Origin of the sequence: Streptomyces sp. NPDC048566 (assembly GCF_043199735.1) — a bacterium.
Lineage (GTDB): Bacteria > Actinomycetota > Actinomycetes > Streptomycetales > Streptomycetaceae > Streptomyces.
Map to the genome: position 1 here is coordinate 492 of NZ_JBICWL010000035.1, position 57,671 is coordinate 58,162.

The 57,671-nt window shown below is 69.3% G+C and carries 47 protein-coding genes and 7 pseudogenes (1 of these 54 only partly in view); 25 read left to right on the forward strand and 29 right to left on the reverse strand.

The genetic code is table 11. The features are described from left to right. Positions 1 to 1,518 precede the first annotated feature (1,518 nt). Positions 1,519 to 1,731 (reverse strand): hypothetical protein, encoded by a 213-nt coding sequence (locus ACGFS9_RS30490; RefSeq protein ID WP_393255584.1) that lies wholly within the window; start codon positions 1,729 to 1,731, stop codon positions 1,519 to 1,521. Between the two features lie 1,059 nt (positions 1,732 to 2,790). Here ACGFS9_RS30490 and ACGFS9_RS30495 point away from each other — a divergent pair. Continuing rightward, a complete protein-coding gene (locus tag ACGFS9_RS30495) occupies positions 2,791 to 3,381 on the forward strand; it encodes a hypothetical protein (RefSeq protein WP_393257674.1) in 591 nt (196 codons plus the stop codon). A gap of 156 nt (positions 3,382 to 3,537) precedes the next feature. Here the strand turns inward: ACGFS9_RS30495 and ACGFS9_RS30500 are convergent, their stop codons facing one another. Both ACGFS9_RS30500 and ACGFS9_RS30505 read right to left on the reverse strand, forming a co-directional pair. Further along, positions 3,538 to 4,518 carry an NADPH:quinone reductase gene (locus ACGFS9_RS30500; RefSeq protein ID WP_393257677.1) on the reverse strand — a complete coding sequence of 327 codons (981 nt, stop codon included), beginning with the start codon at positions 4,516 to 4,518 and terminating at the stop codon, positions 3,538 to 3,540. 449 nt (positions 4,519 to 4,967) lie between these two features. Continuing rightward, positions 4,968 to 5,171 (reverse strand): annotated as a pseudogene (locus ACGFS9_RS30505) (transposase family protein); the annotation flags it as partial. A gap of 154 nt (positions 5,172 to 5,325) precedes the next feature. Between ACGFS9_RS30505 and ACGFS9_RS30510 the strand changes: the two are divergent. Beyond that, positions 5,326 to 6,098 (forward strand): IS5 family transposase gene (locus ACGFS9_RS30510; RefSeq protein WP_393257679.1). Its coding sequence is split into 2 segments (ribosomal slippage): positions 5,326 to 5,623 and positions 5,623 to 6,098, totalling 774 coding nucleotides; the frame shifts between segments, so codons are not numbered across the junction. 147 nt (positions 6,099 to 6,245) lie between these two features. On the opposite strand, the gene istB is transcribed toward ACGFS9_RS30510, so the two are convergent. From istB to ACGFS9_RS30540, 6 genes and pseudogenes are all read right to left on the reverse strand, one after another. Beyond that, positions 6,246 to 7,052 (reverse strand): IS21-like element helper ATPase IstB, encoded by an 807-nt coding sequence (gene istB, locus ACGFS9_RS30515; RefSeq protein ID WP_356075429.1) that lies wholly within the window; start codon positions 7,050 to 7,052, stop codon positions 6,246 to 6,248. Beyond that, the gene (gene istA / locus ACGFS9_RS30520; RefSeq protein WP_393257682.1) at positions 7,052 to 8,302 is read right to left on the reverse strand and encodes an IS21 family transposase; all 1,251 of its coding nucleotides are present in this window, start codon (positions 8,300 to 8,302) and stop codon (positions 7,052 to 7,054) included. The genes istB and istA overlap by 1 nt, the downstream gene beginning before the upstream one ends. Before the next feature lie 76 nt (positions 8,303 to 8,378). Next, on the reverse strand, positions 8,379 to 8,666 hold the full coding sequence (locus ACGFS9_RS30525) for a DUF2750 domain-containing protein (RefSeq protein WP_393257684.1): 288 nt from the start codon (positions 8,664 to 8,666) through the stop codon (positions 8,379 to 8,381). Positions 8,667 to 8,916: 250 nt separating this feature from the next. Next, on the reverse strand, positions 8,917 to 9,399 hold the full coding sequence (locus tag ACGFS9_RS30530) for a hypothetical protein (protein ID WP_393257686.1): 483 nt from the start codon (positions 9,397 to 9,399) through the stop codon (positions 8,917 to 8,919). Positions 9,400 to 9,498: 99 nt separating this feature from the next. Continuing rightward, entirely contained in the window at positions 9,499 to 10,158 is a 660-nt protein-coding gene (locus ACGFS9_RS30535) for a hypothetical protein (protein WP_393257688.1), read from the reverse strand. 802 nt (positions 10,159 to 10,960) lie between these two features. Next, positions 10,961 to 11,209: pseudogene (locus tag ACGFS9_RS30540) on the reverse strand (DDE-type integrase/transposase/recombinase); the annotation flags it as partial. Positions 11,210 to 11,642: 433 nt separating this feature from the next. Here ACGFS9_RS30540 and ACGFS9_RS30545 point away from each other — a divergent pair. Then, complete coding sequence (locus ACGFS9_RS30545) at positions 11,643 to 12,374, forward strand: flavodoxin family protein (protein ID WP_393257690.1); 732 nt, start codon at positions 11,643 to 11,645, stop codon at positions 12,372 to 12,374. Between the two features lie 51 nt (positions 12,375 to 12,425). On the opposite strand, the pseudogene ACGFS9_RS30550 reads toward ACGFS9_RS30545, so the two are convergent. Both ACGFS9_RS30550 and ACGFS9_RS30555 read right to left on the reverse strand, forming a co-directional pair. Continuing rightward, positions 12,426 to 12,674 (reverse strand): annotated as a pseudogene (locus tag ACGFS9_RS30550) (PhzF family phenazine biosynthesis protein); the annotation flags it as partial. 478 nt (positions 12,675 to 13,152) lie between these two features. Then, the gene (locus tag ACGFS9_RS30555) at positions 13,153 to 13,437 is read right to left on the reverse strand and encodes a hypothetical protein (RefSeq protein WP_393257692.1); all 285 of its coding nucleotides are present in this window, start codon (positions 13,435 to 13,437) and stop codon (positions 13,153 to 13,155) included. Positions 13,438 to 13,943: 506 nt separating this feature from the next. On the opposite strand from ACGFS9_RS30555, the gene ACGFS9_RS30560 reads away from it, so the two are divergent. The 3 genes from ACGFS9_RS30560 (at position 13,944) to ACGFS9_RS30570 (ending at position 16,865) form a co-directional block, all read left to right on the forward strand. After that, positions 13,944 to 14,228, forward strand: coding sequence for a hypothetical protein (locus ACGFS9_RS30560; protein ID WP_393257695.1), 285 nt, complete (start codon positions 13,944 to 13,946; stop codon positions 14,226 to 14,228). Positions 14,229 to 16,129: 1,901 nt separating this feature from the next. Next, positions 16,130 to 16,513, forward strand: coding sequence for an Imm7 family immunity protein (locus tag ACGFS9_RS30565; RefSeq protein WP_393257697.1), 384 nt, complete (start codon positions 16,130 to 16,132; stop codon positions 16,511 to 16,513). Positions 16,514 to 16,712: 199 nt separating this feature from the next. Then, complete coding sequence (locus ACGFS9_RS30570) at positions 16,713 to 16,865, forward strand: hypothetical protein (protein ID WP_393257700.1); 153 nt, start codon at positions 16,713 to 16,715, stop codon at positions 16,863 to 16,865. A 188-nt stretch (positions 16,866 to 17,053) separates the two neighbouring features. Here the strand turns inward: ACGFS9_RS30570 and ACGFS9_RS30575 are convergent. After that, a pseudogene (locus ACGFS9_RS30575) lies at positions 17,054 to 17,194 on the reverse strand (fic family toxin-antitoxin system, toxin component); the annotation flags it as partial. Between the two features lie 530 nt (positions 17,195 to 17,724). Beyond that, a complete protein-coding gene (locus tag ACGFS9_RS30580) occupies positions 17,725 to 18,120 on the reverse strand; it encodes a nuclear transport factor 2 family protein (RefSeq protein ID WP_393257702.1) in 396 nt (131 codons plus the stop codon). Between the two features lie 103 nt (positions 18,121 to 18,223). Between ACGFS9_RS30580 and ACGFS9_RS30585 the strand changes: the two genes are divergently transcribed. The 4 genes and pseudogenes from ACGFS9_RS30585 to ACGFS9_RS30600 form a co-directional block, all read left to right on the forward strand. Then, positions 18,224 to 18,667 carry a MarR family winged helix-turn-helix transcriptional regulator gene (locus tag ACGFS9_RS30585; protein WP_393257705.1) on the forward strand — a complete coding sequence of 148 codons (444 nt, stop codon included), beginning with the start codon at positions 18,224 to 18,226 and terminating at the stop codon, positions 18,665 to 18,667. A 600-nt stretch (positions 18,668 to 19,267) separates the two neighbouring features. Beyond that, the gene (locus ACGFS9_RS30590) at positions 19,268 to 19,585 is read left to right on the forward strand and encodes a hypothetical protein (protein ID WP_393257708.1); all 318 of its coding nucleotides are present in this window, start codon (positions 19,268 to 19,270) and stop codon (positions 19,583 to 19,585) included. Between the two features lie 460 nt (positions 19,586 to 20,045). Continuing rightward, the gene (locus tag ACGFS9_RS30595) at positions 20,046 to 21,806 is read left to right on the forward strand and encodes a S8 family serine peptidase (RefSeq protein ID WP_393257781.1); all 1,761 of its coding nucleotides are present in this window, start codon (positions 20,046 to 20,048) and stop codon (positions 21,804 to 21,806) included. A gap of 200 nt (positions 21,807 to 22,006) precedes the next feature. After that, positions 22,007 to 22,757 (forward strand): annotated as a pseudogene (locus ACGFS9_RS30600) (IS701 family transposase); the annotation flags it as partial. Here the strand turns inward: ACGFS9_RS30600 and ACGFS9_RS30605 are convergent. The 8 genes and pseudogenes from ACGFS9_RS30605 to ACGFS9_RS30640 all read right to left on the reverse strand — a co-directional run. Then, positions 22,742 to 23,107, reverse strand: coding sequence for a transposase (locus ACGFS9_RS30605; RefSeq protein ID WP_393257711.1), 366 nt, complete (start codon positions 23,105 to 23,107; stop codon positions 22,742 to 22,744). The pseudogene ACGFS9_RS30600 and the gene ACGFS9_RS30605 overlap by 16 nt on opposite strands. Positions 23,108 to 23,949: 842 nt before the next feature. Beyond that, on the reverse strand, positions 23,950 to 24,831 hold the full coding sequence (locus ACGFS9_RS30610) for an ABC transporter permease (RefSeq protein ID WP_393257713.1): 882 nt from the start codon (positions 24,829 to 24,831) through the stop codon (positions 23,950 to 23,952). Continuing rightward, on the reverse strand, positions 24,828 to 25,940 hold the full coding sequence (locus ACGFS9_RS30615; protein WP_393257715.1) for an ATP-binding cassette domain-containing protein: 1,113 nt from the start codon (positions 25,938 to 25,940) through the stop codon (positions 24,828 to 24,830). The genes ACGFS9_RS30610 and ACGFS9_RS30615 overlap by 4 nt, the downstream gene beginning before the upstream one ends. 320 nt (positions 25,941 to 26,260) lie before the next feature. Further along, entirely contained in the window at positions 26,261 to 26,416 is a 156-nt protein-coding gene (locus ACGFS9_RS30620) for a VenA family class IV lanthipeptide (protein ID WP_360395722.1), read from the reverse strand. Between the two features lie 43 nt (positions 26,417 to 26,459). Then, positions 26,460 to 29,129: a class IV lanthionine synthetase LanL gene (gene lanL, locus ACGFS9_RS30625; protein WP_393257718.1), complete on the reverse strand. Its 2,670-nt coding sequence runs from the start codon at positions 29,127 to 29,129 to the stop codon at positions 26,460 to 26,462. Between the two features lie 744 nt (positions 29,130 to 29,873). Then, positions 29,874 to 30,181, reverse strand: a pseudogene (locus ACGFS9_RS30630) (transposase); the annotation flags it as partial. Positions 30,182 to 30,302: 121 nt separating this feature from the next. Continuing rightward, positions 30,303 to 30,680, reverse strand: a complete 378-nt coding sequence (locus ACGFS9_RS30635; protein WP_393257721.1) for a hypothetical protein — start codon at positions 30,678 to 30,680, stop codon at positions 30,303 to 30,305. Between the two features lie 89 nt (positions 30,681 to 30,769). Further along, a pseudogene (locus ACGFS9_RS30640) lies at positions 30,770 to 31,012 on the reverse strand (hypothetical protein); the annotation flags it as partial. A 338-nt stretch (positions 31,013 to 31,350) separates the two neighbouring features. Here ACGFS9_RS30640 and ACGFS9_RS30645 point away from each other — a divergent pair. Beyond that, complete coding sequence (locus ACGFS9_RS30645) at positions 31,351 to 31,602, forward strand: hypothetical protein (protein WP_393257724.1); 252 nt, start codon at positions 31,351 to 31,353, stop codon at positions 31,600 to 31,602. Further along, a complete protein-coding gene (locus ACGFS9_RS30650) occupies positions 31,592 to 31,720 on the forward strand; it encodes a hypothetical protein (protein WP_393257727.1) in 129 nt (42 codons plus the stop codon). The genes ACGFS9_RS30645 and ACGFS9_RS30650 overlap by 11 nt, the downstream gene beginning before the upstream one ends. Positions 31,721 to 31,794: 74 nt before the next feature. Here the strand turns inward: ACGFS9_RS30650 and ACGFS9_RS30655 are convergent, their stop codons facing one another. Next, entirely contained in the window at positions 31,795 to 33,726 is a 1,932-nt protein-coding gene (locus ACGFS9_RS30655) for a SpoIIE family protein phosphatase (RefSeq protein WP_393257729.1), read from the reverse strand. Between the two features lie 1,210 nt (positions 33,727 to 34,936). Between ACGFS9_RS30655 and ACGFS9_RS30660 the strand changes: the two genes are divergently transcribed. From ACGFS9_RS30660 to ACGFS9_RS30685, 6 genes are all read left to right on the forward strand, one after another. Next, positions 34,937 to 35,104 carry a hypothetical protein gene (locus tag ACGFS9_RS30660; RefSeq protein WP_393257732.1) on the forward strand — a complete coding sequence of 56 codons (168 nt, stop codon included), beginning with the start codon at positions 34,937 to 34,939 and terminating at the stop codon, positions 35,102 to 35,104. Positions 35,105 to 35,359: 255 nt separating this feature from the next. Next, positions 35,360 to 35,677, forward strand: a complete 318-nt coding sequence (locus ACGFS9_RS30665) for a hypothetical protein (protein ID WP_393257734.1) — start codon at positions 35,360 to 35,362, stop codon at positions 35,675 to 35,677. Between the two features lie 234 nt (positions 35,678 to 35,911). Further along, positions 35,912 to 36,661, forward strand: a complete 750-nt coding sequence (locus tag ACGFS9_RS30670; protein WP_393257737.1) for a CPBP family intramembrane glutamic endopeptidase — start codon at positions 35,912 to 35,914, stop codon at positions 36,659 to 36,661. A 37-nt stretch (positions 36,662 to 36,698) separates the two neighbouring features. Further along, a complete protein-coding gene (locus ACGFS9_RS30675) occupies positions 36,699 to 37,181 on the forward strand; it encodes an aldehyde dehydrogenase family protein (RefSeq protein ID WP_393257739.1) in 483 nt (160 codons plus the stop codon). A 1,017-nt stretch (positions 37,182 to 38,198) separates the two neighbouring features. Beyond that, positions 38,199 to 39,782: a hypothetical protein gene (locus tag ACGFS9_RS30680; protein WP_393257742.1), complete on the forward strand. Its 1,584-nt coding sequence runs from the start codon at positions 38,199 to 38,201 to the stop codon at positions 39,780 to 39,782. Positions 39,783 to 40,275: 493 nt separating this feature from the next. Continuing rightward, positions 40,276 to 41,730, forward strand: a complete 1,455-nt coding sequence (locus tag ACGFS9_RS30685; protein WP_393257745.1) for a ricin-type beta-trefoil lectin domain protein — start codon at positions 40,276 to 40,278, stop codon at positions 41,728 to 41,730. Positions 41,731 to 41,942: 212 nt separating this feature from the next. Here the strand turns inward: ACGFS9_RS30685 and puuE are convergent, their stop codons facing one another. After that, on the reverse strand, positions 41,943 to 42,851 hold the full coding sequence (puuE, locus tag ACGFS9_RS30690) for an allantoinase PuuE (RefSeq protein ID WP_393257748.1): 909 nt from the start codon (positions 42,849 to 42,851) through the stop codon (positions 41,943 to 41,945). A gap of 199 nt (positions 42,852 to 43,050) precedes the next feature. Further along, positions 43,051 to 43,209 carry a hypothetical protein gene (locus tag ACGFS9_RS30695; protein ID WP_393257751.1) on the reverse strand — a complete coding sequence of 53 codons (159 nt, stop codon included), beginning with the start codon at positions 43,207 to 43,209 and terminating at the stop codon, positions 43,051 to 43,053. Between the two features lie 174 nt (positions 43,210 to 43,383). On the opposite strand from ACGFS9_RS30695, the gene ACGFS9_RS30700 reads away from it, so the two are divergent. Beyond that, complete coding sequence (locus tag ACGFS9_RS30700) at positions 43,384 to 46,635, forward strand: hypothetical protein (RefSeq protein ID WP_393257754.1); 3,252 nt, start codon at positions 43,384 to 43,386, stop codon at positions 46,633 to 46,635. A gap of 262 nt (positions 46,636 to 46,897) precedes the next feature. Here ACGFS9_RS30700 and ACGFS9_RS30705 read toward each other — a convergent pair whose 3' ends face one another. Then, positions 46,898 to 47,020 (reverse strand): hypothetical protein, encoded by a 123-nt coding sequence (locus ACGFS9_RS30705; RefSeq protein ID WP_393257757.1) that lies wholly within the window; start codon positions 47,018 to 47,020, stop codon positions 46,898 to 46,900. Positions 47,021 to 48,162: 1,142 nt separating this feature from the next. Between ACGFS9_RS30705 and ACGFS9_RS30710 the strand changes: the two genes are divergently transcribed. The 4 genes from ACGFS9_RS30710 (at position 48,163) to ACGFS9_RS30725 (ending at position 50,819) form a co-directional block, all read left to right on the forward strand. Continuing rightward, positions 48,163 to 48,522 (forward strand): hypothetical protein, encoded by a 360-nt coding sequence (locus ACGFS9_RS30710; RefSeq protein WP_393257760.1) that lies wholly within the window; start codon positions 48,163 to 48,165, stop codon positions 48,520 to 48,522. A gap of 830 nt (positions 48,523 to 49,352) precedes the next feature. Then, a complete protein-coding gene (locus ACGFS9_RS30715) occupies positions 49,353 to 49,787 on the forward strand; it encodes an Hsp20/alpha crystallin family protein (RefSeq protein ID WP_393257763.1) in 435 nt (144 codons plus the stop codon). A gap of 103 nt (positions 49,788 to 49,890) precedes the next feature. Continuing rightward, positions 49,891 to 50,286: a DUF2267 domain-containing protein gene (locus ACGFS9_RS30720; protein ID WP_393257766.1), complete on the forward strand. Its 396-nt coding sequence runs from the start codon at positions 49,891 to 49,893 to the stop codon at positions 50,284 to 50,286. A 98-nt stretch (positions 50,287 to 50,384) separates the two neighbouring features. Next, complete coding sequence (locus ACGFS9_RS30725; protein ID WP_393257768.1) at positions 50,385 to 50,819, forward strand: DUF2267 domain-containing protein; 435 nt, start codon at positions 50,385 to 50,387, stop codon at positions 50,817 to 50,819. Between the two features lie 501 nt (positions 50,820 to 51,320). Here ACGFS9_RS30725 and ACGFS9_RS30730 read toward each other — a convergent pair. The 4 genes from ACGFS9_RS30730 to ACGFS9_RS30745 all read right to left on the reverse strand — a co-directional run bounded on the left by ACGFS9_RS30730 (position 51,321) and on the right by ACGFS9_RS30745 (position 56,256). After that, the gene (locus ACGFS9_RS30730; RefSeq protein WP_393257770.1) at positions 51,321 to 52,175 is read right to left on the reverse strand and encodes a hypothetical protein; all 855 of its coding nucleotides are present in this window, start codon (positions 52,173 to 52,175) and stop codon (positions 51,321 to 51,323) included. A 31-nt stretch (positions 52,176 to 52,206) separates the two neighbouring features. Next, the gene (locus ACGFS9_RS30735) at positions 52,207 to 53,967 is read right to left on the reverse strand and encodes a hypothetical protein (protein WP_393257772.1); all 1,761 of its coding nucleotides are present in this window, start codon (positions 53,965 to 53,967) and stop codon (positions 52,207 to 52,209) included. A gap of 496 nt (positions 53,968 to 54,463) precedes the next feature. Continuing rightward, entirely contained in the window at positions 54,464 to 55,114 is a 651-nt protein-coding gene (locus tag ACGFS9_RS30740; RefSeq protein ID WP_393257774.1) for a response regulator, read from the reverse strand. Beyond that, positions 55,111 to 56,256: a sensor histidine kinase gene (locus ACGFS9_RS30745; protein ID WP_393257776.1), complete on the reverse strand. Its 1,146-nt coding sequence runs from the start codon at positions 56,254 to 56,256 to the stop codon at positions 55,111 to 55,113. The genes ACGFS9_RS30740 and ACGFS9_RS30745 overlap by 4 nt, the downstream gene beginning before the upstream one ends. A gap of 132 nt (positions 56,257 to 56,388) precedes the next feature. Between ACGFS9_RS30745 and ACGFS9_RS30750 the strand changes: the two genes are divergently transcribed. Then, positions 56,389 to 57,120, forward strand: a complete 732-nt coding sequence (locus tag ACGFS9_RS30750; RefSeq protein WP_393257778.1) for a class I SAM-dependent methyltransferase — start codon at positions 56,389 to 56,391, stop codon at positions 57,118 to 57,120. Then, positions 57,117 to 57,671 carry the 5' portion of a DedA family protein gene (locus ACGFS9_RS30755; RefSeq protein WP_393257779.1) on the forward strand. Its footprint extends 111 nt past the window's final position, so 555 of the gene's 666 nt are visible here — the first part of the coding sequence; its start codon is at positions 57,117 to 57,119; its stop codon lies beyond the right edge, outside the window. Before ACGFS9_RS30750 ends, ACGFS9_RS30755 begins: the two co-directional genes overlap by 4 nt.

Below are 57,671 nucleotides of genomic sequence, written 5' to 3' on the forward strand. Positions count from 1 at the left end.
GCCCGAGAACCCGGCAGGCCCGAGAACCCCGGGAAGCCCCGAGCGCCCCGAGAACCCCGGGAGGCCCCGGAAAGCCCCGAGAGCCCGGGAAGCCCGAGAACCCGGCAGGCCCGAGAACCCCGGGAAGCCCCGAGCGCCCCGAGAACCCCGGGAGGCCCCGGAAAGCCCCGAGAGCCCGGGAAGCCCGGAAACTCTGGGAAGCCTTGGGAGAGGGGTTGTTTCTCGGGGTGGGACCGGCCACTGGGTCGGGCCGGGCCCACCCGGCGGTAGAACCCAACGAGTTGCGGCGGGGTTCGCGCCGGACACGAACCCCGCCGGCAGCGAACAGCCCACCCAGAACAAGCGGACAGCCCACCGAAAACCGAAAGGAAGGACAGGCCGAAGCCACCCCGCAGGCGCGACCCCACCCGACCCAGACCCGACCCACCCCGAAGCAAGCCGAACCCACCGGGACCAGAGCCCCTCAAGGACCGATCCGATCCCACCCCAGGAGCGAGCCAGGCCGCCGGAAGCGAGCCGGACCCACCCGAGAGCGGACCCGACCCATCGGGGGAACGGAGCCACCCGAGAGCAGCCCCCGACCCGAGGACCGGAGCCAGCCGAGAGCAGCCCCCGACCCCGGGAGCAGACCGGACCCGCCAGGAAGCCGAAGCCACCAGGGAAGAGCGAGTCCCACCGGGAGCAGACCGGACCCACCCGGGAGCGGCCCCGAACCGAAGACCGCAACCACCCGCGAGCAGACCCAACCCACCGAAGACCGGAGCCCGCCGGGGATCGGCCCCCGCCGAGGGCCGATCCCACCCCGGGAGCCAAGCCGCCGGAAGCGAACCGGGCCCGCCCCGGACCGGAACCCCACGGGAACCGGACCGCCGGGAACGAGTCGGACCTGCCCGGGACCGAACCCACCCGGAAGCGAACCCGACCCACCCGGGCACCGGAGCCCGCAGGGAACCCGATCCCACCCCGGGACCAGACCCACCCCGGGACCGGAGCCACCCAGAGCGGCCGATCCCACCCCAGGAACGGGCCGCGGGCCGGGCCGCCCGGGGGCGGGTCTAGCCGGAGCGAACGGTTCGCCGAGGGTAGGCCCCGCCAAAAAATGGGGGGCCGGCCACCCGGGGAGGGCGTGTCGGGGCCCGACGGAGCCCGCGCAAAAGAGCGGGGCCGCCGGAAGCGGGGTCGGGTCTGCCGAAGAGAGGCCGATCCCACCCGCCCGGGGGGCGAGCCCGCCAAGGGAGCGGGCCCGCAGGGGGCCGGGTCTGCCCCGGGCGGGTGGGCCGGTCCCGCCCCTTTCCGGTGTGCCTCCCGAAAGGGGCGGGTCCGCCGAGGGGGCGGGACCGCGACCTGTGCCGCATCGCCGCCGGCCGGTACGGCCTGCCCCTTTCGGCAGTCCTGTGACGGAAAGCCCCTGGCGTCAGGTGGTCCTCCCGCAGCGGCCGGGCCGGCGAACATCGGTCCGGCGCGCTGCGGGCACCGGCCCCCTTTGAGGGCCGATGCCGCCCCGGGGCGCGGCCGGGCTTACTGGTGGACGCTGATCGCCTGCGTGGCCTGCGACTGGGCCACCGCGAACGGCGAGAAGGAGTTCGCCGCCAGCGACTCGTTGTGCGCACCGACGGCCGCGGCCTTGTGCGAGATGTTGGTGGTCTTGGCGAAGCTGAACGACAGCTTGCCCAGCGCCTCACGACCGGGAAGCAGCTCGGCGGACTCGGCCTCAAGCTTTGCGATGTCCATGATGAAAACCTTTCAGATGTCGATACAGAGGAACTCCGGACGCCACAGCCCGCGGGAACGCCCCGTCCATGGACGTGCGGAACCCGAAACGGCACGGACACCCACCCGCGCTCAGCCCGAAAGGCTGAATCGCGGACGAACACCTGCCGCCAGGCCCGGGACAGGGAGTAGAACCGTTCCCTGACCATTCACGTGGGCCGCGGCCCCTCCCGCTCCTGGCAGAGAGCGGGAAACAACCACAACCGTTGTCCGGAGTTACCGGACAACCCGTCCGATGACGTTGGACAGTAGCGGACGGACACACGACTACGCAAACTCCCCAACACGGACCTACACCCGTAAAACGCACAACAGTTCACCCCCTCGACACACGGCACCAACACCAGGAACCCCACCCACCCCGCAGTCCACCCAGAACAACCACCCCAAAAGCCCGCGGCCCAACACCCGGCCCCCACCCCCTCGGACCGTCACCCCACAAACCCCCCGCCTCCCGCCTCCCGCCAAGGCCGCATCTCACTTGACGCCAGGCGCACATGACAGGCCGTCAACACGACTCGGCAGGCGAACCACACAGCTCAGCACCTGACAGGACATCAACGCCGATCAGACAGCCGACAGAATCTGCCGAGCAATCAACGCCCCGCGGCAGCCGACCCGGCAGCACCTGACGGGAGATCAATCCCGGGCGGGATCGCCAGCGAGGACCTGACGGGCGATCAACGCCAGCGGACGGCCGGCAAGCCCCGGCGGGTGGCACCCCCCGCCAGGCGGCGTATCGGATCAACGAGCCCGAATCCGCCTGCCATTACCGCCTCAGCCCGGCTCGGGCCCGGCTCGCAAAGTGGCTGACCTGCCGTCAGCTCCCTGCGCGATCCCCGCATCCCTCTGCAGACCCACCACGGACGCCTGCGACAGCAGCACCGACGATGCCGCCACGACCTCGACGTCGTACGACTCCTACGGTGCGGACAGGCTCATCGCGTCCCGCGTGGCCTACGACGCGTTCGCCGAACCACCGCCAGCGGCAACAGCACGCTTCCCGTCAAGGTGGAGAAGGTGGCCTCGACCTACTTCCAATTCCTCTACCCAAGGGAGCACTTTGAAGGACCCGGCAAGCGTCTCAGCTTCACCTTCAGCAAAAGCTGGGGAATGATCTCCGTGAAGGTCAAGGCATGGGGCCCCAACACCACCAGATGCAACACCCATAGGATCTGCTCGACAGCCAACAAGATCGCGGCGCGGACCGGATTCGCAGTGTTCGCTTCAATATCGCGTTCTCCACGTCGCTCTACGGGATCCGGTGATCACACGATGAACGCACAGGTTCATGAACGGGCGAGGCCCGTCCTCACCTCGCTGGTGATCACGACGCTCGCGGCGGTTCCCTGGATCCTCGCCGTGCTCCCGCTCACCTTCAACGGCATACAGCAGGTCGAGGAATCCGGCAGTTCCGGAACCGGATCCGCCGGACTGGGCATCACCATGCTGACGCTTGCAGCACTGCCGCTCGCCGCCTCGGTGCTCGTCCTCACATATGGGCTGACCGCCCGAACGCAAGTCCACAAGACGGTGCAGACCGCGGCAGCGGCCCTCTTCTTCGGAGGCCTGGTGTCGTTCCTGTTCGCCGTCCTGCTCGCTATGGCGTAAAGCCGCGCCCGACGACAGCTAAGGCCAGGCCGCACGAACCCGGGACCGCAGCGAGCCGGGTAGAGGACCTGGTTGCGGGCCGTAGCGGCAGCCTGGGGCCCCGGGGTCAATGACGGGCCAACGATCATGAGGAGCGGCCGGTTCCGCGGGGTTTCTCTACTGGGGGACGTCGATCAGGACACGGCCCCGGCCACCGGCGTCGATACGCTCGTGGGCTTGGGCGATGTCGGCGAGCGGGAAGCGGTCGCCGACATCGACCGTGAGGGCGCCGACGGCCGCTGCGGCGGTGAGATCCCCGGCGGCCTGGCGTTTGGCCTGGTCGCAGAAGTCGTCGCTGCCGAGCAGGCGCAGGGTGACGTTGTTGAAGAGCAAGGTCCAGAACGGGATCTCGGTGCGGTCCTCGCGGGTGGCGTACGCGGCGATGACGGCGCCGTTCGCCACGACGGCACCATCGAGTTCGGCATTGTCGGACAGGGCGACCTCGATGATCCGGTCCACGCCGCCGGGTGCGTGGGCACGGATGTCCGCGGCCGGGTCACCGCAGTCGAGAGCGACGGCGTGGGCGACGACTGCGGGATCGATGCGGTCCAGGTCGGCGCCCCGTCGCACGGTGGCGATGACCGTGGCCCCGCCCCAGCGGGCGAGCTGGGCGGCCAGGGAACCGACGCCGCCCAGAACGCCGTTGACGAGCACACGCCGGCCATCGACGGAGCCGTCGGCGAAAACCGCGCGGTGCGCGGTGATGCCGGGGATGCCCAGGCTCGCGCCGAGGTCATCGGACAGGTGGTCGGGCAGCGCGACGGCCAGATCGCCGGGGACCACGGTGTACTGGGCGGCGGTACCGAAGCAACGGTAGGACTGGGCGCCGTACACCCACACCCGCTCACCCACACGGCGCGCCTCGACGCCCTCACCGACGGCGTCGATGGTCCCGGCGGCATCACTGTGCGGGATCACCCGCGGAAACGACATCGCCGAACCGGTCCAGCCACGCCGTTTCTTGGTATCGCCGGGACTGGCGCCGGAGACAGCGACGCGAACCCGCACCTCACCAGGGCCCGGGAAGGGATCAGGCAGCTCACCGTACTGGAGCACCTCGCCGGCAGGGCCCTGCCGCTCATACCAGGCCGCAAGCATGTTCAGTCCTTCCCGCCACGAACACGGATCCGAGGGCCGAGCGGCCCGCAGCACCCCTGCCACGGCGTCAGCGTTCAAAACCCCGAGGAACCAGCCGCGCTCGACACGATCAATGGCGGCCGCGTTAGCGGCAGCCGCGTTCCGTGGCGCGGGACGGTGAGCATCATGCCCCGCCGGAAGAAGCCGGCGACCTCCCCGGCGCACAACGGCGTGTCGCCGCCGCAAGAAGAAATCCGCGCAGACGGCAGACGGCGCCCATCCACGCTCCGCCGACATGCCGGAGTGAGGACGGGCGGGTCGCCGGCCTCTCCCGGTGCCGCCTGTACTCCGACTCAGACACAAGCGGATGCGGGCCCCGGCACCACGGGACCGTGCCCACCCGCCGACATCGACCGCGCCCGCATCGCCTCGCCGCAACCGCATGCCAGTGTCCTGAACGGGCACGGCGAGTGCCGGTAGGCGGTAGCCACCTCAATTGCGAAGCCGGCCGCGAGTTGGGCGTACGCGTGCCGGCAGCGTAGGTGCGCCAGGGCCAGTAGGGCCTGTCAGTCCGCGGTCAGGCGGTGCCAGCGTCTGCCACGCTCACGGCGCCTGGCTATCCACAGTTCGGACAGGTTGATCTTGGTCGACAATCCACCCACCAGGAGCGTCACCTCTTCCCCTAACTGCCTGTTCTCTATCCGTTCGCGCGGTCGGGCAGGTTCGAACGGGGGCCTGGTTCGGGTGAGTTGTCCGGGGCCGGCGCATGAAGGAAGGGCCTCTTGGTAGCTCGCGGATGTCGAGTCCAGCGAGGAGCAAGAGGCCACGTTGCTGCCGGTCGTGCCGCGCCGTCTGGATCACCCGGGACGCAAGCGTCTGGAAGACCGGAAGGTCCTGTCCGGCATCCTGTTCGTGCTCTACACCGGGATTCCGTGGGAGTTCCTGCCCCAGGAACTGGGCTTCGGGTCGGGGATGACCTGCTGGCGCCGCCTGCGTGACTGGAACGACGCGGGTGTCTGGCAGCGTCTGCACGAGTCGCTGCTGGCCGAACTGCATGCCGTCGGCGCGCTGGACTGGTCCAGGGCGGTGATCGACGGCTCCCACGTGCGGGCCATGAAGGGCGGCCCAAAACCGGACCGAGCCCGGTCGACCGTGCCCGAACAGGCTCGAAACACCATCTGATCACCGAAGCGCACGGCATCCCGCTGGCAGTGTCACTGACCGGCGGCAACCGCAACGACGTTACCCAGCTCATGCCCTTGATCGAGAGCGTCCCGCCGGTGCGGGGCCGACGTGGACGGCCCCGCCGACGGCCGCACACCATTTACGCCGACCGCGGCTACGACCATGACAAGTACCGCAAGCAGGTCCGGGCCGCCGGAATCACCCCGGTCATCGCACGGCGCGGCACCGAACACGGATCGGGGCTGGGTATCCACCGGTGGGTCGTCGAGCAGAGCTTCGCGCTGCTGCACTGGTTCCGCCGGTTACGCATTCGCTGGGAGATCCGCGACGACATCCACGAAGCCTTCCTCACGCTCGGATGCGCCCTCATCTGCTGGCGCCGTTTGCGCGCTCTGGCCAGCGATGCCGTGGGTTAGTCAGGCGCCCCCAGTCGATTGAGGACCTCCCCGGAGGTGAAGCTCCAGCCGACCAGGCGCGGTCCACTCCAATTTGTCGGCGACGCTTGAAAAGTGAGCCGAGTCCGGCGGGTGAAAAGTGACCCCCACTGCGTCAGTTGATGTTGGTCATTCCCCGGTATTGGCGGCCGGAACCCGCCCGAGGTCGCGGCCGCGCATGCGGTAGCTGTCGCCCTTCAGCGAGATGACCTCGGCATGGTGGACGAGGCGGTCGATCATCGCGGCGGCGACCGTGTCGTCGCCGAAGACCTCGCCCCAGCGCCCGAAGGGCTTGTTGCTGGTCACGATCACCGAGGCGCGTTCGTAGCGGCCCGAGATGAACTGGAAGAACAGGTTCGCCGCCTCGGGCTCGAAGGGGATGTAACCCACCTCGTCGACGACGATCAGCGGGATCCGTCCCAGCCGGATCAACTCGTCGCTCAGACGCCCTGCCTGGTGAGCCTCGGCAAGGCGGGTGACCCACTGGGCGGCGGTGCCGAACGCGACCCGGTGGCCGGCCTGGCAGGCCCGGATACCGAGCCCGGTGGCGAGGTGGGTCTTGCCGGTGCCGGGCGGCCCCAGAAAGATCACATTCTCTTTCCCAACAACGAAGTCCAGCGTCCCCAGATGGGCGATGACCTCGCGTTTCACGGACCGCTGGTGATCGAAGTCGAAGTCCTCCAGCGACTTGCGGGAGGGGAAACGAGCCGCCCGGACGCGTCCCTCGGCGCCGTGGGAGTCGCGGGCGGCGACCTCCCTCTGCAGGCAGGCGGCCAAATACTCCTCGTGGCTCCAACCCTCATCACGGGCCCGCTCGGCGAGCCGAGCGGCAGCATCCCGCAGGGCCGGGGCCTTCAACGCCTTGGTCAGATAGATCAGCTCGGAGCCGACGTCGCGGCCGGTCCTGGCCTGGTTCGTGTCGTCCTTCGTGCTCATCACGCTGCCCCTTCACCCGTGCTCAGTCCGCCGTCGATGACGCCGAAGATCCGGTCGTAGGTGTCCAGCGACCGCTCCTCGACCTCCGTCGCATCCGCCGGCGCCGGTTTCGTGCCGGCGGCCGCCTTGCGGGCGGCCGCGGCAGCGGCCGCGTGGTCCGGGTCGGTGATGGTCTGGTGGCGAGCCCAGCTGCGGGCATGGCGGGCGACCTCGACGCCGTCGCAGGTCACCAGGACCTGGTCCAGGTCGGCGGCGACCTCGACGCGGCGGCCGACGGCCAGCGGATGCACCGAGTAGTCGCAGGTGTCCAGGCGAACGTAGTGATCCCGCGGCAGCCGCAGCGATGCCTTCCACCAGCCCGGCGGGGCAATCGGCGGCAGGGCCAGCATCCGCGAGCGGTCCGCTTCCAGCCGGTCCGCCGGGCGGGCCTGCAAGGTGCGGTGGATGCGCCGGTTCGCCTTGGTCAGCCAGTCGGAGGGCTGGATGTTGAAGTCGGCAGGCGAGGTGAACACCCGCCCGGGCAGAAACGACGTCTCCAGATAGCCGTTGGCCCGTTCGACCAGGCCCTTGGCTTCTGGGTCCCGGGGCTTGCAGAGCAGGAATTTGACGCCCAGCAATCCGGCGAACGCCGCGAAGTCGTCTGTCAGTTGAGGACCACCGGGCCGCCAGGAGCCGACGGCTCCCTCGTTGTCCCAGACCAGCACCCTGGGGACAGCACCCAGCTCGGTCAGCAGCCGCCAGTGCCCGGCAATCAGATCGGCCCCAGACCTCGAGGGCAGCATCCGCGCGGTGATCCACCGCGAGTAGCCCGCGACCATGACCAGCACCGGCGGCCGCCCGACCTGGCCGAAGCCGAGCGGGATGTCGGCCGGCGGGAACCACAGGTCGCACTGGCCGATCTCACCCGGCTCATAGACCGTCCGCGAAGCCGGATCCGCGGGCCGATAAGCCGGCCGCAGGTCCCGCACCCTGTCCTTGAGCACCGTCAGGCCCCGGTCCCACCCGATCCGCTCAGCGATCACCGTCGACGGCATCTCCGGCCACTGCTCGAGCAGCTCACGAATCTGCGGCTCGACCGCGTCCACGATCGAACCCTTCGGCGCCCGCTGATACTTCGGCGGCGCATCGTCCGCGATCGCTCTGCGGACAGTGTTCCTCGCGATCCCCAGCTTCCTCGCGATCGCCCGAACCGGCATCCGTTCGGCCCGATGAAGCCGGCGGATCTCCGCCCAGTCCTCCACGCTGATCACCACTCCTCCCGGCCTGACCCAACGAGCCAGACCCCCGGAGGGGGTCAACTTTCAAGCGTCGACACTGGTCCACTTTTCAGCCGTCGCCGACACAATTGACGCCGATCACGAGCCCATCCCGTGCGGCATCGGGCAGTACGTGCTCGCACCAGGTGTCCAAGGGCATCGATCCAACGCGTAGCCCACGCCCCCAGATCTTCGCCGCCCGTCGGGCGCGGGCCGAGGTCGACCAGAACGGAAGACTTCGCGCGCCGTCCGCAGAGAGGTGAGTCGGGCTGCCCTCGTCACCCCGCACGAGCCAGACCACCCGGCTTTGGCGAACATCTCGGAAGAAGGCTGCCGCTTGCGAACCGCTCTGACTCATGACCACCGAGCCTACCGATCCCTGCCACTCATTTCGTTAGGAGTTCTAACGCCACTCTGGACCAACCGGCATGCCGAGCAGCCAGGTTGGAACAGCCTCGAGCATCGAAACGTGGTCGAGAGATGCTTCAACGGGTTCAAGCAGTTCCGTGCGTGAGCGACCCGCTTCGACGAGCTCACGGCCGGCTACCCGGCCGGACTCCGACTTTCCTAGCTGATCCTCCGGCTACGCGAACCCAGGCCACAGGTTCTCAGCGCCCGGGCGCCAGAACGGTGAGCACACCCGATGAGATCCCCAGCTGACCCAATCGGGACAGAAGCGCTGCTTTCTGTTCCTGCGTGACCTCAATCCACAGCGCCGTTCCCGAGTCACTGGCGCTGAAGACCAACCGGCCCTTCCCCCAGCCTTCGGCGTGGATGGTGTAGGGCGCCAAGTCCGACAGGACCTTGAACTGCCCGTCGTCTCGGACATCGAGGTCGATGCCCATCCCAGGATCGGAACGCCTGGACCGGGTACCGCTCATGACCTCCTGCCGAGCCAATGACAGCGCATGCTCATACGAGTGCATGACTTCGGCCGGCCAGTCGCCATCACTGTAGGCGTCGATGTGGGCCGCGTCGATGCTCGACCGCAGCACGTGAAGCGCTTCGCGATGAACACATACAACGTCCGCAGGGCGAACTCCCTCCACAAGTACGAGCTTGCGGACCCGGACGCCATCCTGACTGATCACATGCAGGACCCTCTCACGAGAAGTCGGCCGATTCCACAGAGAAGACCTGCCACAACACGATCATTGGCAGACAGGGGCCAGGGTCCCTATGGCAGCGGCTCAGCAGTCATAGCGATGGGTATACGGGGTGTCCGGGCAGGCGCGGCAGACGAAGAAGTACATGCCGCCGAGGTCTCCCAGGCTCATGTCGTGGCCGAGGCTTTCGAGGACGGCGGGGTCCGCCTCGGCTTCCCAGGATGGGGCGGCCTGATCCTGGCCGGGGTCCCGCTCGTCCAGGGGCAGCCAGCGGCCCCGGCCCGCCTCGGTCGCGGTGACGCTGAGAAGGTGCTCCATGCGCGTGCCGCAGGTTGTGCAGTCAGGCCAGTTCGGCGGCTGTGTCCAGCTCGGATAGCCCCCGACTTTGCTCTGCTGGGTGGTGGCCACCTCGAAGTAGTCGAAGCCGCGTTCCTCCTTCAGGGCCTCGAAGCGTTCGGCGAGCTGCCCGGCGAGTCCCTCCGCCAGGTCCCAGTTCGGGTACTCCACAGCAGGTGTGGGCGACAGCGTGCACGGCCGGGGCAGGTAGTCCTCCTCCGCCGTGTGCGGGAGAGGCGGTGTGCCGGCGCGGGCATCGACGACCGTTACCGCCGTACTACGCCAGTAGAGCCGGGGGTTGGCCGCGCACTCGCCGTCCTCGTGCACGAGCGGGCACCACAGGATCTGCAACAGGTCGGTACCGGTGGGAAAGACCAGGCCGGGCACATCGCGCCCGTACAACTGCACCACCGGGACCATCGCGACCGGCTCGGGCCCGACAGCCGCGGCCAGCGGCTTGTAATGGCCCGGCTCGGCACACACCGGCCAGGACTCACCGGCCGGCCACAGCAAAGGTCCACCGATGGAACTGTCCCCCGTCCCCGGCCGCCCGGCCCGGGGATAGAGCAGGACGACGTCGCGAGCCATCCCGGCCAACTCCGGAAAAACCGACTCCACATCGAAGGGAATCGGCGCCAACGCGCGCGGCCCGACCGGACCGGGCAAGAAATCGCCCTGCTGCACACGCCCCGACGACATGAACTCCCCCACCACAGACAGCCCGACCCGCCGACCTTAGCGCGTTGGTCGTCTTCGGTAGCCCGTGGCCGGGCAGGACAGGCCCACGGAGGCATCCAGACCACGACGACCCTCCGGAATCCCGCCCCCGGTTGAAGATCAAGCCGGGGCCTGTCGCGGAACTGCACTGCCGGGCAGCTGAGTCCTGTCGGTCGGTACAGTAGCGACAAGGACTGCAGGCAGAGGTTGCTGACCTCGCGGGGAAGCCTCGCGAGGTGGTGTGGATCAACGTGCCCGCGTCGTCGGTGAACAGCTCGTCGCTGCGGTCAGCAAGGCCGAGATGGTGCTTGATGCAGCTGGCTGCCTCCGTCGGGGTCATGCCCGGCATCGTGTAGCGCAGGGGGCCTGGCCTCGCGAAAATGGACACGCTTTCGGGTGGCTATGCGGCCAGCGTGAGCCTATCGGACTCCTGCTGGTGCTGGTCTCCGTAGGCGGTGCGTCGGCAGAGTTCCATTCCTGGGTAGTGGTGGGCACCGCGGAGGGTCTCCCGCCTGAGGGTGGCGTGGAAGCTTGCGCAGGCGGCGTTGTCGGCAGAGGTGCCGACCGCGCCCCTGGATTGGGCCACGCCCAACTCGCAGCACGGGTCCGCGAATTCGCGCGCTGCGTACTGGGCGCCGTGGTCGGAGTGGAAGACCGCGCCGTCGAGACCGCCGTGGCTGGCGGCTGCCATCCTCAGGGCGTCGGCGACGAGTTCGGTGCGCATGTGGACGGCGATGGACCAACGTGGCCGGCACCTTGGGCGGCGAGGCGCTTCTCCACGGCCACCTCCCGATCGCTCGATCCGATCGAGCGATCGGCGAACGACTACAAAGCCACGGACGCCTCGGACTCCCGCTCGGCCGGCCTGGCATACGCGCTGCGAGTCCTTGGCCAGTCACACGCCGAGCACCGCGACCAGGAGGAATGGCGCCCGTTGCCTTTCAGGGCGACAGTCTCTAGCGTCGACGATCTGCGTGTAGTCCACGGGCAGCGTTCTGCCGACGTCGTTTCCCGGCCCGGGCCAGGAGGCAGGTTCAGGGAACGGGTCGCTTTCGGGGCCGGGAATCGCGAAGGCGGCTTGCTGTAGGTCTGCCCGAGCGAGTTGCACCATGGCATCCCGCGAGCGCAGCATGGAAACGGAACGATCTCTCGACGACTCGATTCGGGATGGTCCGATGTCCGACAACAGGCAGCCGGCCGGAGGTCCGCGTTTCGACGAGCTGCGGGCCGTCTTCGTCAACGCCACACTGAAACGCTCACCCCAGGTGACCAACACCGGCGGCCTGATCGACATGAGCAGCGCGATCATGCGCCGCCACGGTGTGTCGGTCGAGGTGATCCGGGCAGTGGACCACGACATCGCCACCGGTGTCTGGCCGGACATGACCGAGCACGGCTGGGAGAGCGATGAGTGGCCGGCCCTCTTCGAGCGCATCATGGCCGCCGATATCCTGGTGCTGTGCGGCCCGATCTGGCTCGGTGACAACTCCTCCGTGATGAAGAAGGTCATCGAGCGGCTGTACTCGTGCTCGGCGCAGCTGAACGACAGGGGCCAGTACGCCTACTACGGGCGGGTCGGAGGCTGCCTGATCACGGGGAACGAGGACGGTGTCAAACACTGCGCGATGAACGTCCTCTACAGCCTGCAGCACCTGGGATACACCATCCCGCCGCAAGCCGACGCGGGCTGGATCGGCCCGGCAGGCCCGGGCCCCTCCTACCTCGATCCCGGCTCGGGAGGCCCCGACAACGACTTCACCAACCGCAACACCGCGTTCATGACGTACAACCTCATGCACATGGCAGCCATGCTGCACCGGGCGGGAGGTATCCCCGCCTACGGCAACCAGCGCTCCCAATGGGTCGCCGGATGCCACCCCGGCAGCGACAACCCCGAACACCGCTGAACCACACCGCAGAACCACCGAACACGGTTGCGTTCAGCGCCCTCGCTTCGCTCAGGCGGCTCCCTCCCCGGTGCTGACGCTTGCGCCCTCGATCACCACGGCCTGTCCGCTCACCCGCACACAGGGGTCCGCAGCGGATGCCTCGACCCGGTGCAGGCTCGGCCGACCGAGATCCTCTCCCTGGCGAATGGTGAAGGCACCGGAGGGCGGGAGGGCGCCGAGGGCGCGCAGGTAGCCGCCGAAGGCGGCCACAGCAGCGCCGGTGGCCGCGTCCTCGACGACACCACCGATCGGGAAGGGCAACGATGGCACTCCTCAGTCGGGCGAACTGATCGCTGCAGGGAAGGCCAAGGCTGGAACGGCCGCTCTCCCGGGAAACGGAGGGCGAAAGCCTCGCTGTCGGCAACGGCTGCGGAAACTCGCTCTGGCCACCGGGAACCGCACTACCGTCCGCCGCAGACGACCTCGACGCCATGTGGAAGATCGCCTCGCCTCACACCGGCCGAAGCGATCCGGCAAATGGCGCCACCAACGGGCCAACGCCCCAACGACGGGGCAGCAAGGGCGGCCGGCCCACCGGCTTCCACGCAGCGGTCTACGCCTTCCGCGAGAGGGTCACGGTCGCCGCAATACGCCTCTGGCTCCGCCCGTTACCGCCACGTCCTCGCCTACCGGACTCCCGGGGCCAGGGCGCCGAGCTCGACTTCCTCGAACACACGAGACCACCAGGACTCCTCGTCCTGAAAAAATTTCGCATCGCACTGCCGGGCCCGTTCGATCACGCCTTCGACGTAGTCCTCGTAGTCGTCGTCCGCGTCGCTCCTCCCGAACCGGCGAACGCCTCCCATACCTCCAAGACGTTCTGCAGACCGGCAACCGAAGAGTTGACCAGCCCGTACTGCTGGCCCCCATCCCCGTCATAGCCGCGGACCATCCAGACTTCGGCGCTGCCGATCACCAGCCAGTACGTGTTGACGCCGTCCTCGAACGCACCGAGGAACACCGCTCGCCCCGGCGGAAGGTCACGGACCTCCAACTCCCGACCCAAGTCCCGCACGAACATGCGACGGCAGTCGACCGGAAGGCCCTGCTCGCCCAGCCCGGACACCGCCTCGCGGCCCACCCCCAGGCGCACGAGAGAACTCGCGTCATACGACAGCCACTGCCCGCTCGACAACCGGCACCCCCTACTCGATCCGTCGCACCGATCCTCTCAGACCTCACAGATGACCCATCCGACAGGAACGAGCCCGCAGCATCCCCGGTGCCCTCGCCAGCCCTCATCCATCCGGCGGCGCTCCCGCGATCTTCTCACCAGCCCGCACGGGCCGCGACCCCGCTCACCGGGCTTGCGGCCCCGCCCTCGCCACCAGCCTTCGACCCGGCTCCGCCCGCGACACCACCCCCGCACAGGCATCCCGCTCCCACGGTTCCGCTTTTTCCGAGATCCCACCCCCGATTCCGGATCGACCGAATACACGTAAAAGAGGGGTTTCTATCGCTATCCTCATGGTCCATGCGGAGCCGTGCGGACAGCACGCTGGAGCGTCGTCGTCAGAGGAGTCCCCCGTGCTCGTCGTCCACGGATCACCCACCACGGCCGTTGTGCGGGGCACCACAGGGGAACCGGTGATTCTACTGTCGGGCGAACTCCCCGAAACCCTCACCGCCACCGCCCTGCAGGATGTAATGAACATGGCCTTGGCAGTCCTCGACGCAGAAGAGATGACCCTGTTCAGAAGATGCCTGACAGCCCTGCAATGCGGCGAAAAACTAGAGGAACGTTACATCGAAATCAGCGGCGCAACACTCACGATCTTCAGAAGCGAACCCCGCCGCCCCGCAGACAATTGACCACCCAACCGGAATGAAAGACTCCACCGAACACGCGCCGGAATCCACCGACCCCGACCCAGCCCATCCCGGACCGTGAAAACCCCGACACGCCCCACACCCCGCCACCCGGCACACAGACAGACACACCCGCCGCGCATTGCGCCGCCACGAGGCCCCCCGCTCCCGGGTGCACCCGCATGACACTCGTCCCCCGAAACCGGGCACACCAGACGCGCCGACCAGGCCGGCGAAAGGGCGAGCCCGCCCCGGCCCCGGACATCGAGCCCTGTCCACCACCACCGGCCACGCAGGCACTGCCCTACCGCTCAGCGGATCAGAACAGCACCCGGCCCAAGGCTCCCCCACCGCCGACCACCCCGGGCCCACAACCTGGGCGGCAAAGCGACAGTGCCACAGCACACCGCCAGGCCTGACGGTGTGCTGTGGCACTTGAGGCCGGTGGTACCGGAGGCCGGCAGGCGCCACCCCGTGTCCCCGAGAGTTCCGCCTACCGGCCCGGGGTGGGGCCGCCCGCCACGAGCGGGCGACACCACTCCGGAAAACGGGAACTAGCGCAGCCAGCCCGACCGGCACACCCAGTGACCCCGGCCGTGGTGGTGCCCCCAGCCGTGGTGGTGCCCCCAGCCGTGGTGGTAGACCCGGCCGTGGTGACGCACCACGTAGCAGTACCGGCCACGACCCCGGTCATCGAACCGGTCCCCCACCCAGCCCCGGTCACGACCGCGGTCCTCGGACCGGCCCCAGTCCCCGACCCGGCCACGACCGCGGTCCTCGAACCGGTCCCGGTCATGGCCACGGTCCTCGAACCGGCCCCGGTCCCCGTCACGGTCGGCGACCGGAGCACCCACACGCGCGGGCACCGCGACGGAACCCCCGCCCGGCGCCGCCGCCGCCACACCCGCCAACGGCACCACCACAACCCCGGCCGTCAAAACCGCAGCAGCCAGAGTTCGAGCAATACTCTTCACCGATTCATCCTCCTCCGAAACGACAGGACGGCCCTGCCGCGACAACGGACATTACCCACACATTTCAGCGACCCAATCCCCGAACCACCACCGAACCAAAAGCAAAACACCCACCCCGACACAGCCAAACAGCAGGTCAGAACCCCCAAACCCGCAACCGGCTCAACCCCGCACCCACGACAAAAAGAAACGCCGACAACACCCGACTGGACGACCCGATAACCGGCACCCACAACACCCCCACACCACATAAACCCACCCCGACAAAACCCCTATTTATCAAAACACCCGGCCCGAAATGCCCACCCCTCGAAAGACACACACGCTCCACTCCCCCCGCAAACCACCTGCACACACCAGGAAAACAACACCAGCCCATTCCAACCAAAACGCCCTCATATTCCTGGAGAACTCCCCCACCTCTCCACCCCACCCCAGGCCCACCACAGCGAAACCCGCCCCACCCACGACCGGAACCCGCCCCCCACCTGGCCACACCCACCACCAATCCGGCCACCACGCCCCGCACCCCACCGCACACCACGACCCCAGACCCGCCGGAACAGAAGCCGAAGTCCACACGGGTCCGGCCGAGACCGACCCGACGGACGACCACCCTCCTGGACGAAGCCCCCCACCCCGGGAACGCAGCGTCTCTCGCCCGGATGCCGACGACCAGGCAACCCAGAAGGCGGCCAGGAGACGCAGACCCCACCGCCCTGCACGCGAAAACACCAGCACACCGACCCTCAAGCCCCCGGCCAGAAGAGCTGGCCATACACATCCCGCGCACGACGCCCGCGCCAGACCAATCGCCCAACAAGACAATGCGATCACCGAACTTCCGTCCGGCAAAGCCACGCTGACCGGCCCGCCGCGCCCAACACGCCGCGATCGGCACGCCCATCAGGCCATCAGTACGATCACGAGATGTTCGAGTACCACGGTTGGATCACAGTCAGGGACAGCGCGGCGGGCGACGATGAGGTACGTCTGCTGCGCATCGTCGATGAGCTTGAGCTTCACATCGCCCAGATGGACAGCCCGTACCTACTCGACCTCCGGTGGATGAACGGTGAACCCTTCATCCACCTTGGCGGCTCCTCAAATCACCGTTCGTCGCCCAACGTTGTCGAACTACTGGAACACGTAGCGGTAGTTGCCCCTGGCTCCTACGGGCTCCTCCACATCCGCGATGACGAGGATCCCGGCCACGAAAACGAGGCAATCGTGCTCAGGCTGGTCCGCGGGGCAATCACACAGCACACCGAGACACTGCTGTCTCCGTGGATGCCAACAGTGGAGGACCCCTGACCCACTTGAGACGCCCTCGCCAGGTCACCCTCGACCGCGCGGCCCGGCCGGCACGCCGGTTGAACCCGCCCGGCGACGCGGCCGACCGGGCTGCGGACGCGCACGCCCTCTCCGAGCGGATCCCCGCCGAAGCCTGAAGAACGGGCGGGCGGCCAAGGCGGTCAGCTCTTCCTCGGCACCCAGGAGCATCTCCTTCACCTTGGGAAGCTGCTTGCCGAAGGCGTCGGCGACGGTGTCGAGCGGGTTGCGGACCGAGACGGCGTCGGGCCGGGCGGAGATCGTGCGGATCGTCGCGGCGGCCATCTACTGCTACCGCATTCACTGGCAGCGCTGCGTGCCGATCTCGGACTGACCGCCGGGCAATACCCTCACCGTCTCGACGACGTCCTCGGCGGAGCACAGCTTCGCCAGAGCGCCGTCGCCGAATGGAACTCCTCAACGGCCTTGCCACCAAGACAGGCCAGCACGGCCTCCTCGAACACCGGCTGCTCTCCCTGCTGGCCGAGTCTGACAGCGTCCGTGCAGGACATCGCCGATCAGCCTGATCGCCTCCGGGCCTGCGACCTTGACCGGGAGGCCGCTGGCGTGGAGGTAGGCGTAGGCGACCTGGGCGGCGAACAACTCGTTGCCGCTCTCCAGGGCTGGCACCCGGACCAGGCTGTGCAGGAGCGCGGCAGCTCTGACGTTCACGCGGCCGGCCCGAGGGTGTCGCGCCAGGCGGGACTCGGTGTGGTGAGGCGGCGGGCCATGTTCGCAATCGAGGCACGTTCGTGGAAGGTTTGATTTTCCCTCATCGACCACAACGCGAGCGACAGCCCGACCCTGGCGAGCTACACCAGCCCGACACCCACTTCTCCACCCTCGACGACGCCCTCGGTACAGCAGGTGTCCCCAACGAGCTGCTGCCCTACTCTTCGCCTACCGTGGTGAGGACCTCTCGCGCCAACTGCCGGGCACGTTCCCACCCGACGTCGGTGGGCAAGACCTCCCTGGTCCACCGATCCACGGCGGAGACCTTGGACATCTCACTGAAAAGGTCATCGATCATCTGCAGCGAGGGCAACACCTCACGTGGACCTTCAGGCTTGCGCCGAAGTCGCCAGCTGGATCGCTGCGGGCAGAAGGCGGAGACCGACCGTTCTGTATCCTCACCGGGCCGACGAACCACGGCCTGGGACATCGGGACTACAGGCTGACGAGCAGCCTCAAGTTCAGGACCGGGCGCTGCCGATCGTGCGGTCGGCGCTGGAGCCCTGGAGCATCAGAGTGGTCTCCTCGATGCGGCTGAACCGGCCGTCACCCGCCAGGTCGGCGAACACGTACACCTCCATGCGCACGCTCGTGCCGTCCTTCTTCGTGATGTGGGCGGTGTGCCGGTCGGCGTACCTGCTGCCGTCATACAGCTCCTCGTGGACCTCGACGTGACCATCGGCGACGAGGGTGCGCAGGTGAGCGATGTGCTCCAGGAACTCGGTGCGGTCCGCCCATTCCCCGTCGGTGCGCTGGCGATACTCCGGGGCGAAGTGGCGGTCGGCTGCCTCCTGCAGCGTGAGGTCGCCGTTGAAGAGCAGGTCGTTCAGGGCGGCCTTGATACCGGTACGGGTCATGGGACTTCCTTTCGGGCAGAACAAATCGATGATGCGTGCGCCACGCACGCTTCTGCTACACCGTAGCACCCAGTGCGTGCGCCACGCACGCTAATGTTGCGGGGTGGAGAAAGAAGTAGGACACGAGATCGCGGACGCACTGGGCATCCTGTTGCGGCGCACCACCCGCAAGCAGCTGCACAGGAAGCTGACCGAAGGTATGGGCGAGGCGGTGGACGAGCTGACCTACCCCGTCCTCAGCGCACTCGACCGGACCGGTCCCTGCAGCGCGGCCGACCTGGCGCCCGACGTGGGGCTCGACCGGTCCGGCGTCACGCGCCGGGCCACCCGGCTGGAGGACGCCGGCCTCATCCGACGCGAACGGGACCCCGACGACCGGCGCGCGCATCTCCTCGTCCTCACCGAGCAGGGCAGGCTCACCGTGGCCGAACTGCGCGCACGCCTTGCCGCCCACATCATGGCGAGCCTGTCCTCATGGCCACCGGGCCAAGCCGAGGCGTTCGCCCGCCACCTGCACCGCTTCACACACGACGGCCCGTTCACCTGACAAGCCGACAGGGCGAGTGCGACGGTCCGCCCCAGGCCCCCACGACGCCCAGGTGAGGCTCGTAAATAATCGAAGGCGCCCTCACCCGGCTTCCTGACCCTCCCGGAGAACACCACCCAGCCCCTGACCAGCCTCGCCACCGAGCAGCGTCAGCACACCGCGCTGCTCCTCGGCGCCTGCCCCGCCACCGTGTCGAACCGATCGAGCACGGCCGCTTCTTCCTCGCGACCGGGCGCCACCGGCACACCCTGGCCGCCTCGCTCGCCCGGACCGTGGCCGGGCACCGCTTCGACCTCGGCCAGCACGCCCCCGACAGCCAGCACTGGGTCGCCGCCCCGCACAACGTGCACGCCGACGCGACATGGGAGCCGGCCTCCTGGGCAATCTCGCCTACCAGGCCGCCCGGCGCTAGGACCACACCAGTGCCGCCAGCATCCTGGGCCATGCCCTGACCCGAGCGCAGAACCCCGCCGCCCGCAGCTTCCTCCAACTCCGCCTCGCCCGCCCCCTCCCAGCGCAGAGCAACCGCAAAGCGGTCCCGCGCGCCCTCGGCGCAGGGGAATAACACCTCAGCGAAGACTGCACCGACAGACCCGTCTGGTGCTCCTGAGTATCCAAGGCAACCTCGGCGTCGACTCCGGCCAGGCCCTTTTCGACCTCGGCGACACCGGCCGTGCGCACCAGCCCGTCGCCCATGGCCAACAACTCCTCACGGCCGCACGCGACAGAACCCGCGGTGTGTTCCTCGCCTACCAGGCAGCCGGCTACCTCGGCCAGAAGGCATCCAAGCCCGCCACGGCCGCCGCCACCCAGGCCATGCTCCTGGCACGCCGCATCGTCGCGCCCCGCTGCACCGGCCTCGTCGAAGGCATCCGCCCCCGTTTCCAGGCCTATTTCCAGGAGGTTGTGGGCGGGTGAGCCATGCCTCGCTTGAGGGATCTTGAACAGATGAGGGCCTACCGGTTCGGTGCGGATTGCGACGTCTACAGCGAACAGAAAGGCCCTCGCGGTCAGGCGTAATGCACCCCTGACCGAGACCGGACGTCAGGTAGGGCGATGCCGGACCTGCGGCTGGCACGGTCGGACACCGATACCTCCAAGAGCGCGGTCTCGCGGATCTGCGCCACCCATCCCTGACAGCCTATGCGGAGAGGGGCTCGAAGTGGGCGCCACATCCGATCCCCCGGGGTGCGCCTCATTTCAGCCATGCCTCTATCGCGTCTGTGTACGGAAAGGTACTTCCTCGAAAGGCCATGCACCTGACATCTTGCAGCAACCACTCGTTTCGTACGGCCCGGCCGGTGCCCTCGGCACGGCCGGGCCGTCTTCGGAGGACGCATTGATACCCCACATATCCAGCCGCTCCAGACGCACGCTGGTGCTGGCCACCGCACTCGGCGCCGCACTCGCGTTCGGCGCCCCGGGCGCCCTCGCGGGCACGCTCCCCGTCGTTCCCTCCACCTCGCCGGCCGCCAACGCCCGCGCTCAGGCCGCCGTGTCGGCCGCCCGGACCACGAACTGGGTGGCCGGTATCCGCGCCTACCTCGTGATCACCACCCCCGGCGACAGTTCTGCGGTCCGCTCGGCGATCACGTCCAACGGCGGCACCGTCTTCTCGACCTTCGACGCCATCGGCGTGATCGTCGCGCACTCGGCGTCCAGCACATTCGCCACAACCATGCGCGGCGTCGCCGGCGTACAGAAGGTCGGCGCCACTCGTACCTCGGACGTTCCGGCCGCCGCCTACGACCCGGCACTCCCGCCCAATCCGGCACAGGCCTCCACCCCCGCCGGAGAACCGGTCCGGGCCGACATGAGCCAGATCAAGGCCGACCAAGCCTGGGCCGTGAACCCGGGCTCCGCCTCCGTCACCGTCGGCATCCTCGACACCGGTGTGGACGACCAGCACCAAGACCTGGCGCCGAACTTCGACGCGGCCGACTCTGTCTCCTGCGCCTACGGCAAGCCCGACACCCGGACCGGGGCGTGGCGGGACGTCGACTCACACGGCACCCACGTAGCCGGCACCGTCGCTGCGGCCAAGAACGGCAAGGGCGTCGTCGGCGTGGCACCGGGGGTGAAGATCGCCGCGGTCCGGGTCGCCGAGCCCGGCAACTCCTTCTTCTTCGCCGAGAACACCATCTGCGGCTTCGTCTGGGCCGGTGACCACGGCTTCAAGGTCACCAACAACAGCTACTACACAGACCCGTGGCAGTTCAACTGCCCGGACAACATCGACCAGGCCGCCATCATCGAGGGCGTCAAGCGCGCCCAGGAGTACGCCGAAGGCAAGGGCTCCCTTCAGATCGCCGCCGCGGGCAACGAGAACTACGACCTCGCCCACAAGACGACCGACTCCGCGAGCCCGAACGATTCGACGCCGGTCACCCGCACCATCAGCAACGCCTGCCTCGACATCCCGACCGAACTGCCGGGCGTGGTCACGGTCGCGGCCAACGGCACGGGCGTCAGCAAGGCTTCGTACTCCAACTACGGCCAGGGCGTCATCGACATCGCCGCTCCGGGCAGCAGCGTGTACTCGACGGTCCCCGGCGGCGGCTACGGCAGCAAGAGCGGCACCTCGATGGCCACCCCGCACGTGGTCGGCGTGGCCGCGCTCATCGCCAGCGCCAACCCGGGCATCACCCCGGCGCAGCTGCGCGCCAAGCTGGCCGCTCAGGCGAACGACATCGCCTGCCCCTCGGACAGCCGCTGCACGGGCACGACGGCCAACAACTCGTTCTTCGGCGAGGGCCAGGTCGACGCACTCAAGGCCGTCGGGACCACCCCGCCGCCCGGCACGTACTTCGAGAACCTCACGGACTTCGCCATCAACGACAACGCAACCGTGGAGAGCCCGATCGCCGTCACCGGTGTGACCGGCAACGCCCCGGCCACCCTCAAGGTGGGCGTGGACATCAAGCACACCTACATAGGCGACCTGAAGGTCGACCTGGTGGCGCCGGACGGCACCGTCTACACGCTGCACAACCACACGGGTGGCAGCGCCGACAACATCGCCCAGACCTACACCGTCAACGCCTCCTCGGAGGTCGCGAACGGCACCTGGAAACTGCGCGTCAACGACAACGCCACCTTCGACACCGGCAAGATCGACGCCTGGAACCTGACCTTCTAGCACAAGACCAGCCACGCCCGGTTGGTCCGGTCCCGCGCAACCACCACCAACCGGCAGTCGAACCTCCCGGCCCGACACACCGCACGGCCGCCGTCCGCGGCCCCGGAACGGGTCGCCGCCGCCCTGTTCTTGAACCGCCGACTGCGGCGGCCCCGAGCAGGGCGGCACCAGCACCCCGAGGCCACGACCACCTCGAACGGATCATCTGCCCCTTGTTCGTTGCCTATGTGTTCGCCTCGCTGCCGCGGCGGGATCAGCGGCGGTGGGGCGGATGATACCTGCGGGGTCTGGTGCTGGAGGGCCGGCGCAAGTCGGTCCAGCCGATGGCCGGGCGGCTGCCGGACGGGAACATGCAGGCCCTGCAGCAGTTCGTGAACCAGTCGCCGTGGGATCCGCTGCCGGGTGAGGCGGCGGATCGCCGAGCGGCTGGCCGAAGTGATCACGCCCGAGGTGTGGGTGGTCGACGACGTGTCGTTCTCCAAGTGCGGCACCGCGTCGGTCGGGGTGGCCCGGCAGTACTGCGGAGCGCTGGGGAAGCGGGCGAACTGCCAGGTCGCGGTCAGCGTTCATTCCGCCACCGACACCGCGTCCTGCCCGCTGAACTGGCAGTTGTATCTGCCACGGGAGTGGACGGACGAGCCGGAGCGATGCCGCAGGGCAGGAGTGCCGGACGGCACCGCCCATCAGGAGAAGTGGCGCCTCGCGCTCGGTCTGCTCGACACTCTCGGCGAGTGGCAGCTGAAGGCGCCGGTCGTGGTGGCCGATGCCGGCTACGGCGTCAGCACAGCGTTCCGGCTCGGTCTCGAGAAACGCGGACTGTCTTACGTGTTGACGCTGACCGGGAAAGAGGTCGCCCACCCGGAGGATGCCGAACCGTACCAACCCGCCTACGGCGGGCTCGGCCCGCCGCTGCGGCCTGAGGGGCCTCCCCACAGCTACTCGGCGCTGGCAGCCTGCGGACGTCGATGGCGGCATGACGTCCTTGACGCCGCCCGGCCGCTTCCGCGCCCACCGCCCCGCACTCTGCTCGCTTGGTTGATCTTCTTGCCGCCGTCGTAGCCGCGCGGGACCGAAGCGGCGGCCTTGACCGACTGTGAGTCGATGATCGCCGCGCTCGGCTCCATCGCGCGTCCCTCCGAGAGACGGACCTGGCCGCGCAGTCGATCGTGGAACTCGCGGGCCAGGCCCGGCTCCCGCCACCTGCGGAAACAGGCATACACCCGGTCCCAGGCGGGGAAGTCGGCAGGCATCGACCGCCACTTGATCCCGTTGTCCGTGACATAGAAGATCGCGTCGAGCATCTGCCGGTGGCAGTAGCCCTCGGGCTGCCCGCCCCGACCCTCCAGTCACGCCGGGACCGGCAACGCGTCACGCACCACCGCCCACTGCGCGTCCGCCATGTCCGACGGATACCTGCGCATCCTGTTCGGACGGTCGGCCGCATTCCCGAACCGATGCGCGAGGCAATCACACGATGGAGCAGGCGAGTTGAACCCGATCGACGGCACAGCATAGAACTGCATCAGCAGGGCCTCCCGGGCTCACGAGTTGGCATCGCAACCCTCTTGCTGCACCAGAGGCCCTGTCTTCGTGCACGTGACGGCGAAGTTCACCCGCCCCGGCCCCCGCGTTCGATCCCACCGCGCTCATGATCGATAGCACAACGGCTTCTGATCTGCCGGGCAGGCTTGGTATCCGAGGTCGGGGCACGGGCGGTTCACTGGACGGCCGTGTCACCGCACAGCCTGCTTCGCAGCAGGAGCAGGATGTGCGGGTCAGCCAGCGGTGCTAGCTGCTCCAGCAGGAGACGGATGCGGGCGTCATCTGCCTCCCGCACGGCCGCGACGATTTCTTCGACCAGCCTCCCGGCGTCTGGCTGCGATTGCACCGGACCGGCTGCCGGCCCAACCTGGCCAGCCGGTCCGGCACGATCGCTGGTCGGGGCACGGATGTCCGGACGCTGCACCTCAGTCCTCCCGGCCACAACAACGCGGCCTCAAGGGCTCTCGTTACGGTCCGCAACGGCAGGAACGTCCCTCCGTAAATCCGTGCACTCGTTTCCGGTACGGGCCGGCAGCCTCCTCCGCACCCGGTCGTGGTTCAGCATCGGGCCGGTGGGGATGGTGAGCCGAGTCGCTTGGTGTCATTCAGGGCGGTTGAAGCGGTGGGCGGCCCAGAGCAGGGCCATGGCGCCCGTGGTCAGGAGGACCCCGGCTTCGAGGAACAGCGGAGGTTGTCGGCCGAACCATTCGAGGCCTGCCTCGGCTGTCTGGTCGGGTACCCGGAGGGCGATGCTGCGGCGGAGCAGGTCCACGCCGTAGGCCAGCGGGTTGGCGGCGGCCAGCGTGTGGGCCCAGCCCGGCAGGTTCTCGATCGGGAAGAAGCCGCCGGAGAGGAACAGCAGCGGCATCATCACCAGGCCGAGCAGCATGTGGAACACCTCGGGGCGGCGCAGGGTCACGGCCAGGGCCAGGGAGAGGGCCGTGATGGTGAAGGAGGCCAGGATCATGCCGGCGAGGAGCAGCGCCAGGAGGAGTGGATCGCAGGGCAGGCCGACCGCGCCGGCGAGGGCGAGCAGGACGGCGCCCTGGACGGCGGCGACGGTGGTGCCTCCGGCACAGCTTCCGAGGAGGAGGGTGGAGCGGTGTACCGGGGCCATGAGCAGTTCGCGCAGGTAGCCGCTCTGGCGGTCGGTGATCAGGCGGATGCCGACCATGATGGCGGGGGTCTGGACGGTCATCATCAGCATGCCGGGGAAGAGGTAGGTCTGGTAGCCGACACCCAGTGTGGTGTGGGGGATCAGAGCGGCCAGGCCGCCTCCGAGGATGAAGAGGTAGAGCACCGGCTGGATCAGCATCAGTGCGGTGTGGGTGCGCTGGGTGGACAGGCGCAGCAGGTCGCGGTGGATGAGTGCGTGGACCGCGCGCAGTTCGCGGCGCAGGCGCGGTGGCGGGGCGGGGACCGTGGCGCTGGGGGTGTCAGGAGGGGGCGGGGCTCCGGGTGTCCTGAGGGCGGGTGTGGTCACAGGCCCCCCTCGGTCGTCGTGGTTCGGGTCGGCTGGATGGTGGCTGGGGTGGGGTGGGTGCGTGCGGTGTGGATGCTGCGGCCGGTGTGGTGGAAGAAGACGTCGTCGAGTGTCGGCGGGGTCGCGGAGGCGGCCTGGACGGGGATGCCGTGGGCTTCCAGGGCCGCGCAGAGGCGGGGGATCCATGAACTGCCGTTGGGTACGCGCAGGCTGATTCCGCCGGTGTCCAGGGTGATGATGGTGCCGGGGGGTGCGGTGCGGCGTACGACGGGGTGCGCCGCCGGGTCGTCGCCGGTGCGCAGTTCCAGCCGGTCGTCGCCGATCGCGGCCTTGAGGGCGAAGGGGCTGCCTTCTGCGACCAGGCGGCCGCCGTCGATGATGGCGAGGCGGTCGCAGTTCTCCGCCTCTTCGAGGTAGTGGGTGGTGACGAAGAGTGTGGTTCCTTGCCGGTCGCGCAGGGTGCGCAGGTGTTCCCAGACCTGGGTGCGGGCGTGGGGGTCGAGTCCGGTGGTCGGCTCGTCGAGGAACAGGATCCGGGGTTCGTGCAGCAGGCCGCGGGCGAGTTCGAGGCGCCTTCGCATGCCGCCGGAGAGGGTGCGTACCGGGGAGCGTCGCCGGTCGGCGAGTGCGACCGCCTCAAGTGTTTCGGTGGCGCGGCGGCGGGCGTGGCGGCGGCTCATCCCGTAGAGGCGTGCGTGGATGTGCAGGTTCTGTTCTGCGGTGAGGTCGGTGTCCAGGGCGCTGTGCTGGAAGAGCATGCCGACCTTCCGTCGCACCTGGTCGGGTTGGCTGAGTACGTCGGCGCCGGCCACCGTGGCCTGGCCGGCGGTGGGGCGGGCCAGGGCGCACAGCAGGGCGATGGTGGTGGACTTCCCGGCGCCGTTGGGGCCGAGGAAGGCGAAGGTTTCCCCTTGGAGCACGTCCAGGTCCAGGCCGCGGACGGCGTGGATGCTGGTTCCGTCCGGGCCCGGGTAGCTCTTGACGAGACCGCGCGTGCTGATGGCGTACGCCGGCTCGGGAGCTGGCCCCGTGGTGGTGTGCGGGCTCGTCAGGGCGGCCGTCAGGAGGGTTGCCTGGGCGGGGGCGTCGTCATCGGCGTGTGGCTGCATGGTCGGGTCCTCGTCTGCGGGTTGTCGTCTGCGGACTCGGGCGTGGGGCGGTTCGGGGGGAGCCCGGCGCGGGTGGGGCCTTGTCCGGCGCGCGGCTCCCTGATGGAGGGGGGGGTGGGGCTTGTGCTCCGGCCGGCGGCGCCGTGGGGCAGCCGCCGGCCGGAGGTCCGTGGAGCCCGTTCCGTCTTGTCCCGTCGGGTGTCGACCAGGGAGCACGGGGTGCTCCCTCCCGGCGGGTCCGGTGTTCAGCGCCTCGTCAACGAGACCGCCGTTGTTCTGGCCGCTGAGACGTACCGGAGCCGAAGGGCCCTAGTGCCTGGTCAGGCGCAGCTGACGCCGACACAGACGGTGTTGAGGAGCGTCAGCAGGCCGACGCACTCGCAGGTGTTGGCGAACGCCGCTCCGTCGGCGCCGATCGGGTCGGTCTCCGGAAGGGCGTGCAGGTGAGCCAGCAGTTCGAGGTCGCGGTTCTCCATGGCTTTCTCCTTCTCTGTGGGATGGCGGCAGACATCCTGCCGCTCAGCCCGGCTGCTGGATCATCCAGTGCCGGGAGTCTGTGTGGTGGGTCCGCAGGAGGAATGCCAGGATTCCCGCGGATCCGTCGCTCCAGCCCGTCGAGACGTCCCCGTACTCGTTGGGGAAGACGACGTGACCGTCGCGGTGGGCCCGTTCGGAAACGATGAGGCGGGCCAGGTCCTGGGCCATCGTGTGGTGGGCGGTATCCCCCGTGGCCGTGGCCATGTCGAGGAGGAAGTCGCCGTTGCCCGCCAGCCCGTGGCACTGGGTGAGGGGGGCGCGGGACGCCCGTTCCACGACGGCTCGTGCGGCGTGGCGGGCGAGTTCACCGAACCGGTCGTCGCCGGTGGTCTGCCACAGCCGGACCAGGAAGGTGCCGATCCCGGCCGATCCGTGGCACCAGTACGGGGCGGTGGGCACGTCCGCGGCCTGGGCCGGCCAGTGGGCCGCCTCGCCGACCATCACGGCGCTGGCCACCAGTTCCTCACCCGCTGCCACGGCCAGGTCCAGGTGCTCCTGCCGGTTCGAGATGGCTGCGGCGGCGAGGAGGAAGCATCCGATGCCGGATGTTCCGTGGGCGAAGCCGAGGTAGCGTTTTCCGGCTTCCTTGGCGAGGGCTTCCGCGGGGACCGGCCAGCTCACGCCGGACGGCTCGGTCCGCACGACCGTTGCCAGCCGGTCGGCCGCGTCGGCGACCAACCCGGCCAGGCGCGGGTCGCCGGTTCGGTGCCACAGGTGGGCGGCGGCCAGTCCGCTGCCCGCGGTGCCGTGGGTGATGTCGTGATGGGGCGTCGGCTCCTGCGGGGCCAGGGCAAGGGCCATCGCGTGATCCATGAGGGCGCGGTCATCGACGGCGCGTCCGGCCTCGTACAGGGCCCAAGCGGTCCCCCTGCCGCCGAAGTGCAGGCCTGGGCGGGTGGAGCGGGTATCCGTACGCGCCGCGATCCAGTGGCCCGCGGTGGATATCAGCTCCGGAAGGCGCGGATCGCCGGTGAGCTCGAAGTACCGGGCCAGAACCGCCAGGACGCCGGCCGCGCCCTGCTGCACCGTACACGGGTCGGTTTCCCCAGCCATGGTGGAAACGGGCCACAGCCGCCGCTCGTCCTTTGGATTCATCGAATCGACGAGGTGGTCCAAGATCCCGGCCACCGCGGCCGCCGTCGCGTCGGCCTGAGGGTCCTCGTCCGCCGGCCCGGCAGGGTGCTCGGAGAACGGCCTCGCGGTTCGGCGCAGTGCCGCACGGGCCCCGGCCGGGTCCCAGCGCTCTGCCGGATCGTCCTTCATCAGCCCGAGGATCATCTCGGGCAGGCCGTCCGGCAGGCGGAGCGTTCGCTCGCAGGCGGCCAGCCACTCGGCGAGCCGCTGCTCCGCGGATCTGGTGGCGGGCTCCTCGGGCAGCAGATTGGGGACCTTCCCGGCGAGGACGAAGCACACCGTGGCGCCGAGGCTGTAGTAGTCGGCCGTCGGGGAGACGGGCGCGCCCCGCAGTCGCTCGGGGGCGCTGAATCCCGGGGTTCCCACCGTCGTCGGAAGGCCGGCATGGCCCTTCAGGACCGCAAGCTCCAGATCGATCAGACGCAGTTCACCGTCCGGCCGGACCATGATGTTGCCAGGGGTGAAATCCCGTAGGACGCAGCCGTGGGCGTGGGCCGCGGCGACGAGGGCCACCAGACGCCCGACCTGGTCCAGAGCGTCGGCGCCATAGCGCTCACTGCCGACATCGCGGAAGCGCTCGGCGACCCAGTTCCGCAGGGGGACTCCTGGTATCTCCTCCTGCGCCAGGAACAGATGTCCGCCGTGCTCGAACATCGCGAGGAGCTCCGGCGCCAGGCCCGTGCCGGCGAGGTGTTCCAGCGCCCGGGACTCCGCACGCAGCCAGTCGCGTACGTCACAGCCGGACGCGTCGGCCTCCACATGCGGGCGGGCCTCCTTGATGACCACGGGTGCGCCCGTGGCGACGTCCGTTCCCCGGTAGACGCCGCCCTTGTTCGTGTGGCGGATCGCCTCCCGTACCGAGAAACGGCCGCCCAGCAAGACCGGGCCCGTCGGCGCCTCCTCCGTACGCGGCGCGGCTGGTACCGGTGCGGGGAAGGGGCTGAGCGCCCACGAGGGCGGGGAATACTGACCGGTGCGCATGTCCTCGACGGGATTGCCGTCGGGGTCCTCGTAGAACCACACCAAAAGCCCCTGCTCCGACAGCCTTCGTCGGCCGACGAAGGCCCCGTAGCGGTAGTGCACCAGGCTGTTCACCGCGTACGGCTGGTCCGACAGGATCCGGGGGCCGGCCAGATTCGCCGTCACCTTGTGCAGCTCCAGCGCGATCCGGGCCGCGTCGGCATCGGAGCACGGATAGACGGTGATGAACTTGCCCGAGCTTCCCCGCGGTGTGGCACGGGAGTTGAGCGCACTCACCTGCTCCAGGGACCGGGCGAACTTGAACGCCGACTCCTCCCGCAGCAGCACGTCCAGGGCCTGCGCGAGGACTGCCGGCGCGGAGGCGGACGTCGCCGACACGTGCAGCTTCCAGCCCTGCTTGCGCTGAATCCCGGACAGGGTTGCGAGACGGCACCACGTCTCGTCCGCGTCGGTGGTCCACCGCGCGCCCTCACCAGAGGCTTCCAGCGCCCGGCGCAGCAGTTCCTCAAGGTCGACTCTGGTTGCGTGGCTCGTCATGCCTGCCCCTCTCAACGGCGAGGACCGCTGGTTGGAATACGCCCTGCATGAAAACGTATTACTCGTGCACGATGGACGCGCGAGCGCACGGTGTCGTTACGATGCCGAATGATGCCAACCGGCGCGAAAAAGGAGCACGCAGGCGCACGCGCGGGGGGCTGAAATACTCTTACAGTCGGCTTCGTGGGACCTGACGCGGCCAAAGAGAACAAATGCGGCCTGGTCTGCTCCGCCCCGAGCCCCGAGGATCCTGCTCTGTATCGAATCCGGTCGAACCGTCAGGTCACACTTTGCGGACCTACCGCAAAGATCTTCACACTCGGCATCGATCGGCGCTGACCTGCACTTCACCGTCAGACGGGCCCTCACTTTCGGTTCGAGCGCTGCATGCACCAGGAACAACCGATTCGAACACAACGAACCCCGTCGACGCGATGTACCCCCAAAGCTTCCCCCTTCAGGAAGACCTCGGTAAAGAGTTCGATTAGGCCACTTCCCTGGACAGGCACGAGATAGATTCGATGCGCATCCGATATTCACGATCAAGCAGCTGAGCTGCACTGTGGCGAGAATAGGAAAGATGAAGGCCGCGACACACCCCGGAAGTCGGCTCGAAATATCAACCCGGACCCCTCTTGGGATTGGAGGGAATCCAGCGCCCCCGTGAGGCAGGGCTGACGCGTCCTCAGAGGATGTTCCGGTTGAAAACCGGATAGTCCATGGGTTGTGCCAGTTTATGAGTGTTTAGCTGGTTGTCCGTTTCGAGACGTTCGAGATCATCGCGATGCGGATCATGCTTTCGGAGTGTGCGGGTTGGTCTCGCAGTCGCGGGCGAGGCGGCGATGCATCATGATCCATCCGAAGCTGCGCTCGACGACCCAGCGCCTCGGGGCCACGGAGAAGCCTTTGACCTGCTCGTTTCGTGGAACCACGTCGACATCGATGCCGAGGCCGGCACCATGCTCGATGGCCTTGGTCTTGTAACCAGTGTCGACTCACGCCTTGGTGATCGTGCGGTAGTCCGCGGCGAGCTGGGTGAGGAGCTGTTTGCCGGCCTCTCAGTCACGGCAGCTGTAAGTCTTGATCGTCCGGCTCCGGTCATGTGGTCGCCGCCACGGTGACGTTGTTCCATCTGCGGTGGGCCTCAGTGGCCTGGTGCCGGTGCTGACGACGTCAGGCAGACCAGTGCAGGGCGTGCTCGAGGTCGCGGCGGGGCGTGAGGAGTGCGGTGATCCGCAGGACGGCCAGGAGTTCGCGGCCGCTGGCCGGAGCGAGTTGAAGGCCGTGTTCGGTCTTCTCGACGGCGCGGGTGGCAGCGTGGGGGACGGCGAGGACGGCGGCGGCGAACAGGCTGATCAGGCTCCAGCGCATCCAGGAGGTCCAGCAGGTCACCTGGCCCTGGTCGAGTCCGGCCAGGCCCTTCGCGGCTTGGAAGTCCTCCTCGATCTTCCAGCGGATGCAGATGATGTTCACGAGGACCGCGAGACTGACGGGGGTGGTGGAGTGGCAGCGGTACAAGGACCGTTCACGGGCGTATCGGTGGCGGCGCACGACGAGGAACGCATGCCATGCCTCGTCCCGCCTGCGGGGGCGGCGTCGGCCAGGACATCGATCAGGGCCCAGTCGTAGTGGCGGTCGCCCTTGGTGCCGTTGCCACCCTGCACGGCTGTGGTGGCAACGGAGTCACCGGTGTAGCCGGTGGCCGTGGCCCGCTTCTTGACGCCGCCGACGTACAGGGTGCTGGTGGTGGGCCGGCCGGCTCCGTCGAAGACCGTCTCGGTCTGGATGGGGGACTCGCCGTATTCGGCTCGGGTGTATGTGGCGTTGGGAGTGCTGGTGGTGTCGAAGATGCCGGCGTACGTCTCGTAGGCCAGGCCGCGGGTGTGGGCCGATGGGCTCGCGGTGGCCCAGGACTATGCGGCCGTGCACGGGCATCTGGTGCCGCCCACGAACGCGGTGTGGGGCGGGGACGGGATGGCGCTGTGGTGTGGCTGAAGAATCAGCGCGCAGCAGCCCGTAAGACGCGTGAGAACGCCGAGCTGCGCGCCGCCGGGGAAGCGGGCACCTCCGCGGCTGGGGAGCTGACTGAGAGCCGAATGGAGGCGCTGGACGCGATCGACCCTGCCTGGTGTCCAGGGTGGAGGATCGACTGGCAGCGCGGCCTTCACCTCACCCTGCAGTACCTGCGCACCGCCGGCGTCCTGCCGAGAAGTCGGGCGAGGTGATCGTGCACGGCGAAGACCTCGGCGCCTGGACGATTGCGCAGCGGATCGGCTGGGACAAGCTGACGCACGCACAGCAGTGGCTGCTCGACAGCGTCCTGGGCTTGGAGCCTGCGGGCGACGGTGAGCTGCAGCCGGTCCGGAAGACGCAAGCCGAGCGGTGGGCCACCCATCTCGCGGCGGCCCGGCACTTCCCCGCGCGAAGGCCACTTGCGCGTTCCACGGTGGCACCTCGAAGAGGTGGCCGGTGAGGGCAGTCAGGCCGTTGGTCTGCGGCTTGGTGAGTGGCTCGACAACACCCGGCGCAGGGCTGACAAGCTCGCACCGGAGAGTCGTGCGGAGCTGGATGCGCTTGGTATGCGCTGGTAGATCATGGGAAGGGTGGGCCGTCGCGAGCAGGGCATTCATGCTGCGTGAATCGCCAACTCAACGCACTGCGGGACTCAGGCGCTGTTCAGTTGCGGACGGACGAGCAGGAGCGCGATGTCGTCGTGGCGGGGAGCGGACGATTGAGCATGCCGGATGAGGGTGTCGGCGAGACGTTCCAGGTCCTGGGTCTGAGCCTGGGTGAGGTGCTGGGCCAGAGTGTTGGTGGTGTCGTCGATGTCGGCGCCCGGGACTTCCACGAGTCCGTCGGTGTAGAGGGCGAGTACGGCGCCGGGCGGGAGGGCGATCTCGGTGGTGGGGTAACCGGCCTCCGAGTCGATGCCGAGCAGCAGGCCGGGGGGAAGGCGGAGGACTTCGGTGCGTCCGTCGGGATGGCGGAGCAGGGGTGGGGGGTGTCCGGCGGTGGCGAGGCGGACGCGTTGGCGGGATTCGTCGAGCTGGGCGATCAGGGAGCTGGCGAACAATCCGGGGTCGAGGTCGGTGAGGAGGCGGTTGGTGCAGGCCAGGAGGTCGCCGGGGGGTGTGCCGATGGCGGCATAGGCGTGGACAGCGCTGCGGACCTGTCCCATGAGGGCGGCAGCGGTGGTGTTGTGGCCCTCGACGTCACCGATCGCTGCCACGGTGGCGTGGGGTGAGTGGATGAGGTCGTAGAAGTCGCCGCCGATGTTCATGCCGTGGCCTACGTCGGCGGGCAGATAGCGGGCTGCCACGTCCAAACCTGGGACGACGGGCAATGTCCCGGGGAGCAGGCCGGTCTGGAGTGTGTGGGCGAGTGTGCGGGTGGCGTCGTAGAGGCGTGCGCGGTCCAGGGCCTGGGCGATCAGCCCGGTCAGGGAGGTGAGGATGGCGCGCTCAGCAGGGGGAAAGGGCTGGGGCTTGTCATAGGAGAGGGTGAGAGTGCCGATGTGGCGGCCTGATGCGATGAGGGGAAGGAAGGCCCAGGCGCTCCTGCTCTCGTAGCGGGGCGCGTCGGGGTAGGCGCGCTCGAAGTCGGCGAAGGTGGAGAAGAAGGTAGAGGTGCCGGTGGCCAGGGCGTGCGCGGTCGGGGTGCGCGAGGCCGAGGGCGTTCCGTCGAATCGGTTGATGAACTCGGCGCTGTAGCCGCGGTGACCGATGACGTGCAGTCGCTCTTCCTTGGTGGTCATGAGGACCAGGCCCTGAGGTCCGAAGGCGGGCACGATTTGGTCGGCCACGACGTCGACCACATCTTGACAGCTGACGGCCTCGGCGAGGACGACGGCCAGATGTGTCAGGTGGTAGAGCGCCACCGCGCTGACCAGTTCGGTGGACGGGGCCGGCCTGTGTGGCGGGTGTTCGTGCTGTGCAGCGGGTGTGATGTGAACGCTGATGCCGCTGTGGCCGGGGTAGAGCTGGAAGAACAGTGGCGTGTCCGGAGGGCGCAGGACGGTGAACGACGTGGGCTTGCCAGTGATCGCAGCCGCCCGGTAGTGGTCTTCGAAGAGTGGTTCCTGCAGCCACAGGAGCACTTCCCAGGGCCGGTTGCCGATGAGGGAGGCGGCGCCGACGGCCATGAGTTCGGCGGCGGCTGGATTGATGAAAGTGACCCGGCCGTCGAGGGTGAGAGCGCAGCAGCCAATCGGGAGGCGCTCGGCAAAACTGAGGGCGTCCATGGCCCGGGCTGGGGTGGCGTCGGCCGGAGGCGCCGGCAGAATCCGGGGCTCCTCGGGCGGCAGCAACGGACGGCCGTGGCCAGCGGCCTCCTTAAGCAGCGCTGCCGCGTTTCGGCAGAAGGCGGTGACCGTCTCACGTTCGTGCAGATCGAGCTGGGGCGCGTGCCAGACCGGCCACAGCAGCGCGATTCCGCCCCATACAGCCGTACCGCTGGTCAGCGGGGCCGCAGCGAGCATGAAGTCGTACGGCAGCACAATGCCCAGCTGCGGGTATCGGCGCGCCACCTCCTCCCGGCTGCCCAGCCACACCATGTCCCGCTGCCGCATGGCATCGGGGACCGGAGACGCGGCATCCACGGGGACACGAGTCCAGGGCGCCGCAAGCCGGTGTGCGACGCCGGAAACCAGCGACAGCCCCAGAACGTCCCCTTCGGGTTGCAGGAGATACAGCAGACCAATCGATGAACCGGTTTCGCGCACGGCATCAGCCATCAGAGCTTGAAGGCGCGCTATGCCGGGACCGGATCCGCCATCGGTGTTGTCGGGCACTCGCATGCGGCTCACTTGACCAGGGTGGCAGTTGCGGCGACCGTCGGCGTGGCAGCGAAGGGACACGGGGCTGCTTCGGCGTCGGTGCCCCGGGTCCCCTCGCTGATCCGTGCCCGGTCCGTTCCCGGCTGCCGGCGCGTGGACACCCCAACAGTTGCCGGGGACCCGGGCAGGTCCACCGTGCTGAGCGCAATGCCGCCCCGCTGAGAGCCGCACCGGCGAGGACGGCCGGTATCCGTGGGCAATGTCCAGCAGCTGAAGAGCAAAGTTTCCGCAGGCCTTGGCCCCCTACCGTGCCGAGGCTGGCGATGTGCCGACCGGGAGTACCCGCGGGCCCACGCCGCCGACTCTCCGGGCGGGAAAGCCCACCATTCGCACCGAATGTCACCCACAGTAAAACTGTACGCCCGCCCGGTTCTGACAGCACCCATGAGACAAGCGGAGTCAGCCGTACGCGGCCGCTGGTGAAGCGCACGGGGTGCCGTGGCGGTCGATCGTGATGGATGGATGTCACGGGGTGACGCTTACGGGAACGGCCGTTCGGATCAGTCACCGGCTGTGCTGACGCCACGCGGCGCAGCCTCCAGGCTCAAGTGCGATACTTCGGCGTGCAGTACACCGAGTCCGTCCGTTTCCGGAGCGAAGCAGGGACTCCGCGCACCGGGCACAGGCACTTGGGGCCCACAGGTACTCGCCCTGGATCACCTGCAAGCCTTCGTACACGGCACGGGCGTAGATCTCGTTGTGCCGCTGGACGCGTCGGTCACGTCCCGCGCTGTGGTGTACAGGATCAAGACCTGAGCGTTCCGATACGACGCCCACAGCGATCTCCGTCGAGCCGCAACCCGCGAAGCGTCCAGCCGAGGCGGCTCGCGCCGGACCGTGGTGGAGCAGATACCCGGCCTGACCCGTCGGCACGGTCAGCGCACCGAGCGGGCTGCGCTCGACGCTGGCCTCGGTCGGTCTCGCCCTGGCCGGCCGGGCCGGCGCCCGGCTGGCTGCCGTCCTCGGCGCGTCCGTGAGCCGGAGCACCCTCCTGCGCCTGATCGACGCCCTTCCCGAGCCCGAAGCGCCCGCGCCGCGGGTGGTCGGCGTGGACGAGTACGCCACCCGCAAGGGCCGCCACTACGGCACGGTGACGTCCAGATCGATGACGCCTCCGGCAGCGGATACGAGCCCGTTGTAGGTTGCATCGAGGTCGTCGGCCACGGGCCCTTGCGGGTCCGTGATCTGGAAGAGGTGGTACTCGGCGCATACGGGCCGCCGCTGTAGCGCGCGCCCTGCCAGGTGCCGGCGAAGGGGTACTCGTCGCATGACTTGCCCGAAGGGCGCGGCAGGCTGCTGGGGCATGCCTTCTTGCGGTTCTCAGTGATCTTCGAGCAGGTGGTGAGCCGCGTCAGGTAGTTCGTCGTACCTCTGCGACTTCGCACCCTCGGCGGCGGTGCAGATCGTGACGGCGGACGGGAAGGTGTCGCGGGCCTCGGAAGGGGATTACGCCGACCTGGTCAAGCGGATGGTCGGGTTCTGCGGGGACAACCTCGACGAAGCGAACGTCCTGTTCAAGCGCCTGGTGGAGCTGCGTAAGCGACGGTCTTCGGCGATCCGTGACGTGCTGGGCGTGAAGAACATGCGGCACGTCGGCCCGTCACCGGAGTGGCCGCTCACGGTCCTGATCATCGATGAGGCGCACACACACTTCCGCGGGTACCAAATAGATGCCGTAGAGACAGAGAACACGATTTATGTTTCACGCGAATGATCTATTGTGCCTTTTTGGGCGTTTCTGGTGTGCGAGTCCGGCCGGGCTAGCGATCATCCGGAGCGCGACCGCACCCCTTTCGTGGCAATCTGAGGCATCTGTACCTATTTGCCCGATTCATGAGTGCCGCAGGCCCGTTGGCCGGGGCGGAATGCGAGGGAAGCCGTGGAACGTGCGGCACGTACGAGGACCGGTGCACGGCAGGGACGGCACCTGGCCTGGCCCTGGTACCTAGTGGTAGTCCTCCTCTACCTGGGCATCATCCAAGGCCTCGGCGCCCTGCTGAAGGTGGACACCTCCGGAGCCGACAGCCAGTTCCCCACCACTGAAGGCCTCGTGCGCAACACTCTGATCCCGGTCGCCGTATCGGTGGTATTCGTTGCCGCCGTGGTGACCTGGCTCGGCTGGTGGAAAGAAGTGCTGCACTACCGGGTCCCGGTACAGCGTTGGGTGCGCTGGGTGCCGATCCTCATGCTGATCGGCGCCGTCATCAACATCGACTTCCCCAATCTCACCCAGCAGAGTGCGTCCTTGACAGGGTGTCTGGTGCTGCTCGTGATGCTCGTCGGCGTGGGAGAGGAGCTGATGTTCCGCGGCATCGGCGTGCAGGTCTTCAAACGTGCAGGCCTCAGCGAAGCCAAGATTGCTCTCTGGACCTCGGTCGTCTTCGGTCTGGCCCACCTCAGTAACGCCCTGGACGAGGGGGCCCGAGCGATCCTGCAGGCGCTGATCGTCTCCACCTCCGGCTACTTCCTCTACCTCTGCCTGCGGGTCGCCGGAACGATCCTTCTGCCGATGCTGGTCCACGCCTGCTGGGACTTCGGACTTCTCTCCAGCCAGATCGGCAGCGATCCCGCCTTCTACGCTGGGTCATCCGCCGTCATCCTCGTACAGGTCGCCCTGATCATCGTCCTCCTCATCAGGCGCCGCCACATTGAACCCGCCCCCAGCGCACCGCTGCCGCAACCCTCCCACCGCTACTGACGGCTCGACAGTGCGGAGCACTGGCACAGGCGGCGATATGGGATCCGTCGCTGATGTCAGCGGCGTGAAGAAGGCGGCGAACCGGGTTCCGGACGGGCCCTGCGACGCGGACACCGACTTCGGTCCGCTCAACAGCACAGCGCAGCTCACCCAGGTGCGAGCGCTGCTGGAGCGGCTGCCCGCCAACGCGGAGGTCGTGGCCGGTGGCGCCGCCCTGAACCGGCCCGGCATATTCCACGAGGCCACGGTGGTGGCCGGGTTGCGGCAGGAGGACGAGATCGCCCAGGGGGAGGTGTTCGGGCCGGTCGTCACCGTGCATGCCTTCGCGGACGAGGAGGAAGCCCTACGGCCGGCCAACGGGGTGCCACAGGGGCCTGGCGGCGAGCAGGTGGACACCCGGGACCACGACCGGGCGATGCGCTGCACACCGGGATCGTCTTGGTCAACCCGCACGACGCGACGGTCTCGGAGATGCCGCACGCCGGGGTCCGGCACTCTGGCGGCAGTGACCTGTCACTGACCGGCCTGCTGGACGACGCCCAGGTCAAGCACCTGATCCTGTGAGCCGCGCGAGCGCCCGATGCCGGTGGACCGGCGACCGCCGGCGCGCCGCAACACACCCCGCCCGGCGACCGCCACCGACGGCTCCAGGCACTCCGGGTGCTCCCGCCCTCCCCGTCCCGCCGCCCGCGCTCACCGCCGCACGGATCGGGCAAGCCGGGCCCGCTCGGGGTCCGGACAACACAGGAGGCGCCCCCGTTCGCGGCGCCCGGGAGTCGCGGAAGAGAGCACGACCGTATGTCGGCCCGCGCCCCGGACACGGCCGTGCCGACGTGTCGCCCGGGTATTTCACGGGCGACTCCGGATGAATACGTACCGGACCGCCGGAACACTCAGGATATTGCGCGAGCATTCCACGGCCACGCGGAGTTGCCTTCTTCACGTGCCGATAAGAGACGGAGCGGATCCGGTCCCGCCAGACCGTCCCCGTGTGACCGCGCTGACAGTGGGCAGGACACGTCACCGGAGGATGCGTACAGATATCGCTGTCGACTGCGACCAGTACGCCCCCGACCCTGCTGAAGCAATGCCCTGTTCGGGGGCCGAGGGAATACAGAAAGCCCTTGCATGAAGGCTGTCGGCGCATCTCCGCGCCGCGCTGCCCGTACGGCATCACGGATACATGTCTCACCCCAAGCAGCACAGATGCGTCGCGGCACAAGATCTGACGGAGCGTCCAGGGACGGGTCTCGGAGCCCTTTTCCGATATGCACGGCCAAATCCTCTGGTCTGCACCATTGCACCGGCGGCGAATGCCACCTGTTGACGGGACGTCTATTTGAAAAACCTCCGCACGCACCTGTCGGCCGTACTGTTATCGTCGCCGAATGCCGGGGTCGGCACAGGCGGCGAATCGACCGGACCGTAACGGCAAAGAGTTTGTCCCTCCGCCCAGGGCGAGCACAGCCGTCGGCAACTCGCACACGGCACGACCCCCATGGCCCGCCCGGAGGGAGTACCAGTAAGGAGCACGTCCATGCGCAAGAACAGATCGATATCCGCATCACGCTCCCGGCACCGCGAACGCGCGCGCCGCTGGAAACACTCGAAGTTGTGGCTCGCGCTGATCGGAGGACCGGTGATCCTCGCGGTCGTCGCCGGATCGGTCTTCGCGGCGGGAGGCCACCATCGCTCCTTCCCCGGCCGCCGGAGGGCCTCCACCCCTCCGGCACCAACCGGTGAACCCAACCCGGACTGCACCTTGCTGGTCCCCCGGAAGCCGCTCAGCGCCCGCGGCCTTGCCACGCCCTACGAACTCGTCGCCACGGACCCGGCGAAAGGGCCGTGCCACGAAGCCAACGCCGACCAGGCGGCGTTCGTGGAGGCCGCCGTCCTCACCGAGGACGGCGACATCAGCATCTACCACCCGCTGGTGATCGACAAAGGACGGCGACCGGCCACCCGCCCCGCACGAGCCACCGTGCCGAAGGGCTCGACAGTCGGCATCTGGTTCGGTTTCAACAACGCCCGGCTGACCCTGCGGGCGAGCGGCCACTCCCACGGCCTGCACGAGGGCAGATGCGTCAACGGCGTGAAGGGTTCCGTCTTCGGCCAGTTCGCCTACTGCAACGCGCCGGCCTTCTTCCGCGCCGCGCACGACCAGGCAGCCCGGAAGAAGCTCGGGATCCCGGCTCTTGGGACGGCCAAGGACGGCCTGCCCTGCCCGACCACGCGGGCCTTCTCCGTCGTCGACCAGGACGGGAGCGACAACGTCGTCACCCACTACCTGGCCGACGCGCACGGCCGGATCGCCCAGAACAACGCGGCCGGCAGAGCCGCGCTGTCAGGCACCGGCCGGGTGGCCAACCGCGGCGACCGCCGCCACCGGCACGACGGCAGGCCCAGGTCGGCCAAAGTGAGCAGTCCCGTCGATCTCGCCAACGGCAGCGACAACCTGTTGCTCACCCAGTTCATCGATCCGGCCCTGGGCTGCCGGCCGTTCACCGCACCCGATCAGTCCGGCGACGGCAGGGCCACGTCCGCCCTCGCGCTGGACGAATTGTCCGCCGCGGCCGGCCAGAAGAGCCCGATCGCCCTCATCCCCCGGACCGATCCGATGGCACTCATCGACGGCCGCCTCAGCACCGAGAAGACCGACGCGTACCGGGTGGGGGTCGGCATGCCCGCGATCACCGGCGACGGCGACGGCGACGGAGCGACGTACTGCAGGACGCTGTTCGGCGATCCGGCGGGCATCCGGCGGGTCTTCGACGACAGGGCGATCTTCGAGTCCGCCCCCTCCCCCGACCCCGGCACGGCACCGAACCTCTACGCATTCCTCGCCGCACGCGCCAGCCAGACCTTCACCGACCTGGGCTGCGAGCGACTCCTCGGGCTTCCCGACCCCGTCACACTGACGAGGAACGGCGACGGCCTGGTCGTCGACGCCGTATTGGCGCCACTCGGCACGACACGCGCCACCCCGACCCCCGCGGACGGCGCCCCCACGGCGACGCCCGCGGACACCGATCCACACACCGCCGACGGCGTCCCTGCCGCGCCGAACAGCAGCGGCTCCGCCTCCCCCGGCGGCACGGCGACGCCATCCCGGCGCGGTTGACGGCGGACGGACTGACCCCTGGGCGCTGGGGGTGCGCCCGACGGAGAGATGGAGCGGCCCCGATCTGCGAGGCGCTCCTCTCTCCGGCGGCTGCTCTGTGCGGCCGAGGAGACCGACTCCGGCGGCACCGTGCCGCCGAGGAAGGCGACGGGGAGCGGCACGAGAGGCGCCGAGCCAGGCGTCGCCCAGTGTCACGGCGCCGGCGGCCGGGTCCGCCGCTCGACGACGCTGGGCCGCTCGCAGCCGGCTTGGTCCGGATCGGGAGGCGACCGGCCGAGCACCCGATCGCCGACACGCGTCGTCCTGCCCGGCGCCGGTACCCGGTGACGACGAGGAAGCGAGTCCCACAGTGACACCTTCGGATACTGCGAACACGTGGCAACCCGGCTCCACCGCGCTCACGCGCCGACTGTCCGACACGGAGGTCGTCCAACGCCTGCGCACCCGCGGCGAAGACGCCCGTGCGGCGACGTGGGAACTCCACGACCGGCACATGCGTGCCGTTGTGGTCTACGCGCGTGTCTTCACCACGCAGGAGACGGCCGGGGAGCATCTCGCGGCGGAGTCCTTCACCCGGGCCGTGGAGGAACTCCGCGCGGGCGTGGACCCTTTGGGAACCGCACGCCATCATGCGCTCACCCACGTCCGCGAGACCGCCGGCCTGTGGGCGGCCGACAGCCGGCGGGAACACCTGCGGACGGATTTCCTGGCCTGGACGCTGACCGCCGGCGCACGCCCGGCGAACGATCCGTCCGCGGTCGACGACTCCGGGCACGGGTTACCGAATGTCATGCTCAGCGCATTCGCCCAGTTGGCCGAGTATGCGCGGGGGGTCCTGTGGTATTCGGTGGTCGACGCGGAGCCCAGCGGGACGGTCGCCGCGTTCGCGAGCGTCCCTGCGCGGGCCGTTCCCGACCTGCTGGGCAAGGCACACCGCGCGCTGCATGCGGCCTACGTTCAGGAGCACCTGGCCCGCCACGGCACCCCGCGGTGCGAGGCGTTCCGCCGGCTCGTCGAGGCGGCGTCGAGCGCGGGAGAGGGTCGGCACCATCCGGACCTTGTCGCGCACCTGGCCGACTGCTCCAGGTGCACGCAGCTGCTGGGCGACCTGCGCCGGATGTCCGACGACCCACGCGGCACCCTGGCCGAAGGGCTACTGCCGTGGGGCGGAGCCGCCTACGCCACCGGTATCGCCCTCCGCGAGATCGACGGACCGGACGCGGAAGCATCCGGCGGCCGCACCATGAGGAGCGAGGCGCACGCTCCGCACGGGAACGCCACCGGCGCGGTCCGGGCCCCGGCGGGCAGCGGGGCCGTGACGGGACCGGCCCATCGCTCCGCCCGGAGACGCCGCCTTCCGGCCGCCGTGCTCGCCCTGAGCGCACTGGCCCTGGTGAGCGTAGTGGCCGCGAGCGCCGTGCTGGACCGCCAGGACGGGCCCCCCGATGCCCGTCCGGCCCCGCGGCAGCGGAGCACACCGTCCGCCTCCGGGACCCGTAGCGCCTCCGCACAGCCGTCCCTGCTCCGCGTGGGGGTCCCCGCACAACTCGTGCACGCGGGCACGGGTCTGTGCCTCGACGTGGAGGGCGAGAAGGTGCAGAAGCACGTCAACGCAGTGGCGGCGACCTGCACATCGACTCCGACACAGCGGTGGACTCTCGATTCCGAAGGACGCCTGCACAACACGGCCGATCCCGACTTCTGCCTCAAGGCCGACGGCAACGCGGCGGCCATCGGCATCCGCCCGTGCGCCTCCGACGATCCCGAGAAGCGATCCCGGATGACCTTCTTCGTCAGAGCGAACGGCGCGATCACCTCCCGTCCCCGCCCCGAACAGGCCGTCGTCCCGGTGGGCACCTTCACGGGCACGCCTCTGCTCCTTGCTCTCAAGGAGTTGGGCGGCACGCCCGCGCAGACCTGGACCGCACGGGCGGCGCCGGCATCGTAGCGACTTCCCCGCACCGCGCGGCCTCCAACTCGCGCGGGCCCGCTTGGCCCCGGCGGGCCCGATCGGTCCGGCCACCGGTCGAAGAGAAGATCGCCACCAGGGCGTCGCGGAGGCCACGGTCACGGGCCGCCGGGGGCGGCGCGGGCGGCGGACAGCCGTCCATGCCGACCACCGGGCCCCGCGCTTCGGCGTCGTCGAGGCGCCGGGCCCGGTCAATACGGCGGCGGGTGGGCGGCGAGCCAGTGGCGGGCGATCTGCTCGCGGGTGGCCAGCCATGCCCCGCCTCGCTGCGCCACGTGGCGCAGGAAGCCGTCGAGCGCACGGATGCGACCCGGACGGCCGACGATCCGGCAGTGCAGCCCCACGCTCATCATGCGCGGGTGTTCGGCTCCCTCGGCATGGAGCGTGTCGAAGGTGTCGACGAGATAGGCGAGCAGGTCGTCGGCGGTGGCGAAGCCGTGGACGATCAGGAACTTGAAGTCGTTCGCGTCCAGGCTGTACGGCAGCACGAGGTGCGGGCGTCCGGCCGCCCGGACGTAGAACGGCAGGTCGTCGGAGTAGTCGTCGCTGTCGTAGAGGAACCCGCCCTCCTCGGCGACGAGACGTCGGGTGCCGGGGCTGGTCCGGCCGGTGTACCAGCCGACGGGCCGACGCCCGACGAGCCGCTCGATGGCCGCGACCGATCGTGCGATGTGGGATCGCTCGACGTCCTCAGGGATGTCGCGGTAGTCGATCCACCGCCAGCCGTGGCCCGCCACCTCCCAGCCCGCGTCCCGCATGGCCCGGGCGGCCTCCGGGTTCCGCTCCAGGGCCTGCCCCACGGCGTGGACGGTGAGCGGTGCCCCGTGCGCCGTGAGCACGCGGTGGACACGCCAGAACCCGGACCGGGCACCGTAGGCGAACATCGACTCGACGTTCAGGTCGCGACCTCCCACCACGGGCGGTGCCCCGACGATTTCGTGGAGGAAGCCCTCCGACGCGGGATCACCCTCCAGGACACTCCGCTCGCCGCCCTCCTCGTAGTTGAGGACGAGACTGACGGCGACGCGGGCTCCCCCGGGCCAGGCGGCGTGCGGCGGATCGGCGCCATACCCGACGAGGTCGCGCTGAGACTCGAACACGGCCCGCACCCTAGCGGTGAACGGCCTGCGCAGCCGGGAGGCGGGGCGGGCCGGGGTCGGGCGGCGCACGCGCCGGCTCCGGCGAGGCGACGATGTGGGCGGCCGGACGACACTCGCCCGCCCGGCCGCCCCTGACTCGCCGGTCGCATCACGCGACCGGCGAGCGGGGCAGCCTCACCGCGCCCCTCGGGCCCCGCAGTCAGTACAAAGGAGAGGGAGGATCTTCCGGGGCGGCGTCCGGTCCGGTGTTCTCGTCGCGAGGAGTACCCCGAGAGGAGCGGCGGCGGGTATCGGCGATCAGGGGAAGGACGGCCGTGAGAAACGCCAGCACGTCACCGGCAAACGCCAGCCATTCCATCGAGGAGCCTCCTGAGTTGGTTATGGAGCGCTCACCGTGCCGCACCGGCAAGTACCCTGGGTGTTCTGCCGCGTACTGTTCGTGCCCGGCAGTGCAGCCGCGGCCCGTGACGTGCAGCGTTTCCGACGTGCCCGTGGCCTGAGCAGTACGGCGAGAGAACACCGGGTGGGGGCGTTGGCCGAGGGAGAGCAGTCCGTACGGCTCGTCGCATTGCTGCGCCGGATCCGTCGAGACAACGGCGAGCGGAGCTACCGGGACATCGCGAAGCGCATGAACCTCGCGCACACAAGGGTCGGCGCCCTGCTACGCGGGGAAGGCCTGCCGGTGGATCGGAAGCAACTTGGCGCCCTCGTCGAGGCTTTGGGAGGCGGAGACGATGAGATCGCCGAGGCGCAGAAGCTGTACGCGGAGGCTCAAAAGGAGCACACAACCCGGACGGCAGTGCGGCGGCGGCTCAAGCGATGGCGGCAGCGTTCGGGCTGGCTGGAACAGGTGCGGGCAATCGCCCCTGCCGAGGGTCTGGGAGACAGGGAGGCGGAACTGGCCGAACTCGCCGCGTTCTGCGCCGGCGACGAGCTGTATTCCTGGTGGCGGGGCGAGCCCTGGGCCGGCAAGTCCGCACTGCTGTCGACCTTCGCACTGAACCCGCCGGAGCGGGTGGAGGTGGTCGGGTTCTTCCTCGCGTCCTTCGCCTCCGACGCGAACGCGTTCACCGACGCCCTGCTGGAGCAACTGGCCGCTCTGCTCGAGGAGCCCGTACCGGCGTCGCTCGGTCTGGCTGCCCGGGACGCGTCGCGCCGCCGGATGCTGCGGGCCGCCGCGGAGCGGTGCCGTGCCATGGGTCACCGGCTGGTCCTGATCGTGGACGGCCTGGACCAGGACCAGGGGGCGCAGCCCTCCTCGGGGCTGCCGAGCATCGCGTCGCTGCTGCCGAGCACACCGGCCGACGGGGTGCAGGTGATCGTCACCAGCCGTCCCGACCCGAACGTGGCCATCGAGCTGCCGCCGGGCCATCCGCTGCATCGATGCCGAGCGCGACCACTGGCGGTTTCCCGGCACGGCGAGAGGCGCGAGCACCTCGCGCGACGCGAACTGAACGCGCTCCTCGCCGGTGACCCACTCCATCGCGAAGTGCTCGGGCTGATCACAGCTTCAGGCGGCGGCCTCTCGGCAGCGGAGCTGGAGGAGCTCAGCGGTCTCGCGACGTTCGAGATCGATCAGCTCCTCGACGGCGCGTTCGGACGCACCGTCGCCCGCCGGGTGGACCTCACCGCTTTGGAGCAGCATCACATCCTCACTTTCGCGCACGAGTCGCTGCGGGAGGAGGCACATGGCCGATTCGGAGGCCATATCCGGGGAAACTATCGCGAGCGTCTGCATGCCTGGGCCGACATCTACCGGCGGGAAGGCTGGCCCGACCGCACCCCTGGCTATCTGGCGCGTGGATACCCGCAGTTACTCGCCGCCACCTCGGACACAGCCCGCCTCCTGGCTCTGGCGCTGGACCGGGCTCGCCACGACCGCCTGTCCGTGGCGACGGGCAGCGCCGCCGCCTCGTTCACCGAGATCGAGGCGGCGTTGCGGCTCGTACACGGGGACGGCTCCCGCGATCTCGTGGCCCTGGTCCGGCTCGCCGTCTGTCGCCACGAGCTCGAACACCGTGCACCGGACGTTCCCGCCGGACTCCCCGCCGCCTGGGCCGCGTTGGGGCGGGTCGCCAAGGCGCAGTCCCTGGCGCGGAGCGTCACCGACCCGGCCGAACGGGCGCGAGCGTTGGAGGAGGTGGCGGCGGTCGCCCCCGGGACCGCTGACCGGGACGGGCCCGGGGAAGAGCCCGGGTGCGGGGCGGCTGCGACGCCTGGCCGGTGGGATCCCCCACGGTATGTGGAACCGGTGGAAGCCGTGGTCGCCGAGACCAGCCAGGGGGGTGGGCTGGTGCTGGGACTGTTCGTCCTCTGCGACGTCCTCCGGCACGCACCCACCGAGGACCTGCGCAAGCGGCTCGTCGATGAGGCGCTCCGTATCCAGTCGTCGCAGGAGACTCTGTCACGCCTACTGCAGCTGACGGCCCGTGCCGCAGATTCGGCGGGTGCCGGGACGGCAGATGTCGTGTCGGTACTCCTGGACGAAGCCGAGGCGGAGGCCGCGGCCATCACCACACCGGATGAGCTGGTCCATGCACTGTCCGTGCTCCTCGACACCTGCGCCCGGGCGTACGATCTCGATCGGGCCGAGCGAATCGCCGGGCGCCTCCGGACGGCCGCCGAGGCCCTGCGTCCGTGCGGCGGCTATGCCGAAGAGGTGCAGTCTCTGGCCAGGCACCATCTGCCCGGTCGCGAGAAGGCCCTTCGCGCCGCGCGAGCAGCGGACAAGGCGGCGGAGCTAAGCCGGGCAGCCACGCACAACGCGCAGGCCCTCGCCCTGGCCGCGCTGACGCTCGCGTTGGCCGACGGAGGTCGTTTCGAGACAGCGCACACATGGGCAGCGGTCGCACAGACCGCCACCGAACTGGTAACGCCTGCGACTCGGAGGGCAGCAGCCTTCACGACCCTGGCCTGGGCCTTCAGCGTCCTGGGTGACCACCAGAGGGGAGTCCGAGCTGCCGAATCCGCCGAGACCACGCCCCGCTCCGTGACCACGCCGGACCAACTGGCCTACGCCGTGGTGGCGCTGGCGCAGGCGCTCGCAGATGCCGGAGACGAGGAGCGCGCCGACCGCGCCGCCGGGGCCGCGGCCCGACTTGCGACGGCAGTGATCCCGCCCTCAACCGTTCCGGAAACCCGGATCCGCCCCCTCGTCGAGCTGGCGCGATTCCTCTACGACGCACGGCGGCCCAAACAAGCTCGGCTGATCATCGGGGACGCCGAGGCCGCGGCAGAGCGCCTCACCGACCCGTTGGAACAGGCCATGGTATTCATCGCCCTGGTCGGCGTGCTGACTTCTGCGGGACTGCACCGCGACGCGGCGCGGCTCGCCGACCGGTGTGTCGACCAGGCAGCCGTGCTGGCCCGTGGCGCTCAGCGGGTGTATTTCGCTCAGGCCCAGATGCTCGACATCCTCGCCCGTGGGATGGCCATCGCGGGCCATCCCACGCGAGGGGCGACCATCGCCGGAATGATCAGTCACTTCCCCAGCCGTCGTAACTCCCTGGCGCGGCTCGCCGCCGGGAGGGCAGCCACTGCCGTGCCAGGCCCAGGTCCGTCCGGGCTTGCTCGCCCGGGCTTCGCAGGCGTCACCGAGCAAGCACGCCGGCAAGCAGAGGAAGCCCTTCGCCTGGCGACGAACGGGGAGCACGAGCAGGCGGCGGATCTGGTCGCCGACCTACTGGTTGACGGTTCCTGGACTGCCGCTCTCCCCGCCCTCGCGATAGTCGACCGAGAAGCTCTCGCGGCGGCGGCCGACGACCTGCTCGACGGCCTCGCCTGATCCCTCGTTGTCGACCGCAAGCGCGACGGCTTCGAGGTCCTCCACGGACCACCGCGACAGAACGGTAGCCCGGCGCCTGGGGGACGCGGCGGAGTCGGCGTTGATGCGCTGTGCTCGCCCGAGCGCGTGAACTCCTCGACAGCAGCACGCCGATCGAGGCGGCCCGCCGAACCGGCGTCCCGGAAGACCAGGTCGAGGAAAGAGGTCCGCAGCTGGTAGCGGGAGTATCTGCGGTGTTCGATCGCCGAGTGCAGCGGGATGTTCAGGCGGCCTCGCCGGTCGCGGGGAGGTGGCCGCGCGTGGTGCCGAGTGTCTCCGTCGTCTGGCCCATGGTGCAGGCGGAGTGACCATCATCGAGCCGGCCGAATGGATCGTCCGCTGTCACGTGCACCCCTCCACACGACACGTGGAGGGGCCCTGGCGCGTTCGCGCCAGGGCCCCGAAGGAACAACTACACCATCTGCCGGGCCCTACTCTGCACCGGCCTTCTGTGTCCGCAGCGGCTCACGAGGAGTGTGAGCGGGTGCGGGGATCGCGGTTTCTCGACCGGAGACCACCTCACTATCGATGTCCTGCGGTACCCGGGCTCAGTCAGTCCGCCCGGGCGATCCCGATGGCGTTCCATTCCTCCGTTCGGTCCCTCTTCCGTCAACCTGCCTGGCTGCCTGTCACAGCGCCGCCTCCGGCAGCCAGCCCCGTCGCCCGTCCTGCGTCTGCTCTGGCTTGGAACCCCACTGCCGGACCTCCCGGTGCGCGCGCCCGCAGCCGACGCCTTCACCGAGGTACCACTCACCAACAACGCTGCGGTACTGCAACCTACTTTGCTGCTCGATGGCCCCTGATCACTGCGGCCACCCGGCCCGGCCGCCAGTCCCGTCGCCGACCTGCAACAACCCTGGCTTCGAAACTCCGCTGCCGTGCCGTCCAACACACAACTACGTGTACCGCTCCCGGCAGTTCATGTCTGCCGGGCCCTGCCGACTTCCTCGTTACGAGAGAAACCATAACCAGCAGACATCGCAATGTCTACTCCAGCGATCACAGATTCTTACGTGCCCGGCAGAGAGGTAACCGATCGCCTCCACGGCGACGGGGACGCCGCGACGGGAGCACTGCGTCGGTGGCCCGCATTCCGCGTGTCGGCTGCGCCGGGGGGCGGTGCGCGCCAGGACGGTGGCGATCGGTCTGCGCTGGAACTCCGCTCGCCGAGAGTTCGCCAGGCGATCCACCATCGCAGCGACACCCTCCACGGCCTACGCCGCATCGTCCCGGTCCATGCGCCGATCGCCCGCACTCTCGACGAACCAGGCAAGGTCCACGAGCGCTTCCGCCAGGGACCCGGTCAGCGACGAGTACTGCGCCATGGACGATCCGCCCGACGGCGTCGGCTGCGGGACTCCCCGCGCACCCGGACACCTCCGGCCGACCGTGCTCGCAGTTGCCGCGCCCCAGAGGCCGGACCCGACCCGGAACTCCCGGACAGGCCATGTGTGCGGGAGGGGGCAGCCGGAAAATACACTCGTCGCCATGTCCAAGCCTGACGAGCTGCTCGTACACGTCGCCACCCTGGTGGAGTCCGGGCAGAGCAACCAGATGTCCCTGACCGTGGTCACCGGGGGTGGCGTCATCACCGGCCGACTGGCTCCCGAAGCTGTATGGCGGAAGAGGGTCTCCGACGTCCTGTCGGACTCCGCCCAACTAGGCGAGTTCTCCGCCGCCTTCAACATTCCCGTGACGGAGGACGGCCCTCCCACACATCTGCACTTCCATGTCGCCCGCATCCTGCAGGGCACCGTCGGCATCCCGGAGACAGGCGGGATGTACCGGGTGGCGATCGCCGACGTCAGCGCATGGACTGTGGGCGACTTCAGCTACTTCGACCACTGAGCAACCGGAGCGAAGCGGTTCTGCGCACTGCGCAGAACCGCGACCGTTCCCGGGGCCGGAGGAGGTCCTGAAGGGGTTTCGTTGTGTTCAACCGTGCCCCTTGCCGGGATGTCGGACGCGGTCGGCGTGGTCGGGGGTGACGGCGATGCGCGCCGCCAGGTCGGGGTGGCGGCCCTCTGGGTGGTTAGGCGCCGGCGAGGAGGGCGAGGAGCTTGTCGGCGTCGTTGTCACCGCCGGCTTCGGCAAGCCGGGCCAGCGCGGTGCGGGAACGCGCGGGAAGGTCTGTCGGGGCGGCGATGTGGCCGGCAAGCCGGCGCAGTTCGGCGGCGTTGGCCCGGGCCCAGTCGGGGACCGTGCGGTCGGCGGCGGGGCTGCTGCAGGTGGCCCGGACCCGTTGTTCGCCGGTGGCACCGGGGGTACGCGCACGTGTCGGCGTTCGACGGTCTGGCGGCTGGAGACGCCCAGAGGGTGGGCGAGGTCCGCCCGACTTGAACCGGCCGCCCAGGCGGCCTCGACGAGCCCCGGCCCCCATCCTGCGAGCCGCCCGCAAAGTTCACGCAGGTGCGCCGGCGCGCCCGAAGCCTGGCCGGCGCTGCGTTCGGGCGTGGCCGGCTGCTGATCCCGGGCGGAGCGGACGCCGTCGCCGATCGTGTTCGGCGACGCTGAAGGGCATGGACCGGAGGGGTTCGGGTGGGGTATCCATCAACGTACCCCACGTGTCATCCTTCGGGTGACGTTCCCTATTGTCGTCATATGGATGACGTGTTACAACGGAGACACGTTGAAGCGCGTGGGCAGTCTCTGTCCCAGCCGACTGGAGGTGTTTCGCGATGTTGATGCGCACCGACCCGTTCCGGGAGATGGACCGCATCGTCCAGCAGTTGTCGGGAACTTCCGGGACCTGGTCAAGGCCCTCGACCATGCCGATGGACGCCTACCGCGAGGGCGAGCAGTACGTGATTGCCCTGGATCTGCCCGGTGTGGAGAAGGAGGCGATCGACATCGACGTCGAGCGGAACATGCTCACCGTCAAGGCCGAGCGGCGCCCCCTCGCCAAGGCCGACGACGTGCAGATGGAACTCTCCGAGCGCCCTCTGGGCGTCTTCTCCCGCCAGCTAGTCCTCGCCGACACCCTGGACACCGAGCGCATCACAGCCGACTACGAGGCGGGAGTGCTGACGCTGCGCATCCCGATCGCCGAGCGCGCCAAGCCCCGCAAGATCGCCATCGGGGGCACCACCGATCACCCGCAGATCAGCGGCTGAGAGGCGCCCTCCAGCCGCTGCAACCGCGAAGGACTGCCACCCTCCCCCTCCGAGCCCGTCCTTCGCCCCGCACCCTTGCCTCCACCACGCACAAAGGGCAGTGATGGCCATGCGATGGGAAGCATTCCTTGGGCAGGTCCAAGAACGCGGCCGCTACGCGACGCCGCAGGAGGCCGAACGGGCGGCGCGCACGGTACTGGCCCTGCTCGGCGCGCATCTGGTCGGTGAGGTCCGAGCCGAACTGGCCGCCCGACTCCCGGAGACCTTCGCGCTGATCCTGCTCAACCCGCTCCAGGCCGCCGAACCGCTGTCCCCCGAGCGGTTCGTGCGGGCGACGGCGGCATGGATCGACGGAGCCAGCGAGCGGACCGCGGCCTGGGACGTCAGCGCCGTCCTGAGCGTGGCCGCCGAAGCGGCGGGCGAGGGACTGATCCGCCGCATCCTGCTCCAGCTCCCCCCGGGCTACGACCTGCTCTTCGGACATCCCGAACGGCTCTGAACTTCAACAGCACGCCCATCCCTCACCCCGGCAGGGCCGCCCCCAGGGGGCGGCCCCGCCCGCCAGGAATCCCCCGTCAAGAGAGGAAAGCGCTCTCGATGCTGTCGCTGCGTGAACCGGCCTCCGCCCGGACCGGCATGACGTTTCACCAGATGCTCGAGAAGATCCGCTACGAAGGCGCCTACCCGACCCGCGACCGGGCCGAGGACGTCACCCGCGCCGTGCTCGAGGCCCTGGGCCGCCAGCTCGCCACAGCGGAACGCACAGAACTCGCCGCCCGCCTCCCCGCCGAGGCCGCCCACGCCCTCACCACCCACACCCGGGACACCCGCCCGCTCACCGGCCGGCAACTCGTCAAGGACCTCGCCGACCGCACCGGGACCACCCCCGCAACCGCCCGCTGGGACACCGGAGCCGTCCTGGCAGTCGTGGGACATCTCGCCGGCGACGAACTCGTTGCCCGGATCATCGGACACCTCCCGGACGGCTACGCCCTCCTCTTCGGCCGGGCCCAACTCGCCCGCGCGGCCTGACCACCCCTGCACTCCAGGAGCCGGGCCGTCCGGGAGCAAGAGCACCGACACGGACCGTGAGTTCCGGCCAATCGCCGCCCTCGGCTGTTCCCACAGCTCAGGGCGGCGGCGTGCTGCTCACGCAGCCGAACCACGATCTGCAGTTCTTGCGCGGGCTGCACCACCTGGGGCTCCGCTGCGGGAGTCCCGTGGCTGACGGCCCGCGCCGGAGGCGGTGCGCCCGGCGGGATGGAGGGGCGTTGACCGCCTCCGCGACCGCCTGACCGAGGACGGTCCACAGGAAATAGCGGTCCGCGATCTGTTCGGCCTGCGGCGCCCCGGCGGGTGCCCTCTACCGTAGGCGCTGGAACGGTCCGGCAGACGACCGTCGCCTCGAGGTCGGACCTCTTCGCCTGCCTGACCATGCGCGGGACGAACTCGTCCGTTGGGCCGTTCGCTGCGGCCGCACACGTCGCAGATGAGACGGTCGGATCCAGTCGGCCCGTCGGGGCGCCGAAGCGCTCATCCGCTGTCGGGGTGGATGATCAGGCCGACGGCTCCGACGGGGATGCCGTCGGGGTTTTCGGTGATGTCGAACTGGGCCACTTCGACCGCCGTGAAAGTGTCGCGTCGCAGTTCTCGGGTGAGGGTGCCGCTCAGGTGCATGCGCCGCTGTTCACCGGCGTCCAGCTCCACAGTCGCAGTGGGACCGTCGCCCCCTTCGACGCGTAGGTCCATCTCCGGCACGGTCACCGGTGTGGCGCCGAGCGCGTGTGCGAGGCCCTGGAGAGCGCGTTCGTCGGCCGGCCGGGCGAGGAGGCGATAGGACGCGCCTTCCTTGCCGGGGTTGCCTGCCTGCCAGCTGAAGGCGAAGTTGGTCTGATTCGGCGCGACAGGGTGAGTGGTGAGGTTGAGCTGGGCCCAGTGCGGTTCGTTGATGGGGTCGGGGGTGGTGTCCTGGGGAAGGGACGAGGCGAGAGCCGTCGCTCGGGCGAGCAGACATACATGCGGTGGGGCGGAGGCCGGGATGGTTCCTGTGATTGGTTTCGTCCGGGCCACATGTGTGCCGTGGGACGGAACGGCGACCACCGCTTGACCGAACCAGTTCAGTGTCGTGAAGCCGGTTGTGGGATCAGCCCACCAGACGATGACGCTGGCCGCGGCGACGGATGTGCCCGCCCCGTAGTTCGCGACGTCGACCGTGACGTTCATGGGGCTGCCGGGCGTGAACGTGAACGGGCCGGGGGTGCCGGTCACGCGGATCGAGGGGCAGTAGTACCAAGGGTCAGGGATGGGGCGGTCGGGCAGTCCGCGGTCACCACGGAAATACGGGATGACGAGCTGCGTACTCGGCGTCGGAATCTCTGGATTGTTCACTGGGCGGCTCCTGCGGCCTGGATCGTGTCGCTCATGTCTCGTCGTAGGCGAGGACCTGCACGGGCACCGGGTCGTCGTGCACCGATCCGCCCGAGTCAGTGGTCCAGCAGGGGTGGAGATATCCCCGGTCGGCGTCTGCGTCCAGGTTCTGCGTTTCCGGTTCTTCGCGGATGATCCGCAGGAGCAGGTCGAGCGCGAACTCGGGTGCTTTGTCTACGACGAAGACCGACGGATCGTCGCCTGAGCCGAACGGCGAAGGCTGATCTTGAGGCTCCTCCGGTGGCGTGCTCGGATCGAAGCCGTACGTCTTCTCCGCCATCGGGTCCTCCTGAAGCGGATAGAGCTCCCGAGGCGGCAGCGCAAGGAACTGCCCGTACAGCGGCGAAGTGATCAGCAAGTCGTCCGGCGGGATCAACCCCACCAGGGCCATGTAGTTGAAGGCCTGGTCGGCGGCCTGCCAGAGTCCGAGTTGGGCTTCGAACAGACGATGGGCGATCTGGGGCCCCACCGGTGACTGCGCGAGCGCGGTCAGACCTTCCACAGTGACCTGAGTGGGTTCCGGTTCGTCGCCGCCTCCGACGAGGGCGTCCCAGACGTCCGAGACGCCGGCCCCGCAGTCCCCTTCCTCGATCAGACCGACGACGCACGCAATGGCGAAGACCAGCAGGAAGACGATCAGGCCGGCCCAGCCGCAGGCTCCGCCGTTGCTGCTCGTCTGGTCTGTCGTGTCGGCGCCCGTCACCTCCTCGCCGCCCGAGACGGTACCTCCGCCGGACTGCGGGTAGAGCAGGGGTTCCTGGCTTTGAGGAAGGCCACCGTTGGAGGTCGCCGCGACGACCGCTCCCAGCGCTCCGGTCAGCGGCTGGGGCAACTCGGGGCGCCGAATGACTTCGTACAACTCGAGCTGGCGCAGCACGCGGCGGAGCCCGAGATCGATATCCGGCACCGGTGGCGTCCGTGCCGGATCGTAGGTGTCCTGGAGTGCCTGGGCGAGGAGCTGCGCCATGGGCGACGGAGTGGGGTCGCCCGAGGCAGGCACCCGAGAGCGTAGCTTGTCCGCCAGCGCGCCCGGTCCTGGGACGCTGAACTGAACGGCGCACCAACTGCCGACGGCGTTGCGGGCGAGACGGTCGCGGAAGCGATGGCTGCGGCGCGGTCCCCCGACTCCATGTCCCAAGTAGGCGGAGCCGGTAATATTTCCCGCGTATCCAACCAGCGCGCCGACGGCGAGAGCCGTGGCGGCAGGATCCCCGCCGGACCGATCAAAGAGGGCCCGCGCAAACGCGGCGCCACGCCGCGCAAGGAACGTATCGCCGTACCCCCAGGCCGAAAGAGGCAAGTCGGACTGGCGCGGATGCGGTGGCAGATGCTTCAAGGGACGCAAGTCGCCGCGCAGTCGCAGAATGTCCGACTCAAGCTTCTTGGCGTCCCGAAGCAGTCCGACCATGCGGGACATGGCACCGTTGAACGCATCCACCGCGCCCGGCGCGTCAGGCGCGCTGATCGCGGCCTCCACCACCTTGCGGACCTCACCGACTCCGCCGTAGAGGGCGCTCCCCCGTTTCCACAGCGCCCCCGCCGAGCCGAGCAGCGACGCCTCGGTGCCATCAGAAGCAGCCTGGGCGAGCACTTGGTCGACGAACAGCCCGATCAGGGCTGCACCTTCCTCGGACGATGCACTACCGAAGAGGTCCTGCAATCGGGCCTGTTCGGCCTGGGACATCCCGCCGGCTGCCTCGATCTGAACGCGTAGTTGGTCCTGGACGGCGACGTGAGCGTAGTAGTCGATCATCTGGCTCTCCCGGATGGCGTACGTGCGCACGGGTCAAGCGGTCCGCCACTTCACCGCAAAGGGGGCGTAGTGGGCACGGAGAGCGTACGGTCCGATCGCGCACAGGCGTCGGAACCGGCGTGCGAGTCGCCCGACATCTGACCGGCTGGCAGCGCTTCGTTACGTTGGGCGATATTGCCTGGTGGTGGAATCTGCCTCGGTATGAGGTTGGGGGAGGTGGAACGGCTCCGTGGCGAGTTGGCGGAGTTCGTTGCCGATGCGAAAGCGGGCATGCGTACTCCGGATGAGCGGTGTCGTCGGGACTTTCCACACGCTCTTGGCGCCGTGGGCCGGCCGTGCGGTCCAAGGACTGGAAGCGGATGATCCGGTGGGATGAGCCGCAAGGTCCGGGTCATCCCGTACGCCGATGACGGCGTACGGCGACGGCAGTACCCGTGCTCCCTACCGCGGCGGTGTGCAGGGGAGATCGCTCCGGTTGCCCCCGGGGCGTGCGGTTTCAGCGGGTGAGTCCCGCATCGCGGGCGAGGAGGGCGGCCTGGACCCGGTTGGTGACGTCCAGGGTGGTCAGGATGCGGCTGACGTGGGATTTGACGGTGCTCTCGCGCATGCCGAGGCGTTGCGCGATGTCGGCGTTGGTGTCGCCTTCGGCGAGCCGTGCCAGAACATCCTGCTCGCGGGGGGTGAGGGCGGCGACGTGGCTCTGGGCTTCGGCGGACCCGGGGCGTGTGGTGCGGTGGTAGCGGTCGATGAGGCGGCGTGCGGCGGTGGGGTGGAGCATGGCGGAGCCCGAGGCGACGAGGTGGACCGCGCGCAGGATTTCGGCGGGGGCGGTGTCCTTGAGGAGGAAGCCGTCGGCGCCGGCGGCCAGGGCGTTGTAGACGTATTCGTCGAGGTCGAACGTGGTCAGCGTGATGATCTTCGGAGGATTGGGCAGGGCGCGCAGGCGGGTGGTGGCGGTGATGCCGTCCATACGAGGCATCCGGACGTCGACCAAGGCGACGTCGACGTGGTGGGCGGTGGCCAGCTCGACGGCGTGCAGACCGTCGGTGGCCTGGGCGACGACCTCGATGTTCTCGTCGCTGTCGAGGAGGTCGGTCAGGCCGAGGCGGACGAGAGCGTCGTCGTCGACGATCATGGCGCGGATCACGAATGGGGGCCGTTCTGCTCGGGGTGTGCGGGATGGGGGATGCGGGCGGCCAGGCGCCAGGAACCGGCGCCGTGGGGGCCCACGCTCAGGTGTCCGCCCAGGGCGTGGACGCGTTCAGCGAGGCCGACCAGGCCGAACCCGGATGAGACAGCGTGCGCGGCCGTCCGGCCGGGGGTGTTGATGATCTCTACGACGGTGGCGGGTGGACCGTAGTCCAGGCGGATGCGCACCGGTGCGTCGACGGCGTGTTTGCGGGCGTTGGTCAGGCCCTCCTGGACGAGGCGGTAGACCGCCAGGCGGTGCGCGGCCGACGCCTGCTCGGGCGAGCCTTCCACCGCGAGCTCGACCCGCTGCCCGGCCGCACGAGCCTGCTCGGTGAGCTCGCGTACATCCCGCAGGATGGGGACGGGAGGCTGATCACCGGACCCGGGGCCGGTGTCGCTCAAGGCTCCCAGGACGTCGCGCAGGTCCGCCAAGGCCTCGGTGGACGCGGTCCGCAGCAGGGTGAGGCGCTGGGCGACCGGGCCGGGCAGCGCGTCCGCGCGGGTGGCCAGGACGCCGGTGTGCAGGGCGATGAGGCTCAGACGGTGGGCGAGGACGTCGTGCATCTCGGCGGCGATGCGGGATCGCTCCGCGGCTCGTGCCGCTTGTTCGCGCAGTTCCCGTTCGATCCTCAGGTGCTCGACCTCACCGTTCAGCGCCTGAACCAGCCGACGGCGGTTGCCCATCCACAGCCCCCCGACCACGGCCAGGAGCAGGAAGAGGCTGGCCCCGTACTGCTGGGGCTTCCACAGCGAGACCGAGGCGGGCAGCACTGTGCTGGCGGCCAGCACGATGACGCAGCAGCCCGCGGCCACGGCGGTGCGGCGGCGGGCGGCCAGGTCGAACAGGGCGATGAGCAGCAGCGGCAGCATAAGCCACCCCCAAACCCCCGTCGCCGCGGTGGTCAGCAAAGGGGCGACAAACCAGGGCAGCCGACGCACGAGCAGCGCCGCCGCGCACAGGACCGCGGCGGCGGTGCGGACCGTCAGGTACTGGCCGCCGATCGTCGCGGCACCATTCTGCACGGCGGCGGCGGTCAGCATCAGCACCAGCCCGGCCCGCCCGTACACGGCCCACCAAGGGCTCTCTTTCCAGCTCACTCCTACGAGCCTAAGAGGAGGCCGGGCAGCTTTCGTCCGACCTTCTTCCCTGACCATCCCCTACTTTCGTAGGGGTTCACCGTCGCACAACGTCAGATCCACTGCTGCTACGGGATCCCTAGCGTCGAATCCATGGAATACTGGGCCACCTCACACGACCGAGTCCTCGCACAGCGCCATGCCGAGGGCTGGATGTTCCTCATCGAAGCCGCCCGCGACCTGCGGACCACCGGCGCCGTCGCCCCCAGCAGCACAGCACTGGCCCGTCTGTTGACCAACCCGGTCGACGAGACCGACTCGGGTCCGCTGAACGTCCTGGAGGTCGGCGCAGGCACCGGATCGGTCACCCGCACCCTCATTCCCCGCCTCACCCGCGGCAGCCGCCTGGACATCGTCGAGGCCAACCCCCGCTTCGCCGCCCGACTGCGCCACCTCGTCGGCACCCACCCGCAACTGGCAGGCGCCAGCGAACGCACCCGTGTCCACCACGCGCTCGTGGAAGAACTCGACACCGATCACCGCTACGACGTGATCGTTTCAGGGCTGCCCTTCACCAACTTCACCCCCGCCCAAGCGGAAAAGATCATGGCCCGGTACATGGACCTGCTGGAACCCGGCGGCACCCTCACCTACTTCGCCTACCGTGGCACCCGCCACGCCCGCGCTCTGACCGCGACCCGCGAGGAAGCCCGCCGCCACCGCGCTGTCGAGGACGTCCTCGACACCTACCAGCGCCGTTACGCGACCGGCTGCTGGACCGTATGGGCCAACCTGCCCCCGGCCCGGGTCTGGCAGCTGCGCCGCCCGGCTCCCCAGGCCGCAGCGGCGAACACGCTGACATCCCTGACCGGAGCGGCCCGGTGAACACGCTGTCCGGCCTGATCGGCCATGTCCCCGCCCCGGCCGCTTACGCGATCGTGGCAGCCGCGGTACTGGCCGAGTCCGTGCTCCTGGTCGGCGCCTTCGTCCCGACACTGACCCTGCTGCTGACCTCCGGCACGCTGGTACGCGCCGGTGACCTGAACCTGGCCCTGGTCATCGCCACCGCCTCGTGCGCGGTCGTGGCCGGAGATGCCATCGGTCACCGCACCGGACGTTTGCTGAGCAGCCGCCTGCGGACCGGCCGTATGGGCCGCCGCATCCCAGCCGCCGCCTGGCAGCGGGCCGAAACCCTGATGACTCGACGCGGCGGTCAGGCTATCTTCCTCGCCCGATTCGTCGTCGTCATCCGCACCCTGGCCCCCTACACGGCCGGTGCGACGGGAATGCCCTACCAGCGCATCGCTCCGTACAGCATGCTGGCCGCACCCCTGTGGGCCGGCGCCGAAGTCATGGCCGGCTACGCGGCGGCCACCTCGCTCCAGCAGGTCAGCACCTTCAGTGGCCCTGCCCTCGCGGGCGCCGCTGCGTTGACC

Bases quoted from the DNA above. Each gene is read 5' to 3' on its own strand.
- ACGFS9_RS30500 (WP_393257677.1), bottom strand. From the start codon at position 4,518: ATGCTTGCGGCCTGGTATGAGCGGCAGGGCCCTGCCGGCGAGGTGCTC.
- ACGFS9_RS30685 (WP_393257745.1), top strand. From the start codon at position 40,276: ATGCGTGCCGTTGTGGTCTACGCGCGTGTCTTCACCACGCAGGAGACG.
- ACGFS9_RS30490 (WP_393255584.1), bottom strand. From the start codon at position 1,731: ATGGACATCGCAAAGCTTGAGGCCGAGTCCGCCGAGCTGCTTCCCGGT.
- ACGFS9_RS30725 (WP_393257768.1), top strand. From the start codon at position 50,385: ATGCTGTCGCTGCGTGAACCGGCCTCCGCCCGGACCGGCATGACGTTT.
- ACGFS9_RS30620 (WP_360395722.1), bottom strand. From the start codon at position 26,416: ATGGAGAACCGCGACCTCGAACTGCTGGCTCACCTGCACGCCCTTCCG.
- ACGFS9_RS30715 (WP_393257763.1), top strand. From the start codon at position 49,353: ATGTTGATGCGCACCGACCCGTTCCGGGAGATGGACCGCATCGTCCAG.
- ACGFS9_RS30710 (WP_393257760.1), top strand. From the start codon at position 48,163: ATGTCCAAGCCTGACGAGCTGCTCGTACACGTCGCCACCCTGGTGGAG.
- ACGFS9_RS30750 (WP_393257778.1), top strand. From the start codon at position 56,389: ATGGAATACTGGGCCACCTCACACGACCGAGTCCTCGCACAGCGCCAT.
- ACGFS9_RS30565 (WP_393257697.1), top strand. From the start codon at position 16,130: ATGTTCGAGTACCACGGTTGGATCACAGTCAGGGACAGCGCGGCGGGC.
- ACGFS9_RS30720 (WP_393257766.1), top strand. From the start codon at position 49,891: ATGGCCATGCGATGGGAAGCATTCCTTGGGCAGGTCCAAGAACGCGGC.
- ACGFS9_RS30695 (WP_393257751.1), bottom strand. From the start codon at position 43,209: ATGGAATGGCTGGCGTTTGCCGGTGACGTGCTGGCGTTTCTCACGGCC.
- ACGFS9_RS30545 (WP_393257690.1), top strand. From the start codon at position 11,643: ATGTCCGACAACAGGCAGCCGGCCGGAGGTCCGCGTTTCGACGAGCTG.
- istB (WP_356075429.1), bottom strand. From the start codon at position 7,052: ATGAGCACGAAGGACGACACGAACCAGGCCAGGACCGGCCGCGACGTC.
- ACGFS9_RS30605 (WP_393257711.1), bottom strand. From the start codon at position 23,107: ATGCTCGACGCGATCTTCTATGTCACGGACAACGGGATCAAGTGGCGG.
- lanL (WP_393257718.1), bottom strand. From the start codon at position 29,129: ATGACGAGCCACGCAACCAGAGTCGACCTTGAGGAACTGCTGCGCCGG.
- ACGFS9_RS30680 (WP_393257742.1), top strand. From the start codon at position 38,199: ATGCGCAAGAACAGATCGATATCCGCATCACGCTCCCGGCACCGCGAA.
- ACGFS9_RS30675 (WP_393257739.1), top strand. From the start codon at position 36,699: ATGGGATCCGTCGCTGATGTCAGCGGCGTGAAGAAGGCGGCGAACCGG.
- ACGFS9_RS30555 (WP_393257692.1), bottom strand. From the start codon at position 13,437: ATGTTCGTGCGGGACTTGGGTCGGGAGTTGGAGGTCCGTGACCTTCCG.
- ACGFS9_RS30525 (WP_393257684.1), bottom strand. From the start codon at position 8,666: ATGAGTCAGAGCGGTTCGCAAGCGGCAGCCTTCTTCCGAGATGTTCGC.
- ACGFS9_RS30735 (WP_393257772.1), bottom strand. From the start codon at position 53,967: ATGATCGACTACTACGCTCACGTCGCCGTCCAGGACCAACTACGCGTT.
- ACGFS9_RS30580 (WP_393257702.1), bottom strand. From the start codon at position 18,120: ATGACCCGTACCGGTATCAAGGCCGCCCTGAACGACCTGCTCTTCAAC.
- ACGFS9_RS30615 (WP_393257715.1), bottom strand. From the start codon at position 25,940: ATGCAGCCACACGCCGATGACGACGCCCCCGCCCAGGCAACCCTCCTG.